Source organism: Planococcus maitriensis (assembly GCF_003289925.1).
In the GTDB taxonomy this organism is placed as follows: Bacteria; Bacillota; Bacilli; order Bacillales_A; family Planococcaceae; genus Planococcus; species Planococcus maitriensis.
In genome coordinates, this window is record NZ_QLZQ01000001.1 from 1038089 (window position 1) to 1095759 (window position 57671).

General features: G+C 50.6%; 58 protein-coding genes (2 of these 58 running past the window's edge). 56 read left to right on the forward strand and 2 right to left on the reverse strand.

The window, feature by feature from the left end; all coding sequences use genetic code 11:
• A protein-coding gene (locus DP119_RS05010) for an Rqc2 family fibronectin-binding protein (RefSeq protein ID WP_112231409.1) crosses the window boundary here: on the reverse strand, positions 1–698 show its beginning. The gene continues 958 nt to the left of window position 1, outside the view; only the first 698 of its 1656 coding nucleotides appear in the window; the start codon lies at positions 696–698; its stop codon lies beyond the left edge, outside the window.
• A 122-nt stretch (positions 699–820) separates the two neighbouring features.
• Between DP119_RS05010 and DP119_RS05015 the strand changes: the two genes are divergently transcribed.
• From DP119_RS05015 to DP119_RS05075, 13 genes are all read left to right on the forward strand, one after another.
• Complete coding sequence (locus DP119_RS05015; protein ID WP_112231411.1) at positions 821–1090, forward strand: extracellular matrix/biofilm biosynthesis regulator RemA family protein; 270 nt, start codon at positions 821–823, stop codon at positions 1088–1090.
• A gap of 1 nt (position 1091) precedes the next feature.
• Complete coding sequence (gene gmk / locus DP119_RS05020) at positions 1092–1712, forward strand: guanylate kinase (protein WP_068869430.1); 621 nt, start codon at positions 1092–1094, stop codon at positions 1710–1712.
• Positions 1712–1936 (forward strand): DNA-directed RNA polymerase subunit omega, encoded by a 225-nt coding sequence (gene rpoZ, locus DP119_RS05025; RefSeq protein ID WP_112231413.1) that lies wholly within the window; start codon positions 1712–1714, stop codon positions 1934–1936. The genes gmk and rpoZ overlap by 1 nt, the downstream gene beginning before the upstream one ends.
• Positions 1937–2011: 75 nt before the next feature.
• Positions 2012–3211, forward strand: coding sequence for a bifunctional phosphopantothenoylcysteine decarboxylase/phosphopantothenate--cysteine ligase CoaBC (gene coaBC / locus DP119_RS05030; protein WP_112231415.1), 1200 nt, complete (start codon positions 2012–2014; stop codon positions 3209–3211).
• The gene (priA, locus tag DP119_RS05035; protein ID WP_112231416.1) at positions 3208–5604 is read left to right on the forward strand and encodes a primosomal protein N'; all 2397 of its coding nucleotides are present in this window, start codon (positions 3208–3210) and stop codon (positions 5602–5604) included. The genes coaBC and priA overlap by 4 nt, the downstream gene beginning before the upstream one ends.
• Before the next feature lie 18 nt (positions 5605–5622).
• The gene (gene def, locus DP119_RS05040) at positions 5623–6129 is read left to right on the forward strand and encodes a peptide deformylase (protein WP_112231417.1); all 507 of its coding nucleotides are present in this window, start codon (positions 5623–5625) and stop codon (positions 6127–6129) included.
• Positions 6126–7058: a methionyl-tRNA formyltransferase gene (gene fmt, locus DP119_RS05045; protein ID WP_112231419.1), complete on the forward strand. Its 933-nt coding sequence runs from the start codon at positions 6126–6128 to the stop codon at positions 7056–7058. The genes def and fmt overlap by 4 nt, the downstream gene beginning before the upstream one ends.
• A complete protein-coding gene (gene rsmB / locus DP119_RS05050; RefSeq protein ID WP_112231421.1) occupies positions 7055–8410 on the forward strand; it encodes a 16S rRNA (cytosine(967)-C(5))-methyltransferase RsmB in 1356 nt (451 codons plus the stop codon). The genes fmt and rsmB overlap by 4 nt, the downstream gene beginning before the upstream one ends.
• 18 nt (positions 8411–8428) lie before the next feature.
• A complete protein-coding gene (locus tag DP119_RS05055; protein ID WP_112231423.1) occupies positions 8429–9178 on the forward strand; it encodes a Stp1/IreP family PP2C-type Ser/Thr phosphatase in 750 nt (249 codons plus the stop codon).
• 2 nt (positions 9179–9180) lie between these two features.
• Positions 9181–11157: a Stk1 family PASTA domain-containing Ser/Thr kinase gene (gene pknB, locus DP119_RS05060; protein WP_112231425.1), complete on the forward strand. Its 1977-nt coding sequence runs from the start codon at positions 9181–9183 to the stop codon at positions 11155–11157.
• Positions 11158–11190: 33 nt separating this feature from the next.
• Entirely contained in the window at positions 11191–12087 is an 897-nt protein-coding gene (gene rsgA, locus DP119_RS05065; RefSeq protein WP_112231427.1) for a ribosome small subunit-dependent GTPase A, read from the forward strand.
• Positions 12080–12745, forward strand: a complete 666-nt coding sequence (gene rpe, locus DP119_RS05070) for a ribulose-phosphate 3-epimerase (protein WP_112231429.1) — start codon at positions 12080–12082, stop codon at positions 12743–12745. The genes rsgA and rpe overlap by 8 nt, the downstream gene beginning before the upstream one ends.
• A complete protein-coding gene (locus DP119_RS05075; protein WP_112231431.1) occupies positions 12742–13380 on the forward strand; it encodes a thiamine diphosphokinase in 639 nt (212 codons plus the stop codon). The genes rpe and DP119_RS05075 overlap by 4 nt, the downstream gene beginning before the upstream one ends.
• A gap of 57 nt (positions 13381–13437) precedes the next feature.
• Here the strand turns inward: DP119_RS05075 and rpmB are convergent, their stop codons facing one another.
• Positions 13438–13626, reverse strand: coding sequence for a 50S ribosomal protein L28 (gene rpmB, locus DP119_RS05080; RefSeq protein ID WP_084632821.1), 189 nt, complete (start codon positions 13624–13626; stop codon positions 13438–13440).
• A 220-nt stretch (positions 13627–13846) separates the two neighbouring features.
• Between rpmB and DP119_RS05085 the strand changes: the two genes are divergently transcribed.
• The 43 genes from DP119_RS05085 to DP119_RS05300 all read left to right on the forward strand — a co-directional run.
• Entirely contained in the window at positions 13847–14209 is a 363-nt protein-coding gene (locus tag DP119_RS05085) for an Asp23/Gls24 family envelope stress response protein (protein WP_058383552.1), read from the forward strand.
• An 18-nt stretch (positions 14210–14227) separates the two neighbouring features.
• Complete coding sequence (locus DP119_RS05090; RefSeq protein WP_112231433.1) at positions 14228–15880, forward strand: DAK2 domain-containing protein; 1653 nt, start codon at positions 14228–14230, stop codon at positions 15878–15880.
• Between the two features lie 226 nt (positions 15881–16106).
• Positions 16107–16769, forward strand: coding sequence for an L-serine ammonia-lyase, iron-sulfur-dependent subunit beta (sdaAB, locus tag DP119_RS05095; RefSeq protein ID WP_112231435.1), 663 nt, complete (start codon positions 16107–16109; stop codon positions 16767–16769).
• Positions 16770–16785: 16 nt separating this feature from the next.
• A complete protein-coding gene (gene sdaAA, locus DP119_RS05100) occupies positions 16786–17685 on the forward strand; it encodes an L-serine ammonia-lyase, iron-sulfur-dependent, subunit alpha (protein ID WP_058383555.1) in 900 nt (299 codons plus the stop codon).
• The gene (recG, locus tag DP119_RS05105) at positions 17675–19717 is read left to right on the forward strand and encodes an ATP-dependent DNA helicase RecG (RefSeq protein WP_112231437.1); all 2043 of its coding nucleotides are present in this window, start codon (positions 17675–17677) and stop codon (positions 19715–19717) included. Before sdaAA ends, recG begins: the two co-directional genes overlap by 11 nt.
• A gap of 89 nt (positions 19718–19806) precedes the next feature.
• Complete coding sequence (fapR, locus tag DP119_RS05110; RefSeq protein ID WP_058383557.1) at positions 19807–20391, forward strand: transcription factor FapR; 585 nt, start codon at positions 19807–19809, stop codon at positions 20389–20391.
• Positions 20388–21380, forward strand: a complete 993-nt coding sequence (plsX, locus tag DP119_RS05115; RefSeq protein ID WP_112231439.1) for a phosphate acyltransferase PlsX — start codon at positions 20388–20390, stop codon at positions 21378–21380. Before fapR ends, plsX begins: the two co-directional genes overlap by 4 nt.
• Positions 21377–22315, forward strand: coding sequence for an ACP S-malonyltransferase (fabD, locus tag DP119_RS05120; RefSeq protein WP_112231441.1), 939 nt, complete (start codon positions 21377–21379; stop codon positions 22313–22315). The genes plsX and fabD overlap by 4 nt, the downstream gene beginning before the upstream one ends.
• Positions 22312–23058, forward strand: coding sequence for a 3-oxoacyl-[acyl-carrier-protein] reductase (gene fabG, locus DP119_RS05125; protein ID WP_112231442.1), 747 nt, complete (start codon positions 22312–22314; stop codon positions 23056–23058). Before fabD ends, fabG begins: the two co-directional genes overlap by 4 nt.
• 40 nt (positions 23059–23098) lie before the next feature.
• Positions 23099–23335 carry an acyl carrier protein gene (locus tag DP119_RS05130; protein WP_058383561.1) on the forward strand — a complete coding sequence of 79 codons (237 nt, stop codon included), beginning with the start codon at positions 23099–23101 and terminating at the stop codon, positions 23333–23335.
• Between the two features lie 139 nt (positions 23336–23474).
• Positions 23475–24230, forward strand: a complete 756-nt coding sequence (gene rnc / locus DP119_RS05135; protein WP_112231444.1) for a ribonuclease III — start codon at positions 23475–23477, stop codon at positions 24228–24230.
• Between the two features lie 2 nt (positions 24231–24232).
• Positions 24233–27781 carry a chromosome segregation protein SMC gene (gene smc / locus DP119_RS05140; RefSeq protein ID WP_112231446.1) on the forward strand — a complete coding sequence of 1183 codons (3549 nt, stop codon included), beginning with the start codon at positions 24233–24235 and terminating at the stop codon, positions 27779–27781.
• Between the two features lie 11 nt (positions 27782–27792).
• Complete coding sequence (gene ftsY, locus DP119_RS05145; RefSeq protein WP_112231448.1) at positions 27793–28809, forward strand: signal recognition particle-docking protein FtsY; 1017 nt, start codon at positions 27793–27795, stop codon at positions 28807–28809.
• 67 nt (positions 28810–28876) lie between these two features.
• Positions 28877–29200: a putative DNA-binding protein gene (locus DP119_RS05150; RefSeq protein ID WP_112231450.1), complete on the forward strand. Its 324-nt coding sequence runs from the start codon at positions 28877–28879 to the stop codon at positions 29198–29200.
• A 13-nt stretch (positions 29201–29213) separates the two neighbouring features.
• A complete protein-coding gene (gene ffh / locus DP119_RS05155) occupies positions 29214–30572 on the forward strand; it encodes a signal recognition particle protein (protein ID WP_112231452.1) in 1359 nt (452 codons plus the stop codon).
• Positions 30573–30664: 92 nt separating this feature from the next.
• Positions 30665–30937, forward strand: coding sequence for a 30S ribosomal protein S16 (gene rpsP / locus DP119_RS05160; protein ID WP_112231454.1), 273 nt, complete (start codon positions 30665–30667; stop codon positions 30935–30937).
• 12 nt (positions 30938–30949) lie between these two features.
• Positions 30950–31183: a KH domain-containing protein gene (locus DP119_RS05165; RefSeq protein ID WP_112231455.1), complete on the forward strand. Its 234-nt coding sequence runs from the start codon at positions 30950–30952 to the stop codon at positions 31181–31183.
• Between the two features lie 60 nt (positions 31184–31243).
• Entirely contained in the window at positions 31244–31759 is a 516-nt protein-coding gene (gene rimM / locus DP119_RS05170; protein WP_112231457.1) for a ribosome maturation factor RimM, read from the forward strand.
• Positions 31759–32487, forward strand: a complete 729-nt coding sequence (trmD, locus tag DP119_RS05175; protein WP_112231954.1) for a tRNA (guanosine(37)-N1)-methyltransferase TrmD — start codon at positions 31759–31761, stop codon at positions 32485–32487. Before rimM ends, trmD begins: the two co-directional genes overlap by 1 nt.
• Before the next feature lie 135 nt (positions 32488–32622).
• Complete coding sequence (rplS, locus tag DP119_RS05180; RefSeq protein ID WP_058383570.1) at positions 32623–32967, forward strand: 50S ribosomal protein L19; 345 nt, start codon at positions 32623–32625, stop codon at positions 32965–32967.
• Between the two features lie 194 nt (positions 32968–33161).
• Entirely contained in the window at positions 33162–33719 is a 558-nt protein-coding gene (gene lepB / locus DP119_RS05185; RefSeq protein WP_112231459.1) for a signal peptidase I, read from the forward strand.
• A gap of 11 nt (positions 33720–33730) precedes the next feature.
• Complete coding sequence (gene ylqF / locus DP119_RS05190) at positions 33731–34606, forward strand: ribosome biogenesis GTPase YlqF (RefSeq protein WP_112231461.1); 876 nt, start codon at positions 33731–33733, stop codon at positions 34604–34606.
• A 55-nt stretch (positions 34607–34661) separates the two neighbouring features.
• Entirely contained in the window at positions 34662–35432 is a 771-nt protein-coding gene (locus DP119_RS05195; RefSeq protein WP_112231462.1) for a ribonuclease HII, read from the forward strand.
• A 121-nt stretch (positions 35433–35553) separates the two neighbouring features.
• Positions 35554–36714, forward strand: coding sequence for an ADP-forming succinate--CoA ligase subunit beta (gene sucC, locus DP119_RS05200; protein WP_112231464.1), 1161 nt, complete (start codon positions 35554–35556; stop codon positions 36712–36714).
• Positions 36715–36732: 18 nt separating this feature from the next.
• Positions 36733–37635 (forward strand): succinate--CoA ligase subunit alpha, encoded by a 903-nt coding sequence (gene sucD, locus DP119_RS05205; protein ID WP_068869399.1) that lies wholly within the window; start codon positions 36733–36735, stop codon positions 37633–37635.
• A gap of 154 nt (positions 37636–37789) precedes the next feature.
• Positions 37790–38533 carry a hypothetical protein gene (locus tag DP119_RS05210; RefSeq protein WP_112231466.1) on the forward strand — a complete coding sequence of 248 codons (744 nt, stop codon included), beginning with the start codon at positions 37790–37792 and terminating at the stop codon, positions 38531–38533.
• Between the two features lie 83 nt (positions 38534–38616).
• A complete protein-coding gene (gene dprA / locus DP119_RS05215; protein WP_112231468.1) occupies positions 38617–39504 on the forward strand; it encodes a DNA-processing protein DprA in 888 nt (295 codons plus the stop codon).
• A gap of 109 nt (positions 39505–39613) precedes the next feature.
• Positions 39614–41683, forward strand: a complete 2070-nt coding sequence (topA, locus tag DP119_RS05220) for a type I DNA topoisomerase (RefSeq protein ID WP_112231470.1) — start codon at positions 39614–39616, stop codon at positions 41681–41683.
• 19 nt (positions 41684–41702) lie between these two features.
• Positions 41703–43013 carry an FADH(2)-oxidizing methylenetetrahydrofolate--tRNA-(uracil(54)-C(5))-methyltransferase TrmFO gene (trmFO, locus tag DP119_RS05225; protein ID WP_205853836.1) on the forward strand — a complete coding sequence of 437 codons (1311 nt, stop codon included), beginning with the start codon at positions 41703–41705 and terminating at the stop codon, positions 43011–43013.
• A 69-nt stretch (positions 43014–43082) separates the two neighbouring features.
• Entirely contained in the window at positions 43083–43976 is an 894-nt protein-coding gene (xerC, locus tag DP119_RS05230; protein ID WP_112231474.1) for a tyrosine recombinase XerC, read from the forward strand.
• 15 nt (positions 43977–43991) lie between these two features.
• Entirely contained in the window at positions 43992–44540 is a 549-nt protein-coding gene (gene hslV, locus DP119_RS05235; RefSeq protein ID WP_058380455.1) for an ATP-dependent protease subunit HslV, read from the forward strand.
• Positions 44537–45934, forward strand: a complete 1398-nt coding sequence (gene hslU, locus DP119_RS05240) for an HslU--HslV peptidase ATPase subunit (RefSeq protein ID WP_112231476.1) — start codon at positions 44537–44539, stop codon at positions 45932–45934. Before hslV ends, hslU begins: the two co-directional genes overlap by 4 nt.
• A 95-nt stretch (positions 45935–46029) precedes the next feature.
• On the forward strand, positions 46030–46809 hold the full coding sequence (gene codY, locus DP119_RS05245) for a GTP-sensing pleiotropic transcriptional regulator CodY (protein ID WP_112231478.1): 780 nt from the start codon (positions 46030–46032) through the stop codon (positions 46807–46809).
• 638 nt (positions 46810–47447) lie between these two features.
• Positions 47448–48164 carry a 30S ribosomal protein S2 gene (gene rpsB / locus DP119_RS05255; RefSeq protein ID WP_068869391.1) on the forward strand — a complete coding sequence of 239 codons (717 nt, stop codon included), beginning with the start codon at positions 47448–47450 and terminating at the stop codon, positions 48162–48164.
• 88 nt (positions 48165–48252) lie between these two features.
• Positions 48253–49137, forward strand: a complete 885-nt coding sequence (gene tsf / locus DP119_RS05260) for a translation elongation factor Ts (RefSeq protein ID WP_112231482.1) — start codon at positions 48253–48255, stop codon at positions 49135–49137.
• 79 nt (positions 49138–49216) lie between these two features.
• Entirely contained in the window at positions 49217–49942 is a 726-nt protein-coding gene (gene pyrH, locus DP119_RS05265) for a UMP kinase (protein ID WP_068869389.1), read from the forward strand.
• On the forward strand, positions 49942–50499 hold the full coding sequence (gene frr, locus DP119_RS05270; RefSeq protein ID WP_112231484.1) for a ribosome recycling factor: 558 nt from the start codon (positions 49942–49944) through the stop codon (positions 50497–50499). The genes pyrH and frr overlap by 1 nt, the downstream gene beginning before the upstream one ends.
• A 153-nt stretch (positions 50500–50652) precedes the next feature.
• Positions 50653–51447: an isoprenyl transferase gene (locus DP119_RS05275; RefSeq protein ID WP_112231486.1), complete on the forward strand. Its 795-nt coding sequence runs from the start codon at positions 50653–50655 to the stop codon at positions 51445–51447.
• Positions 51444–52235, forward strand: a complete 792-nt coding sequence (locus DP119_RS05280; protein ID WP_112231488.1) for a phosphatidate cytidylyltransferase — start codon at positions 51444–51446, stop codon at positions 52233–52235. Before DP119_RS05275 ends, DP119_RS05280 begins: the two co-directional genes overlap by 4 nt.
• A gap of 18 nt (positions 52236–52253) precedes the next feature.
• Positions 52254–53396: a 1-deoxy-D-xylulose-5-phosphate reductoisomerase gene (dxr, locus tag DP119_RS05285; RefSeq protein WP_112231490.1), complete on the forward strand. Its 1143-nt coding sequence runs from the start codon at positions 52254–52256 to the stop codon at positions 53394–53396.
• 44 nt (positions 53397–53440) lie between these two features.
• Complete coding sequence (rseP, locus tag DP119_RS05290; protein ID WP_112231492.1) at positions 53441–54700, forward strand: RIP metalloprotease RseP; 1260 nt, start codon at positions 53441–53443, stop codon at positions 54698–54700.
• An 86-nt stretch (positions 54701–54786) separates the two neighbouring features.
• The gene (locus DP119_RS05295; RefSeq protein ID WP_112231494.1) at positions 54787–56490 is read left to right on the forward strand and encodes a proline--tRNA ligase; all 1704 of its coding nucleotides are present in this window, start codon (positions 54787–54789) and stop codon (positions 56488–56490) included.
• A gap of 80 nt (positions 56491–56570) precedes the next feature.
• Positions 56571–57671: the start of a PolC-type DNA polymerase III gene (locus DP119_RS05300; protein ID WP_112231496.1), read on the forward strand. 3207 nt of this gene lie beyond the right edge of the window; only the first 1101 of its 4308 coding nucleotides appear in the window; its start codon is at positions 56571–56573; its stop codon lies off the right edge, out of view.

The window sequence follows — 57671 nt, forward strand, 5'->3', positions numbered from 1 at the left end:
TTTTGTTCGACGTAATAGCCTGCTGGTTGCGGGGCATTAAAGTCAGAAAGAAAGGCCGCTGCGCCATCAGGGTTCCGTTCGAGCCGGTAGTTCAGCTCTTTTGCCGTGACCGGGGAAAAGCCGGCAAACCGGGAGACAATTTCCTTGTCGGTAAGACCGCCGAAGTCTGCATCCGCCGCAAATGGATCCTGTTTATCCTGTGAGGGCGGAAACACATAATCCTGGCCCGGTAAAATCGTCCGGTACGAGTTGACGCTCGGCGGCAAATGCTTGAGGCTGTCGAGAATCATGTCGCGCTCAGTGTCGACCAATATGATATTCGAATGCCGGCCCATCATTTCGACATGGAGCTCGCGTTCGATCTCATCGCCAATTTCGTTGCGGGCGCGGATGCGCAGGATGATCAGCCGGTCGGAGCCGTGCTGATCGACTCCCGTGATGACGCCGCCTTCGATATGCTTTCGCAAGAGCATGCAGAACATCGGCGGTTCCGATGGATTGACGTTCGCCGTGTTCGTTAAATGGATACGTGAATAGGATGGGTGGATCGAGATGAGTAATTTATGGTTTTTTCCTTGTGCGCGTATATGCAGGAGCAGTTCGAGCTGATTAGGCTGATGAACTTTTGAAATCCTTCCGGTGACGAGCTGTTGCAATTCGCTCGTCATCGCTTTCGTAAACAATCCATCAAATGCCATGAAAAATCCCTCTTTCAAATCGTTTTGTTCCATCTTATCATTTTCACGGAAGAATATGATATAATAAGACAGTTAGTTTTAAGTGCGAACATATTACTTGAGCATTGATGGCGGTGAGGAAGATGAAGAGAAAGCCGAAGTTCATATCCATCGGGTCGGGCAATGCAGTATCAGTGAACCGCATCGTCTCGATGATTCAGCCGGACTCGGCGCCTTCCAAGCGCTTGATACAGGAAGCGCGCAGCAAAGGCCTGCTTGTCGATGCGACAGGCGGCAAGAAGACCAAATCGATCTTTATCATGGATAGCGATCATGTGGTCATTTCCGCCTTGTCGGTCGAGACGGCACTTGCGCGGATTGAAGAAAATGATGATGAGGCAAGCGAGGGATAAAATGAGAAAACAACGCGGACTGCTTATCGTGCTCTCCGGGCCTTCGGGCGTCGGCAAAGGCACGGTGCGAAAAGAGCTGTTCCAACAGCCGGATACAAACTATGAATATTCCATTTCCATGACGACGCGCGCGCCGCGTGAAGGGGAAGTGGATGAAGTCGATTATTTCTTCAAGACCCGTCATGAATTTGAAGAACTGATCGATCAAGGGCAATTGCTCGAATATGCCGAGTATGTCGGAAATTATTATGGCACGCCGCTAGAGTACGTCAACAAAATGCGCGATGCCGGGCGAGACGTGTTCCTGGAGATCGAAGTACAGGGGGCTGCGCAAGTGCGCGATAAAGTGCCGGATGGCTTGTTCATCTTCCTTGCGCCCCCTAGCCTATCGGAACTTGAAGAGCGCTTGGTGGGCCGGGGCACGGAGTCGGATGAAGTGATCGCTTCACGCATCCATGCCGCCAGGAAAGAACTCGAGATGATGAACCTGTATGATTACGTCGTCGAGAACGATGAAGTCGAAAATGCATGCGACCGCATCAATGCCATCATCATCGCGGAGCATTGCAAGCGGGAACGCGTCGAGAAAAGATACTTAGATATGCTAAAGGAGAATGCCTGATGTTATACCCATCCGTTGATAAACTGAAAAGCCGCATCGATTCGAAATACTCCTTGGTAGCCCTGGCTTCCAAGAGAGCCCGCCAGTTGCACGAACATGGCGATGAGAAACTGGATTCCTATGTATCCCACAAAGCGGTCGGAAAAGCGCTTGAAGAGATTGCAGAAGGCGCATTGACGCCGGTTCAGCAAGATGCATCCGCGATTTACGAAGACGAAATTTAACTTATGATCTCAATTGACGACTCCCAGAGCGAACCTGTTCTTTGGGAGTTTGTTGTTTAGAAAGGGTGTTTAGCGGTGTTGGCAAATCGAAAAATCCTATTATGTGTAAGCGGCGGCATCGCCGTCTATAAAGCGGTCGCCCTCGTCAGCAAATTGTCCCAGGCAGGGGCGGAAGTTAAAGTCATCATGACAGAATCAGCGAAGCAATTCGTCCAGCCTTTATCGTTCCAGGTCATGTCCAGAAACGATGTCTATTTTGATACATTCGACGAAAAAGATTCTTCAGTCATTGCCCATATCGATTTGGCGGACTGGGCAGACCTCGTAATCGTCGCTCCTGCAACCGCCAATATGATCGCTAAAATGGCGAATGGCCTAGGCGATGATATGGTCTCGACGGTATTGCTTGCAACGACAGCACCGATTTGGGTCGCGCCTGCGATGAATGTCCATATGTACGACCATCGGGCAGTCAAGCGCAATATCGACCGTTTGCATCATGACGGCATCCGTTTCATCGAGCCGTCTGAAGGCTTTTTGGCCTGTGGCTATGTAGGCAAAGGGCGTTTGGAAGAACCAGAGAAAATCACTGAACTGGTGGCCGGCCATTTCACGAAAAACAAGCCGTTAAAAGGCAAAAAAGTGGTCGTGACGGCTGGGCCGACTCGGGAACGAATCGACCCGGTGCGTTTTTTGACGAACTTTTCAAGCGGCAAGATGGGCTATGCCATGGCAGAAGCGGCAGCGGAACTCGGCGCTGAGACAATTTTGATTAGCGGCCCGGTGTCATTGCCGTTGCCAAGCGGTGTCAAACGCATTCAAGTCGAAAGCGCACAGCAGATGCTAGAAGCAGTGCTTAGTGAATACGACAGCGCAGACTTGGTCGTCAAGACAGCAGCTGTCGCTGATTACCGCCCGGCGGCCATCGCGGGGCAGAAGGTTAAGAAAAAAGAAGGCAATTCGGTCCTTGAGCTGGAGCGCACAGTAGATATCCTGCAGCAGCTCGGCCAACTGAAGGGCCATCAAATCCTGGTCGGCTTCGCGGCAGAGACCGATCATGTGGCGCAATATGCCAAAGATAAACTCGAGCGGAAAAATGCTGATTATATCATCGCCAACGACGTCAGCGCAGACCAATCCGGCTTTGACCATGACACGAATGCAGTGACGGTCTACGGCCGCGGGGAATTCGAAAGGGCATTCCCGGTCATGCCGAAAAAAGCGCTTGCGCTCGATTTGTTAACGCTTATCACTGAAAAGGAATTTGCAAAATGATTGCCGAAGTCATCGTCGATGTTGCCGCACATCCGATTGACCGGCCCTTCGATTATGCAGTGCCGGAAAAATTCCAGGCACTCACCGAGCCGGGCATGCGCGTCAAAGTGCCTTTTGGCAACCGCAAAGTGCTCGGCTTTATTACAACTATCAAAGACACATCTGAATTTGACCCAAAACGGCTCAAGCCGATCCACGAATTGATGGATGTCGTGCCCGTATTGAACGGAGAAATGCTCGAGCTTGCACAATGGATGAAACGCCAGACGGTGTGTTTTGAAATCGATGCCCTGCAAGTCATGGTGCCAGCAGCACTTCGCGCCAAATACGAGAAGCGGTTCGTGTTGAATGCTGCTATCGACGAGCTGCCGAAAGAGCTACATCCGTATTTCGGCACACGTGACTTTGTCCGTGCCCAGGAAGCGGAAGCGGTCTATGGGCTTATGAAAAAGGAAATGGATAAAGGTACGGTGCTTGCGGATACGAACATCCAGCAGAAAACCGGCGTGAAAAAAATACGCATGGTCCATATTACAGATTCTGCAGAAGATATAGAAAATATTTCCATAAGAGCGAACGCCAAGCAGCAATTGAAGCTGCAGGAATTTTTCTTGAAACACGTGGGCCAAAGCTTTGAATCTTCCCAACTGCAAAAGCAAGCTGGTGTTTCGCTTCCGACGGTCAACGCTCTGGCGGAAAAAGGCTTGGCCAATTTTTCGTCCATGGAATCGTACAGGGACCCTTCACTTCTGACCGCTATTGAACAAAAGATCGCCTTGGATTTGACGGATGAACAGCAAACGGCATTCGATGCTATCCAATCCTCGCTCAACACGGAAAAAACCTTTTTGCTTCACGGCATCACCGGCAGCGGAAAAACGGAGATCTATTTGCAGACGATCGCCCAAGTGCTTGAAGAAGGCAAGGAAGCGATTATGCTCGTCCCGGAAATTTCCTTGACGCCACAGATGACCATCCGCTTTAAGGAGCGTTTCGGCGATTTGGTCGCAGTGCTGCACAGTGGCTTATCAGCAGGGGAAAAATACGATGAATGGCGAAAAATCCAGCGTGCGGAAGTGAAAGTCGTCGTAGGGGCCCGTTCAGCGATTTTTGCGCCGTTTCAAAATCTTGGCTTGATCATCCTCGACGAAGAGCATGAATCCAGCTATAAACAAGACGACTCACCCCGCTACCACGCACGGGATGTGGCGATTTGGCGCAGCCAGCAGCATCAATGCCCCGTCATCCTTGGTAGCGCGACGCCATCACTTGAATCGTATGCGCGCGCCCAAAAAGGCGTCTATGAATTACTCGCGCTGAAAAACCGGGCGAAAAACCAGCCGCTGCCTGAAGTTCATATTGTCGATATGCGCGAAGAGCTGCGCACCGGCAACCGGTCGATGTTTTCCGTGGAATTGGCGGAAGCGATACGCGCGCGCCTGGCACGGAAAGAGCAAGTCGTGCTGTTTTTGAACAAGCGCGGCTACTCGTCATTCGTCTTATGCCGCGATTGCGGAACGGTGCTGCAATGCCCGAACTGTGATATTTCGCTAACCTATCACCGGGCGAGCGAACGCATGAAATGCCATTATTGCGGCTATGATGAACCCGTGCCGACGACTTGCCCGGAATGCGAAAGCGACCATATCCGCTTTTTCGGCACAGGGACCCAAAAAGTTGAAGAGGAACTGGCGAAGCTCGTGCCGGATGCGCGCGTGTTGCGGATGGATGTCGATACGACCCGCAATAAAGGCGCACATGAAAAGATCTTGTCAGCGTTCGGCGAAGGCAAAGCCGATATTCTCCTCGGCACGCAAATGATCGCCAAAGGCTTGGATTTCCCGAATATTACATTGGTCGGTGTCTTATCGGCGGATACGACTTTGCATTTGCCGGATTTCCGGGCAGCCGAGAAAACTTACCAATTATTGACCCAAGTAAGCGGCCGCGCGGGACGCGACGTATTGCCGGGCGAGGTGTATGTACAGACCTATACGCCGGAGCATTATGCGATCACGCTCGCAAAAGACCAATTATACGAACCGTTCTATGAGCAGGAAATGGCTATGCGGCGGGCGAGCGGATACCCTCCGTATTATTATGTCGTCAATATCCAGTTCACCCATGAGGATTTGATGACGGTGTCGGGCTATGCCCAGCAGATGACCGAATACCTGCGCCACCGCCTGTCGCCCAAAACCATTATTATCGGCCCTTCAGCATCGCTCATCGCCCGTGTGAACAATAGATATCGCTATCAATGTTTGATAAAATACAAAAATGAACCGAAGCTGGCTGAAGTGCTGCAGCAATTGATCAAAATCTACCGCAGCGACTGGATCAAAACGGGTGCGACTTTGTCCATCGACATGAATCCGACAACAGTCATGTAGCAGAAATGAGGAATAGAAATGGCAATCCGTGAAATTGTGAAACACCCGAACGAAGTATTAGAAACCCCGTGCAAGTCGGTCACTGAATTCGACCGCGAGCTTGCAGTCTTATTGGATGATATGCACGAGACGATGGTCGAAGCGGACGGTGTCGGCATTGCTGCGCCACAAGTAGGTGTCTCACTGCGCGTCGCGATCGTCGATTTCCAGGAAGGGCAGGAGCCGATTGAAATGGTCAATCCGGAACTCGCTTTATTCGAAGGGAAAGAGACGGATATCGAAGGCTGTTTGAGCTTCCCGGGTATTTTCGGGGAAGTCGAGCGCCATGGCCGCATCAAAATCAAAGCCCAGGAACGCGACGGCTCGTGGTATGAACTGGAGGCAGAAGGTTACGAAGCGCGTGCCATCCTACATGAAATGGACCATTTGGACGGCGTGCTGTTCACGAGCAAAATCGAGAAATACGTCACCCAGGAAGAATTGGATGAACTGATCCGCCAGCAGGAAGAGGAGGATTCGCTTTGACCAAAATTGTTTTCATGGGAACGCCGGCATTTTCGGCTCCAATCTTGAAGATGCTTGCCGATGAGGGATACGACATCGTTTCGGTCGTCACACAGCCCGACCGCCCTGTCGGCAGAAAGAAAATCCTGACGCCGACGCCAGTGAAAGAGCAAGCATTGGAACTTGGATTGCCGGTCTACCAACCGGAAAAACTGAAAGATCCCGAACAAGCGCAAAAAATTCTCGACCTAAAGCCGGATTTGATTGTGACAGCGGCATTCGGGCAAATCTTGCCCACATCGGTACTCGAAGCCCCGAAACTGGGCGCCATCAACGTGCACGCCTCACTGCTTCCGGAATACCGTGGAGGTGCGCCGATCCACCAGGCGATCATTGACGGCAAAAAAGAAACCGGCGTGACGATCATGTATATGGTGGATCGTCTGGATGCAGGGGATATCATTTCACAAAAATCGATACCGATCGAAGAAACGGACCATACCGGCAGCATGTTCGAGAAATTAAGTGCGGCAGGAATGGAGTTGTTGAAAGTAACCTTGCCGTCGATCATCGACGGGACCAATGAGCGAATTCCACAGGACGAAGAACGCGTCACGTTTGCGCGCAATATTTCACGGGAGCAGGAACGCATCGACTGGAACAAATCCGCACGCGAAATCTATAACCAAGTGCGCGGGTTGCATCCATGGCCGGTCGCGTTCACAACTTTAGCAGACGCCAATGTCAAATTGTGGTGGACGGAAATTGCCGACAGCCAGAAAACCGGCGCGCCGGGTGAAATCATCGAATTGACAAAAGATGCCATTATCGTCCAAACCGGCGAAGGCGCACTTGCCATCAAAGAATTGCAGCCGGCTGGGAAAAAACGCATGACGGCTGAAGATTATTTACGTGGGCCGAAATTACAGGCAGGGGACCGATTCGAATGAAAAACAAAAAAATCCACGGCAATGTAAGAGATGCAGCATTGTCGATTCTCTATGCCGTGGAAAACAAACAGGCATATAGCAACCTCTTATTGAATACAACAATGGACAGCTACGGCATTTCCGCCAAAAACAAAGGCTTGTTGACGGAAATCACTTATGGCACGCTGCAGCATCAAATGACCTTGGACTATTATTTAGAACCGTATATCAAAGGCAAGCTCGATCCATGGGTGCGGACGCTTCTGCGCTTATCGCTCTATCAAATCGTTTACTTGGACCGCATCCCGTTCCATGCCGTCATCAACGAAGCAGTGGAAATCGCCAAACGGCGCGGGCATGGCGGCATTGCGTCTGTCGTTAACGGCATTCTGCGTTCCGTCCAGCGTACAGGCGTGCGTTCATTCAATGAAATTGCCGACCCAATCGAAAAGATTTCCATCGAAACGAGCCACCCGGCTTGGATGATCAAGCGCTGGTCGGAACAATTCGGCATGCAAAAAGCCCGCGAAATGGCGCTCGAGAACAATAAAGCGCCGCTCCAGACGGTGCGTGTCAATACCGTTCAGGCGACGCCGGAACAAGTGATCGAAATGCTCGAATCGGAAGGGCTGACTGCCGAACCAAGCAAGATTATCCCTGAATGCCTTGTCGTCACGGGCGGGCAACCGGTGCGCACGCAAGCATTCGAAAAAGGCTTCATCACCATACAAGATGAAAGTTCGATGCTGCCGGCTTATGCGCTGCAAGTGGAACCTGGCATGACCGTGCTCGATATGTGCGCGGCGCCTGGCGGGAAGACGACCCACATCGCCGAAAAGCTTGAAGGACATGGGGCGGTACTGGCGATGGATTTGCACGCCCATAAAGTCAAATTGATTGAAGAAACCGCAAAACGCTTGGGTCACCAGACAATCGAAACCACAGTCGGAGACGGCCGTGAAAGCAGCGAGCGCTTCGGCGAAGAAAAATTCGACCGGATCCTGGTGGACGCACCTTGCAGCGGGCTTGGTGTCATCAAGCGCAAGCCGGATATCAAATACACGAAAACGCCGGATGATTTCGGGCGCTTGCAGACGATTCAGCTTGCGCTTCTCGATGAAGCGGTGAAGCTGTTGAAGCCAGGCGGCATTCTCGTCTACAGCACGTGTACGGTCGATACCGAAGAGAACCGGGGAACTGCTGAGAAGTTCATGAACACACATCCGCAAATGGAACAGATCCCTGCTGAATTGCCTGCCGCGTTCAAGAGCAAAGGCAAAGGATTTGTCCAAGTCTTCCCGCAGGATTTCGGGAGTGACGGATTTTTTATCGCAAGCTTCAGAAAAACCGACGGCCAAGTTGCCGAAAGCTAAAAAGCGGGGTGTCCACTATTGTTTCAGTATGTAATTGAAAGCGATACCGGTAGAAAAAGGAAAGTCAATGAAGACCGCGTCGCTGTGCTCAAACGCCCCGGCGGATTATTGCTCGCGCTTGTCGCAGATGGCATGGGCGGCCATAATGCAGGAGACGTTGCGAGCCGGATGGCGGTTGATGAACTCGGCAGAAGGTTCATGGAAGCGGACGAAGAAACGTTTGAAACGACAGAAGAAAAGACGGCCTGGCTATCTGGCCAAGTGTTGCAAGTCAACCGGCTTGTTTATGAACATTCCATCACCCATAGCGAATGCAAAGGGATGGGAACGACTCTAATCGCCGCATTGATTGAAGAGGATGATTGTGTACTATGCCATATCGGCGACAGCCGTGCGTATGTCATCGGCCCGTCGATGGCGCAAGTGACGCGTGATCATTCCTATGTCAACGTGCTAGTCGATAACGGGGAAATTACCCAACAGCAGGCGGAAGACCATCCGAAGAAAAACTGGATCCTGCGCTCACTGGGCACGGAACCTGACATCGAGCGGGAAATGCATCATTTTTCTCTCGCTGGCACTTCTTATTTCCTGATATGCACCGACGGATTAAGCAATAAATTGAATGAGCGGGACATTTCGTCGATTGTCCGCTCGAAAGCTTCACTGTCTCAAAAAGGCAAAGCCTTGATTGCGCTGGCCAATGACCTCGGCGGAGAAGACAATATTTCATTTGTATTGTTGACGGCGCTCGGCGAGGAGGTTTAGCGATGTTAATCGGAAAACGAATTAATGGCCGCTATAAGGTGCTTGAAGCGATCGGCAGCGGAGGCATGTCGAATGTCTATTTGGCGCATGACATGATCCTTGACCGTGATGTCGCCATCAAAGTGCTGCGCTACGACTTCAGCAATGAAGAGGAATTGCGCCGCCGCTTCAAACGGGAAGCGCTGTCTTCGACAAGCCTTGGCCATCCGAACATCGTCAGTATTTTCGATGTCGGGGAAGACAATGACTTGCCATATCTCGTCATGGAGTATGTACCTGGTGATACGTTGAAAGAATACATCATCAAACATTCCCGGGTTGAACCGGAACGCGCCGTGGAAATCATGAAGCAATTGGCATCTGCCCTTGCGCATGCCCATCACAACCATATTGTCCACCGGGATATCAAGCCGCAGAACGTGCTGGTGGATGAAGACGGCAACGTCAAAATCTCGGATTTCGGCATTGCCATGGCATTGAGTGCCACTTCATACACACAGACCAATTCGGTACTCGGGACTGTTCATTACTTGTCTCCTGAACAGGCAAGAGGCGGCATGGCGAATAAAAAATCCGATATTTATTCACTCGGCATCGTCATGTATGAACTATTGACTGGAAAGCTGCCGTTTTCAGGTGAATCAGCTGTGGCTATCGCCTTGAAGCATCTGCAAACGGAAACGCCTTCATTGAAAGAAAACGTACCGGACCTGCCGCAAAGCCTTGAAAATATCGTATTGAAAGCGACCGCGAAAAATCCGCAATACCGTTATGCCTCAGCGGATGAAATGGCAGAAGACCTTTCGACGGCGCTCACTCCGGAACGAATCAACGAACCGAAATTTGCCGTGCCGGTAGACGAAGGGGAAACACGCGCCATGCCGGCAATCAAAGATACGGGCACGTACGAACAGGCCGATGCGACCAAAACGATGGCGATTCCTGTCAAAGAGGATAAAAAAGAGAAGAACAAGCCGCCTGAGAAGAAAAAACGAAAGAAAACGCCGATTGTCTTGGCGATTTTCGCCGCCTTGATCTTGATCGGGTTAATCATGGCCTTTGCGTTCCCGGGATTGTTTGAGCCTAGGCAAGTGGCCGTGCCGGATGTTTCCGGGATGGAAAGAGAAGCGGCACACGAAGAGCTGACCGCTGCTGGCTTTGTTGTCGCAGAAGAGTCGGAACAGTTCTCTGAAGATGTCGAAGAGAATCACGTGATTCGTACCATACCGGAAGCAGGAAAGATGCGCGATCCAGAGTCGAGCATCAGCCTATTCATTAGCAGGGGCAAAGAAACGGCCGAGTTTGGTGATTATGTCGGCACGTCACTTGACCAGGCACAGCGTATGTTGGAAGGTTCGAATTATGCATCGGTCGATTCGCGGGAAGAGTTTTCCGATGAAGCGCCCGGCACGATCTTGAGCCAAAGCCCTGAAGCGGGAACCGAGGTCACCATCAGCGAGACCGCTGTCGAATTCGTCGTCAGCAAAGGACCGGACATGCGCGAAGTGGAAGATTTGACCGGCTATGGAGAAGCACAATTAAATGAGTATGCCCGTTCATCGGGATTCAATATCCGCATCGTCCGTGAAGAAGAATCCGATTCCGTTGAAGCAGGGTTGGTGCTGTCGCAAAACGTTGCGGGCGGAGAGATGCTTGAAGTCGGAAGCACGATTGAAGTCGTGTTGTCTTCTGGCAGTGCGGAACTTCCGGTGAATACCTACGTCGAAACAGTGGAAATCCCTTATGAGCCGGCAGAGCCTGCAGAAGAAGGTGAAGACCCGGTCGAGCAGACCATCCGCGTCTATATTCAGGACCAGAACCAAAGCATGGTCGAACCGGTCGAGGAATTCACAATCACGGAAACGACCGAACACCAGATTGAAATGCAGATTGTTGAAGGCGCAAGCGCTTCCTACCGTATCGTCAGGGATGCCACGATCATCCTGGAAAAGACAGTGGACTATGAGAACGCAGATTAATACAACTACAATGAATGGATAAGGAGTGGTGCTATGCCGAAAGGTCAGATCAGAAAAGCGTTGAGCGGCTTCTATTATGTATTGGATGATGACGGTGAACGTTACACCCAGTGCCGGGGCCGTGGAGTTTTCCGCAACCGCCAAATCACGCCGCTTGTCGGGGATTTTGTCGAGTACAAAGCGGATAACGATCGCGAAGGGACGATACTGGATATTGATGAACGCAAAAATGAACTGGTGCGCCCCCCCATTTCCAATATTGATCAGGCGATTTTAGTGTTTTCAGCCAAGCAGCCCGATTTCCATCCGCTGTTATTGGACCGTTTCCTGGTAGCGGTTGAATCGTTTGATATCCAGCCGGTCATTTGCTTGACGAAAATCGATTTATTGTCGGATGCGGAGCGCGAAGAACTGGACCGTTATGCTGATGATTACCGGACAATCGGATACGATGTCATTGAATCTTTCATAGACGACCCGACATTGCAGGAAAGGCTGATGCCGGTCCTCAAAGGCAAGACAAGCGTTCTTGCCGGGCAGTCTGGCGTCGGGAAATCAACTTTGCTGAATACGATTCTGCCGTCGCTGAAGTTGAAGACCGATGATATCTCGCAAGCCTTGAACCGAGGCAAGCATACAACGCGCCATGTGGAATTGATCGAAGTGAATGGCGGTCTGCTCGCGGACACGCCGGGATTCAGCTCGTTCGACTTTGAACAGCTCGAGAAAGAACAATTGTCGGCATGCTTCCCGGAAATGGAACAACGCGCAGGCGGCTGTAAATTCCGCGAATGCCTGCATCTGAATGAACCAAAATGCGCGATCAAAAAAGCGGTTGAGACAGGGGACATCCCTGAATATCGCTATAAGCACTACTTGAAATTTTTGGAAGAAATAATGAATCGAAAGCCGAGGTATTCACATGATTAAAATTGCACCGTCTATTCTAGCAGCAGATTTCGCGAAACTTGGACAAGAAGTACAGGAAGTCGAAAAAGCCGGAGCCGATTGGATCCATATCGATGTCATGGACGGTCATTTCGTCCCGAATATCACGATGGGGCCGATTGTGGTCGACGCGCTGCGCCCGTTGACAGAGCTTCCTCTCGATGTTCATTTAATGATCGAGAACCCGGACCGTTATATCGAGGATTTCGCCAAGGCTGGTGCAGATTATATTACCGTCCATGTCGAAGCGTGCCCGCATCTTCATCGCACCATCCAATTGATCCGTTCGTTCGGCGTCAAACCGGGTGTCGTCTTGAACCCGCACACGCCGATCGAAACGATCCAGCATGTTTTGGAAGATATCGATTTGGTGCTGTTCATGACCGTTAACCCTGGATTTGGCGGACAGAAGTTCATCCAGTCGGTCGTCCCGAAAGTTGCGGCATTGTCGCAATTGATCAAAGACAAAGGCTTGTCTGTCGATATCCAAATCGATGGCGGCATCAATGAAGAAACGATTGTTCCGTGCGCGCAAGCAGGGGCGAATGTGTTCGTGGCCGGGTCAGCCATTTTCGGCAAACAAGACCGCACGCAAGCTCTGCAGGCGATCAAAAAGGCGGGGCAAGGAGTTATCTCGTGATTATCGTAATCACAGCAGGAGGTCCGGCAGACGAACTGCCGGACCTTTCTTCATATGAAGGGGCGTCCTATATCGGGGTGGATGCAGGGGTCATGACGCTGCTTGGGCTCGGCATTGAACCAGTGGAGGCGGTCGGGGATTTTGACTCGGTGACAGACAGCGAGTACGAAGAAATCCGTTCGGCTTTTCCGTCACTTGAGCGGTCGCCGGCGGAAAAGGATGAATCGGATACGGAATTGGCCTTGAAGAAAGCGATGCATTACAATCCGGACACGGTCATTATCACTGGCGTGACCGGCGGCAGGCTGGACCATTACATGGCTGCTTTGCATATTGTCTTTGCCTATCAACGAAGCTATCCGCATATCGATTTCATCGTATTGAACAAGCAGAACCGCATCCGTTTCAGGGAACCCGGAAAGTACAGCATGGAAGCGGATCAGGAGTTCAAATATGTGTCTTTTTATCCGTTTGCGGAAGAAGTGGGCGGCTTTACGATTGAAGGATTTAAATATCCAGTGGAGGATGAGAGGATTCCGTTCGGTTCGACACGCTTTATCAGCAATGAATTAATGCGGGATGGGACAGTTGAATTCACGGGCGGCCATTTGATCATCATAGAAAGTTCCGATTGAATGCACGAAAAAATGCCAGGCTGACAGATGTCAGGCCTGGCATTATTCATGAGCGGTTTAGACGCGCTCAACTTTTCCTGATTTCAATGCTCTCGCGGAAACCCATACACGTTTCGGCTTGCCGTCAACAAGGATGCGAACTTTTTGAAGGTTAGCTCCCCATGTACGTTTTGTCGAGTTCAACGCGTGTGAACGGCTGTTTCCAGAACGAGCTTTACGTCCAGATACTGCACATACTTTTGGCATGTAAGTCCCTCCTCACAAGTGAAGCTGAAAATTATAATAGAATTTCAGTTCGTTTTTCGTTTCACATACTTTAATAATTTACCATAGAAAAAAGAGGGACGCAAGTGAAATTCACAGCCTTTCAAGAAAAAAACCTTTACAGTGTAAAACGTTGGCTTTTCTTATAAAGGGCTTTCATGTAGAATGAGAAGAGTGAAATAGGACTCGAGGAGGAATTTTAATGTCGATTGAGTTGAATAATGAATATGGTCAAATCGATATTTCAAATGATGTGATAGCCCAAATAGCCGGCGGTGCTGCGATCGAATGCTATGGCATCGTAGGAATGGCAACCAAACACCAGATCCGCGACGGCCTCACGGACATTCTCCGCAAAGAGAACTTCGCCAAAGGAGTCCTTGTGCGCCAGGAAGATGGCGATTTGGTCATTGATATGTACGTAATCATCAGCTACGGAACGAAAATTTCGGAAGTGGCGTATCAAGTCCAATCCAAAGTGAAATATACAATTACAAAAACATTGGGCATGCCGGTAAGTGCGGTAAACATTTATGTCCAGGGCGTTCGTGTGACGAACCCGTAAGAGGAGGAAAATTCGGTTATGAAGTCATTAAACGGAGTGAAATTCGCTGAAATGGTGCAGATGGGCGCGCATCATCTTTACCAGAACGCGGATTATGTAGATGCATTGAACGTCTTCCCAGTGCCGGACGGCGATACTGGGACGAACATGAATTTATCGATGACATCCGGCGCAAAAGAAACGGAATCCCAAGCGCAAGAGCATATCGGGAAAACAGCAAGCGCTTTATCGAAGGGCTTGCTGATGGGCGCACGCGGCAATTCCGGCGTCATACTATCCCAATTGTTCCGCGGATTTGGCAAATTCATCGCGGATGAGCCTGAACTGTCATCGAAAAAATTGGCGGAAGCCTTGCAGCACGGCGTGGAAACCGCCTATAAAGCGGTCATGAAGCCCGTAGAAGGCACTATCCTGACGGTCGCCAAAGATGCGGCGGCTAAAGGCATGAGCCTGGCAGAGAGCGAAGAAGATATCATTATGCTGTTCGAAGCAGTCGTCACTGAAGCGAAAGCATCACTCGAGAGAACGCCGGACCTGTTGCCGGTTTTGAAGGAAGTCGGTGTCGTCGACAGCGGCGGGCAGGGCCTTGTCTACGTCTACGAAGGCTTCCTTGCCTCATTGAAAGGTGAAGCTTTGCCGGAGAAACATGTCGACAATTCGATGGATGAACTGGTCAGTGCGGAGCACCACAAGAACATCGCGGGCTTCATGAACACGGAAGATATCGAATTCGGCTATTGCACGGAGTTCATGGTCAAATTCGAAGACGGCAAACGCTCTTTCAATGAAGCCGAGTTCCGTACGGACTTGAGCGCTTACGGCGATTCCCTTCTGGTCATTTCAGATGACGAGATCGCGAAAATCCATATCCACTCCGAAGAACCGGGGAAAGTCCTTACATACGGCCAGGAATACGGAAGCCTGATCAGCATGAAGATCGAAAACATGCGCCAGCAGCACACCGATATTGTCGGTGAGGACCATAAAAAGACTGCTTCAACAGAAGAGGCGAAGCATCCTTATGCCATCGTCACGGTAGCGATGGGCGAAGGCGTAGCGGAATTGCTCCGCTCGATCGGCGCTTCCTATGTAATCGAAGGCGGCCAGACGATGAATCCATCCACGGAAGATATTGTCAATGCGGTCCGTTCGATCGGCGCGGAGCGCGTGCTGATCTTGCCGAACAACAAAAACATCATCATGGCAGCGGAACAAGCGGCAGAGCTTCTTGATATCGAAGCAGCCGTCGTTCCTACAAAAGATGTCCCGCAAGGCATGTCTGCTCTGCTCGCTTTCAACCCGGAAGCCCCTGTTGCGGACAATCAGCAAGCGATGGGCGATGCGATCAAGCATGTCAAGTCTGGATCGGTCACTTTCGCGGTGCGTGATACTTCAATCGACGGTGTCTCCATCAAGAAAGACGATTTCATGGGGATTTCCGAAGGCAAGATTGTCGTGTCGGATGAAAGCCTCGAAAAAGTTACAGAAGAACTATGCAAAAAGCTGGTCGATGCAGATGCAGAGATCGTCACGATACTCTTCGGCGAAGACGTCACTGAATCGGATGCCGAAAAACTCGGCGCATTCATCGAATCATTGAACGGCGAGGTCGAAGTGGAAATCCACAACGGCAAGCAGCCGCTCTATCCATATATCTTGGCAGTTGAATGACAATAAGCGGAGGCCCCCGGGAACAAGACGAAGGGCTTCCGCTTTTTTATTTTGGCAAAATAGAAAAGCACATTGCGATATATAAAATATCGCAATGAAGGAAGAGCTGCCGCTTGTAGCGGAAATCCCCACGGTTAAGACAATGTATGCGCTTTATTATCTTTGTTTCCTTGGCGCATTTCATGTAAAATGAAATTATACGAGACGGAAAGTGAGGGGTTTGGACATGAAGTTCAAATCTGTTTTTGATATAATCGGCCCGGTAATGATCGGGCCATCATCATCACACACTGCGGGGGCGGCACGCATCGGCAGGGTGGCACGCGATTTGTTCGGCAGGCAGCCGAAGTGGGCAAAGATCCATTTATATGGTTCTTTCGCTGAAACTTACAAAGGGCATTCGACCGATGTAGCGATCGTCGGCGGGTTGTTGGATTATGATACATTTGATGAACGCATCAAAACCGCTTTTGAAGAAGCGGAAAAACTCGGCTTGGATTATGAATTCATTCCCGAAACGGGTCATGTCGACCATCCGAATACGGCGCGCATCGTCATCGGGGATGAAAAATCCGAAATGTCGATGATGGGGATTTCCATCGGCGGGGGCAAGATCGAGATTACGGAACTGAATGGTTTCCCGCTCAGGCTGTCGGGCAATCACCCGGCCATCCTCGTCGTCCATGATGACCGCTCGGGCTGTATCGCGAATGTAGCGAATTGTTTATATAAATACGATATCAACATCGGCCATATGGAAGTATCCCGCAAAGAGCGCGGGGACATGGCCTTGATGGTCATCGAAGTCGATCAGACGGTAGATGTAGAAGTAATGGGCGAATTGCGCGAGTTGCCGAACATTACGCAAGTCACACGCATCGCCGACTAAACTGGAGGTAAGAGAAATGGATGTTCTATTCCGAAATGTTAGGGAGCTCGTCGAACGGGCAGAAAAAGAAGGCAAGCTCATTTCCGAGATCATGATCGAACAGGAGATGCTCATCACGGACCGTTCACGGGAAGATATCATGCAGCAGATGGAGCGCAATTTGACTGTCATGGAAGAAGCGGTCGAAAAAGGCTTGCAAGGCGTTCATTCCGTTTCCGGTTTGACCGGTGGCGACGCAGTGCTTCTCCAAAAATACATGCAGCAAGGCAATAGCCTGTCCGGCGATCTGTTGCTCGATGCCGTCAGCAAAGCCGTTGCGACCAATGAAGTGAACGCGGCGATGGGCACGATCTGCGCGACGCCGACCGCAGGATCCGCAGGGGTTGTCCCGGGCACCTTGTTTGCCGTCAAGAATAAATTGAACCCGACGCGTGAACAGATGATCCGTTATCTGTTCACATCCGGAGCATTCGGCTTTGTCGTGGCCAATAACGCCTCGATTTCTGGAGCTGCTGGTGGATGCCAAGCGGAAGTCGGCTCTGCAGCGGCAATGGCTTCTGCTGCCATCATTGAAATGGCAGGGGGCACGCCTCAGCAAAGTTCTGAAGCTTTTGCCATTACCTTGAAGAATATGCTCGGTCTAGTCTGCGACCCTGTGGCGGGGCTCGTGGAAGTGCCATGCGTGAAGCGCAATGCAATGGGTGCATCCAATGCGGTTGTTGCCGCCGATATGGCGCTCGCTGGTGTCACCAGCCGCATCCCGTGCGACGAAGTCATCAGCGCCATGTTCGAAATCGGGCAAGCAATGCCTAGCGCGTTCCGCGAAACGGCAAAAGGCGGATTGGCTGCGACACCGACCGGCAAATGGCTAGAATCAAAAATTTTCGGCGGGTCGGTAGTCGGCAGTGGACAATAAAGCACCCGTCTCTTCATTGAAGGGGGTCGGGAAGCAAGCGGCTGAAACCTTACGGGACATGAAGATCGAAAGTCTGGAAGACTTGATCATGACCTTCCCGTATCGCCACGAGGATTTCCAGCTCAAAGATCTGGCTGAAACGCCCCATAATGAACGGGTAACGGTGGAGGGAAGGGTCGAAAATGAGCCTTCCGTCCTTTTTTTAGGGAAAAATAAATCACGGACGACTGTGACGGTGCTCGTCGGCCGCCATCTCGTCAAAGCGGTATTCTTCAACCAGCATTACGTGAAAGCCAAGCTTCAAATCGGCGCGATCGTCACCTTGACCGGCAAATGGGACCGCGGCCGCCAATTGATCACGGTTTCCAGCCATTCGATCGGACCGCGGACGGATGGCGCGGATTTTGAACCGGTTTACAGCCTGAAAGGTTCTATGCACCAGAAAACCTTTCGCAAGCTCATGCGGCAGGCGTTAAATGCCACAAAAGGGGGCCTTCAAGATTGCCTGCCCGCTTCCATCCGTGAAGAATACCAGCTGCTGCCGTTTGAAGAAGCGCTAGAAACTGTCCATTTTCCGGAAGATGCGGCATCGCTTAAGCAGGCGCGCCGGCGCTTTGTGTATGAAGAGCTATTGCAATTCCAATTGAAGATGCAGGCGCTGCGCAAGAAGAACCGGGAAGCGGAGGGCGGTTCGTTCATCGATTATGATTTGAATCGCTTGAAAGCGTTCATCGATGCCTTGCCGTTCGATTTGACCAGTGCCCAAAAGCGCGTCGTCAATGAAATCTGTCGCGACATGAAAGAACCGTTCCGGATGAACCGCCTATTGCAGGGAGATGTCGGTTCCGGCAAGACCGTCGTCGCCGCGATCGCTCTATATGCCGCCGTCACAGCAGGCAAACAAGGGGCGCTCATGGCACCGACGGAAATCCTCGCTGAGCAGCATGCCAACACGCTCGAAGAATGGTTCCGGCCCTTTGGCGTCAGCGTCGCCTTATTGACGGGATCAGTTAAAGGCAAGAGGCGCAAGGAAGTGTTGAAGCGTCTAGTCGACGGCGAAATCGACCTTCTGATTGGCACCCATGCATTGATCCAGCCGGAAGTTTTGTTCAAAAGCCTAGGATTGGTCATCACCGATGAACAACACCGTTTCGGCGTAGATCAACGGCGTGTGCTGAAAGATAAAGCCTTGAACCCGGATGTCCTGTTCATGACCGCCACACCGATTCCACGGACACTTGCGATTTCGGCTTTCGGTGAAATGGACGTCTCGATCATCGACGAAATGCCGGCCGGGCGAAAAGAGATCGAAACCTATTGGATGAAAAAAGAAATGTTCGGCAAAATTGTCGGCCGCATGGAAAAAGAACTTCTCGCCGGGCGGCAGGCGTATGTCATCGCACCACTGATCGAAGAATCCGAAACCTTGGAATACCAGAATGCGGTCGAGTTGTACCAGCAATTGACGGTGTATTTCGAAGGCCGTCATGCCGTCGGGTTGATGCACGGACGCCTGCATCCGGATGAAAAAGAGCAAACGATGCGTGAATTTGCTGAAGGAAAGATCGCGGTGCTGGTGTCGACGACTGTGGTCGAAGTCGGCGTCAACGTCCCAAATGCTTCGTTCATGCTTATTTATGACGCTGAACGTTTTGGCTTGTCGCAGCTACACCAATTGCGCGGGCGCGTTGGCCGTGGCAGCGACCAATCCTATTGTGTGCTGTTGGCAGACCCGAAAACGGAGATCGGCAAAGAGCGCATGAATTCGATGACGGAAACGAACGACGGCTTTATCCTTGCCGAAAAAGATTTGGAGCTGCGTGGTCCTGGGGATTTCTTTGGCCGCAAGCAAAGCGGCATCCCGGAGTTCCGCATGGCGGATTTGGTCCACGATTACCGTGCGCTTGAAGCGGCGAGAAAAGACGCGGAAGCGTTGATCGCCAGCGAGTCGTTCTGGGTCTCGGACGAAACGAAATGCCTGCGGGCGATGCTCGAAGACTCCGGCATTCTCGAAGGCGGAAGGCTTGATTAGGATGCAGGGAGACCGATTTTCCTTGCATTCTTTTTTTGTTGTTTATATACTCATATTAGTACCAAGTGCTAATAGCGGGCGGTGACATAGTGAGAAAACCTAAAAAAGAGCGGCAAGCTGCGCTGAAATCCTCGATTAAGGACAATCCCTTCGTGACCGATGAAGAATTATCTGCAGAGTTCGGTGTCAGTGTCCAGACCATCCGTCTCGACAGGATGGAGCTTTCGATTCCTGAACTTCGGGAGCGCATTAAACATGTTGCCGAGAAGACCTTTGACGATGAAGTGAAATCCTTGCCGATTGATGAAGTGATCGGTGAAATAATCGATATAGAACTGGACAATAAAGCCATCTCGATTTTTGATGTCAAACCGGAACACGTTTTCCAGCGCAATAGAATTGCCAGGGGGCATCATCTGTTTGCACAGGCGAATTCCTTGGCGGTAGCGGTGATGAACGAAGAATTGGCCTTGACGGTGAAATCGGAATTGCAATTCTTGAAGCCGGTTAAAGCCGGGCAGCGGGTCGTCGCGAAAGCGCAAGTGACCGACAGGCAGCCGCACAAGCACCGCGCGTTCGTCAAAGTGGTGTCGACGGTTGACCAGGCAGTAGTTTTTATCGGGACATTTGAAATGTACCGCATGACTGAACAAAGTGAAGGTGACAATTCGTGAAAATAGCGATTGATGCAATGGGCGGGGACAACGCCCCAAAAGAAATCATCGAAGGTGTCAAACAAGCACTCGAAGCGTTTAACGATGTAGAGATTTTACTGTATGGACAACAGGAAAAGATCGATGAGTACATAAAACCGCAAGACCGTTTGACCATTATCCATTGCGCTGAAGTGATTGAAGCGGAAGATGATCCAGTCCGTTCCGTGCGGCGCAAAAAAGATGCCTCCATGGTGCGCATGGCTGAAGCAGTCAAAGAAGGAAATGCGGATGCCGCTGTATCCGCAGGCAATACAGGAGCGCTCATGTCTGCAGGACTCTTCATCGTCGGCCGCATCGACGGCGTGGACCGTCCGGCGCTTGCGCCGACCTTGCCGACGCTGGACGGAAAAGGCTTTCTCATGCTTGACCTCGGTGCCAATGCCGATGCCAAACCTGAGCATTTGGTCCAATACGCCATCATGGGCAGCATTTATGCCGAAAAAGTACGGGGCGTCCAAAATCCCACAGTCGGCTTGTTGAATATCGGGACAGAAGAGAAAAAAGGCAATGAACTGACGAAAGCGGCATTTCCATTGCTTAAAGAAGCACCTGTCAACTTCGTCGGGAATGTGGAATCACGCGATTTGCTGAACGGTGCCGCCGATGTGGTCGTCACTGACGGCTTCACCGGCAATATGGTCTTGAAAACGATTGAAGGAACGGCGATGAACGTATTCGCGATGATCAAGGATGTCTTTATGGCTTCGACTAAAACCAAAATAGCGGCGATGCTCGTGAAAAATGATTTGAGTGCGTTAAAAGGCATGCTGGATTACAGCGAATACGGCGGTGCCGGATTGTTCGGGCTGAAGGCGCCGGTCATCAAAGCGCATGGTTCATCCAATGGCACCGCATTCTATAATGCCATCCGCCAAGCGCGGACAATGGTCGAGCATGACGTGGCCGGCAAGATTTACAGCACCTTGAAGGAGGAACAACCATCATGAGGAAGCAAATCGCATTTATTTATCCTGGGCAAGGCTCACAGGCTGTGGGCATGGGCGAAAGCTTTCTGGAAGATGACAAGAGCCGCCAATTTTTCGAAAGCGCTGACCAAGTGCTCGGGATGGGCTTGTCGAAATTGATGCTTGAAGGCCCGCAGGAAGAATTGACTTTGACGTATAACGCGCAGCCGGCGCTCTTGACTGTCAGCTCGATGATCACGGAACGGCTGATCCGTGCAGGGGTGCGCCCGGATTATACAGCAGGGCACAGCCTTGGTGAATATAGCGCACTTGTCGCTTCGAACGTCCTGGAATTCCCGAAAGCGGTGGAAGTGGTCCATAAGCGCGGGCTATTCATGAACGAAGCAGTGCCTGCAGGTGAAGGCGCGATGGCCGCTATTCTGGGGATGGATGCAGACAAGCTGGAAGAAGTGACGGATGACGCGACCAATAGCGCGGGTGTCGTCCAATTGGCCAACTTGAACTGCCCTGGGCAAATCGTTATTTCCGGAACGAAAGCGGGAGTGGAAAAAGCGTGTGAACTGGCAAAAGAGCGCGGCGCAAAACGTGCCATCCCGCTTGACGTCAGCGGCCCATTCCACTCGGAATTGATGCGTTCCGCGTCACAGGACTTGGCGAAAGTGCTGAGTGAATCATTCTTGCTCAATGCCAAAGTGCCTGTCGTGACAAATGTCAAAGCGGAGCCGGAAACAAACGCGACCCAATTGCAGGACCTGCTGATCCATCAGCTGTACTCGCCGGTTTTATGGGAGCAATCTGTGCGGAAGATGATCGACCTCGGCGTCAGCGTCTTTGTTGAAGTCGGGCCTGGCAAAGTGCTGAGCGGCTTGGTAAAGAAAATCGACCGCTCGGTGACAGTGATTCCGGTCCATGACCTGGCGTCATTTGAAAAAGCGGTAGAGGAGCTGACGACATGAGCAGATTAACAGGAAAGACAGCCATCATTACAGGAGCTTCGCGCGGCATTGGGGCAGCAATAGCCCGCCGTTTTGCTGAGGAAGGCGCAAATATTGTCGTCAACTACAGCGGCAGCCAGGACAAGGCGGAAGCGGTAGTAGCCGGGATTGCACAATCAGGCGGCAAAGCGATCGCCGTCAAGGCCGATGTAGCGGATGCCGATGCAGTGAAATCGCTGGCAGATGCGGCGATGAAGGAATTCGGCTCGATCGATATCCTAGTCAATAATGCGGGCATCACCCGCGACAATTTGATGATGCGCATGAAAGAAGACGAATGGGACGATGTCATCAATACGAATCTGAAAGGCGTTTTCCTGTGCACGAAAGCCGTGACACGCCAAATGATGAAACAGCGCGCCGGCCGCATCATCAATATCGCCTCGATCGTTGGTGTCATGGGCAATGCAGGACAAGCCAATTACGTGGCGGCGAAAGCGGGCGTTATCGGCTTGACGAAGACGACAGCACGTGAACTCGCAAGCCGCGGGATTACAGCAAATGCGGTAGCCCCGGGTTTCATCACGACTGACATGACGGAAAAACTCGGCGACGACGTGCAATCGAGCATGCTCGCCCAGATTCCGCTAGCCCGTTTCGGCGCACCGGAAGATGTGGCGAATGCGGCATTGTTCCTGGCTTCGGACGAAGCAAGTTATGTTACGGGGCAGACCTTGCATCTGGACGGCGGCATGGTCATGTAGTCCACAATTATGTATACTGATTTGAGGGGAGGTGACGGCATTGTCAACAGTATTGGAGCGAGTAACCAAAGTAATCGTAGATCGTCTTGGTGTGGAAGAGAGCGAAGTGAAACCTGAAGCGTCTTTCACGAACGACCTTGGAGCGGACTCATTGGATGTAGTTGAATTGGTCATGGAACTAGAAGACGAATTCGACATGGAAATTTCCGATGAAGATGCAGAAGGAATGTCAACAGTAGGCGACGCAGTAACTTACATCGAAAAAAAACAAGCTTAAGTTGAATAAACGGGATCCGTCCCAGCTTGATAGCACAAAAGATTGACGCACAGCCTGGCTGTGCGTCAATTCTCTTTTTGCACAATGCCCGAAAAACAGGTAAAATCAACAAGAGAACAATAGAGGAAGGCAGATAAAAATGGCGATGAAACGAAAACCGAAACACCCCAAACAAATGGCGCTGAAAGAAAGTGCGAAACAGGCATTTGAGCAATTGCAAAAAGAGCTGGATATCCAGTTTGAACAACCTGCCCTCCTGCAGCAGGCATTTACCCATTCATCTTATGTGAATGAGCATCGAAGAAGACAATTCACCGACAACGAGCGCCTGGAATTTCTGGGCGACGCTGTATTGGAATTGTCGGTGTCGCATTTCCTCTATATGAAATATCCCGAAATGGCTGAAGGGGAACTGACGAAGCTGCGCGCGTCGATCGTTTGCGAGCCGTCTCTTGTCCTATTCGCCAATGAACTGGGGTTCGGCAAATACATTCTGCTCGGCAAAGGCGAAGAATTGACAGGGGGCAGAACGCGCCCGGCACTTCTCGCGGATGTCTTTGAATCATTTGTCGGCGCACTTTACCTGGACCAGGGACTGGAAAAGGTCGTGGCCTTTTTAGAGGTAGTGTTATTCCCGAAAGTGGAAGTCGGTGCTTTTTCGCATGCGATGGATTACAAGAGCCAATTGCAGGAGCTGGTGCAGCAAAAAAACACCGGCACCTTGAATTATGAAATCATCGAAGAAAAGGGTCCTGCACATAGCCGGATTTTTGTGACGCGTGTTTCTTTAGGCGACCAAGAACTAGGCCTTGGCGACGGGCGCTCCAAAAAAGAAGCGGAGCAGAAGGCAGCGCAGCTTGCCATCCTTAAATTGCAGGAAACAGCGGAGGATTGAACATGTTTTTGAAAAGATTGGAAGTAATCGGGTTTAAATCGTTCGCCGACCGCGTCGGCATCGATTTCGTCCCAGGCGTCACCGCCGTTGTCGGGCCGAATGGCAGCGGCAAAAGCAATGTAACCGATGCGATCCGTTGGGTCCTCGGCGAGCAATCCGCGAAATCGCTGCGCGGGGCAAAAATGGAAGACGTGATTTTTGCCGGGAGCGATTCGAGGAAAGCGCTTAATTTTGCGGAAGTCACATTGGTGTTGGATAATACGGACGGCAAAGCCCCTCTCGATTACAGCGAAATCAGCGTAACGAGAAGGGTTTTTCGCAGTGGGGAAAGTGCTTATTTACTGAACAAACAGGCATGCCGCTTGAAAGATATCACCGATATGTTCATGGATTCAGGCCTCGGCAAGGAAGCATTTTCCATCATTTCACAAGGCCGGGTAGATGAAATCCTCAATAGCAAAGCGGACGAGCGGCGTTCCATTTTCGAAGAAGCAGCTGGGGTATTGAAATACAAACAGCGTAAACGGAAAGCCGAGTTCAAATTGAATGAAACAGACGAGAACTTGAACCGGGTGCTGGATATCCTGCATGAACTCGATGGCCGAATGGAGCCGCTGCAGATGCAAGCATCGGCAGCACGTGATTATCTCGACATGAGCGCCCAGTTGAAAGATGCCGATATTGCCTTATTGGCGCACGATGCGGATGCCTTGAAAGTACAACTTTCGGAGCTATCGCAAGAAGCCTTGCAGCACGCAGGGGAAGAACAGCGGCTGGCGGATGAAATTTCGGGAACGGAACAATTGATTGCTGATTCGAAACGTTCAGTGCACGTACTGGACAAGAAAATCGACGCGGCACAAGCAGCCCTTGTTGAAGCGAGTTCAGAATCCGAAAAATGGGAAGGCCGCAAGTTGCTGATGTCCGAGAAAAAGCATAATGCAAGCCGGCAGCGGCAGGCATTGGAAGAGTCGATCAAGACCGAACGCGGGGAAATCGCCAAGCTCGAAAAGCGCCATGCGGAACAAAGCGCATCGCTTGAGCAGCAAAAAATGGAGCAGCAGCAGATCCGCAAGTCGATTCAGCAGCTGGAGGCGCAATTGAACTTGACTCCTGCCGATATCGATAATGAAATTGAAGCGAAGAAATCCCTTTATATCGAATTGATGAACGAACAGGCAGGCTTGAAAAATGAACTGAAAAACATCGATTTCCAGCAACAGCAAATAACGGAGTCGAGCGGCCGCATCGCCGCACAAGAAAAGTCATTCAAGAACGAATTGTCGCGCCTGCTGAAAGAAAAAGAGCAAGCGGAAAAAGCGTACGAAGAAATCCATGCGGACCTTGAGCTCAAGCGCCAACATTTCAAAGAACAAGAAGCTGGCGCAAAACAATTGGCTGCGGATTACGACCATAAGAAATCCTTGTTGTTCCAGGCGTACCAATCCCATAAACAGCTGTCTGCACGCATCGAGACGCTGCAGGACCTGGAAGCGGATTACTCAGGCTTCTTCCATGGAGTGCGTGAAGTCCTGCAGGCAAGGGAGCGCAAGGAACTCAAAGGCATCATTGGTGCCGTTGCGGAATTGGCCGATGTCCAAAAGCCCTATGCCAAAGCGGTCGAGACGGCATTCGGCGCAGCCAGCCAGCACATCGTCACGAGTGATGAAAAAAGTGCCAGTGAAGCGATCCGCTTTCTGAGGACGAAACGCGCAGGGCGTTCCACCTTCCTGCCGATGACGGTCATGAAGCCGAGGCAGATCTCCCAGCAAGTGGTGCAATCGGTTTCGGCGCATCCTGCATTTGTGGATATCGCTTCGCAGCTCGTCAGTTATGACAAACGATACGCAATGATTTTCCAGAATCTGCTCGGCAATGTCCTCGTTGCAAAAGATCTTGAAGGCGCGACCTCGATAGCAAAAGCGATCGGCCACAGATACCGCGTAGTGACCTTGGACGGCGACGTCATCAATGCCGGCGGATCCATGACAGGCGGCGCGACGAAAAACCAGGCTTCGTTCTTTACGAGAAAGGCGGAGCTGGAACAATTGCAGCAACAGGCAGCTGAACTTCAAGGCACCATTGCGGAAGCCGAACAGAAAGTCCGTGACTTGCAATCGCGTGCAGAAATCGCAAAAGAGCAATTGGAGCGGCTTCGCACAGAAGGGGAACGCTACCGCGAACTTGAGGCAGAAAGTGCGATTCATCTGCGGGAAATCGAAGCGGTGTGGAAAACGACCGACAGCCGCTTTGCGCTGTTCCGTGCAGAACAGCAGACCAAGCAGGATCTCTCGGGCCTTGCTTCTCGCAAGGAAGAGGCAGCTGGGCGCATGGACGCCATCGCACGCGAGCTGGAGGGCCTGAACGGAGAAATCGAGGAATTGGCCGGCTTCAAGCAGCAGAAAGAAACAGCCAGAGGTGAATTGCTGGCTAGACTTGCTGAATTGAAATCAGACATGGCAGTCCGCAAAGAGCGCATCCAGCAGCTGACTGCTCAAGTGGATGAATTATTGGAACGCCGGACAGCCAGCCTCAACAGGCTTGGGGAGCTTGAACGCGAGCTGGAATGGATCCAATCCGAAGAAGCTTCAAAAAGCTTTTCGGATGAAGAAATCGAGGCGGAGATCAAGAAATGGTCCGATGCACGGCGGTCAGCGAACACAACGGTCGATGCCTCCCGCAAAGAGCGCGAAAAGCTGCAGCAGGCGCTTGACGAAGAAGAACGGCAATTGCGTGAACAAAGCCGCATCCACAAAGGCTTCACGGAAGCAGTGCGTATCTGCGAAGTGAAGGCGACGCGGCTTGAAGTGCAATTGCAGGGACTCCTCGGACAGCTCGAGGAACATTACGAACTGGACCTTGAAGCGGCAAGCAGCTATCCGCTTGAAGGAGAGGAAGCCGCTGTCAGGAAGCAAGTGAAGCTCCTCAAGCAGTCGATCGAAGAACTTGGCAGCGTCAATATCGGCGCCATCGAAGAATATGAACATGTGGCGGAACGCCATCGCTTCTTGAGCGAGCAACGGGATGATTTGAATGAAGCGAAAGATACGCTCCGCAGCCTGATCGAAGAAATGGACGAGGAGATGACTTTGCGCTTTGATGAAACATTCCACGCCATCCGCAGCCATTTCCGCCAGGTCTTCCGGGAATTGTTCGGTGGCGGTTCGGCGGATCTGGTGTTGACCAAACCATCAGATTTGCTCATGACCGGTGTCGACATCATTGCGCAGCCACCAGGCAAGAAGCTGCAGAATTTGAGCTTGCTGTCGGGAGGAGAACGGGCGCTTACAGCGATCGCATTGCTGTTCGCCATCTTGAAAGTGCGCCCCGTGCCATTTTGCGTACTGGATGAAGTCGAAGCGGCACTTGATGAATCGAATGTCGTGCGTTACAGTCAGTACTTGAAAAAATTCAGTGAAGACACCCAGTTTATCGTCATTACGCATCGCAAGGGCACGATGGAAGGCGCTGACGTGCTCTATGGCATCACGATGCAGGAATCCGGCATTTCCAAGCTGGTTTCCGTGAAACTGCAGGAAGACATCAAATAAGGAGTGATTCGATGAGTTTCTTTAAGAAATTGAAAGATAAATTCAGCAATAATGTAGAAGAAGAACAATCAACCGAAAAATACCGCGAAGGATTAAGCAAGACGCGGACCGGCTTTACATCGAAGATCAATGATTTGGTTGCGCGTTACCGCAAAGTCGATGAGGACTTTTTCGAGGAATTGGAAGAAGTATTGCTGCAGGCGGACGTCGGCTTTGAAACGGTCATGGATTTGATGGAAGAGCTGCGTTTTGAAGTGCAGCGCCAGAATGTCAAAGACACTTCCAATGTGCAGTCGGTCATTTCCGAAAAGCTTGTCGAAATCTATGAGGCAGGAGATCAGGAATTGAGCGAATTGACTTTTGCCGAATCCGGCCCAACTGTCATCTTGATGGTCGGCGTCAATGGCGTCGGCAAAACGACGACGATCGGGAAATTGGCACAGCGCCTGAAAAATGAAGGCAAGTCGGTCATGCTCGCAGCGGGTGACACATTCCGCGCCGGAGCGATCGATCAGCTTGATGTATGGGGCCAGCGTGTCGGCGTGGAGACGATTAAGCAAAGCGAAGGATCCGATCCGGCAGCGGTCATGTACGACGCGGTGCGCGCCGCGAAATCGCGCAATATCGACGTCTTGATCTGTGATACGGCAGGCCGCCTGCAGAACAAAGTCAATTTGATGAATGAATTGCAGAAAGTGCATCGTGTCATTGCCCGTGAAATTCCCGGGGCTCCTCATGAAGTGCTGCTCGCGCTCGATGCAACGACAGGGCAAAATGCGATGATCCAGGCCCAAACCTTTAAAGAAGTGACGGAAGTGACAGGCATCGTCTTGACGAAACTCGACGGAACCGCAAAAGGCGGCATTGTCCTGGCGATCCGCAACAAGCTCAATATCCCGGTGAAATTCGTCGGGCTGGGCGAAAAACTCGATGACCTGCAGCCGTTCGACCCGCAGAAATACGTCTACGGTTTATTTGCCGAAGGCTTGGACCGGGAAGAGCAGGAAGAATTGGGCTCAGACAAGTAAAATTACTTGACGGAGGCTTCGGGATTCAGTATGGTATACAGGAGTATGAATGGGGTGAGCGTCATTGATGGGACTGGAAAAAACGACAAGAATGAACTATCTTTTTGATTTCTATCAGGAGCTGCTGACGCCCAAACAGCGCAGCTATATGAGCTTGTATTATCTGGATGACCACTCGCTCGGCGAAATTGCCGAAGAGTATGATATCACCCGCCAAGCGGTGTATGACAATATCCGCCGGACCGAAGCGATGCTTGAAGAATATGAGGAGAAGTTGCAGCTGTTCGAGAAATTCCAGCGGCGCCAGCAACTCGTCTCGACTTTTGAAAAACAGCCATTCACCGATGACAATGTCCAGAAATTTTTGGACGAACTGAAGGAATGGGACTAGGAGGCGGTATATAGTGGCATTTGAAGGATTATCTGAACGCCTGCAAGGGACGATGACCAAAATCAAGGGCAAAGGGAAATTGTCCGAAGCAGACGTAAAAGAGATGATGCGCGAAGTCCGCTTTGCCTTGATTGAAGCGGACGTCAACTTGAAAGTAGTCAAGTCGTTCATCAAGAAAGTCAGTGAACGCGCTGTCGGCCTTGAAGTGATGGAAAGTTTGACGCCAGGCCAGCAAGTCGTGAAAATCGTCAAAGACGAATTGACGGAGCTGATGGGCGGCGAACAAAGCAAGATCGATTTCTCTACGCGGCAGCCGACGGTCATCATGATGGTCGGTTTGCAAGGGGCCGGTAAGACGACGACGACCGGGAAGCTTGCAGGTGTGCTCCGCAAAAAGAATAACCGCAAGCCATTGCTTGTCGCAGCGGATGTTTACCGCCCGGCAGCGATCAACCAGCTGGAGACGATCGGCAAGCAACTGTCTTTGCCGGTGTTCTCCAAAGGAACGGAAGCGAATCCTGTCGACATCGCCCGTGAAGCGATCGAACACGCCAAAGCGGAACATCTCGATACGGTCATCATCGATACCGCAGGACGCCTGCATGTCGATGAGCAATTGATGCAGGAATTGAAAGACATCCGGTCGATCAAAGAGCCGGATGAGATTTTCCTTGTCGTCGATGCGATGACCGGGCAGGATGCGGTCAACGTGGCGCAGAGCTTCGATGAGGCAATCGGCATCACGGGCGTTGTCCTGACAAAACTTGATGGCGATACGCGCGGCGGTGCGGCGTTGTCGATCCGCACCGTCACAGAAAAGCCGATCAAGTACATCGGTACAGGCGAGAAGATGGACGCGCTTGAACCGTTCCACCCAGAGCGCATGGCTTCCCGCATACTCGGCATGGGCGATATGCTGTCCTTGATCGAAAAAGCGCAAACGAACGTCGATGAAGCGAAGGCGAAGGAGTTGGAAGAGAAGTTCCGCACATCTTCATTCACTTTCGATGATTTCCTTGAGCAATTGGACCAAGTGAAGCAAATGGGGCCGCTCGATGAGATCTTGAAGATGCTTCCAGGCGCCAATAAAATCAAAGGCCTCGAAAACGCCAAAGTGGACGAGAGCCAAATGGGCCGTGTCGAAGCGATCATCCGTTCGATGACGATCCAGGAGAAGACGACTCCCGAAATCATCAATGCAAACCGCAAGAAGCGGATTGCGCGCGGTTCCGGGACGTCCATCCAAGACGTCAACAGATTGCTCAAGCAGTTTGAGGACATGAAGAAAATGATGAAACAAATGTCCGGAATGGCCGGCAAAAAGGGCAAGAAAAAGATGTCGATGCCAGGCCTGGACTCGCTTTTCAAGTAAATTTGGGAGTGTTAAGAAAAAATACTTTACAAACCTTTTAAAGCTTGCTAATATAATATCTTGTGTGAAACTATTCGGAGGTGCTTTATAAAATGGCAGTAAAAATTCGCTTAAAACGTATGGGAGCTAAAAAGTCTCCTTTCTACCGTATCGTAGTCGCTGATTCACGTGCTCCACGTGACGGCCGTCAGATCCAAACAGTAGGTACTTACAACCCGCTGACAATTCCAGCTGAAGTTAAAATCGACGAGGAATTGGCGTTGAAATGGCTTCACGATGGCGCTAAACCATCTGACACTGTACGTAACTTGTTCTCTCAGAACGGCCTAATGGAGAAATTCCATAACGAAAAACTAAACAAGTAAGGGAGCGTTCTTATGGAGCAGCTGATTGAAACGATCATCAAGCCGCTAGTTGATTATCCGGAAGAAGTTCGTATTGAAAAAGACGAAAACACTAACCGAGTCGTCTACAAGCTTTCCGTGCATCAAAGCGATACAGGGAAAGTGATCGGCAAGCAAGGACGTGTAGCGAAAGCTGTGCGCTCTGTCGTCTATTCAGCAGCAGGGAACTATCATAAGAAGAAAACGTACCTTGATATTGTGGATTGAAAGGAAGGAGCCCCGGTTCCTTCCTTTTTTTCAGGAAAAAAACAGGAAGGGTGTTTAGGCGTGGAATGGTTTAACGTAGGAAAAATAGTCAATACCCATGGGATTCGCGGTGAAGTGCGGGTGATGTCGCGTACCGATTTCCCGGAAGAACGGTTTGCCATCGGCAATAAGCTCGGCTTGTTCACGGCCGGCGCCAAAAAGCCGATCATGGTGAAAGTGGCGAGCCACCGTACCCATAAAAACTTCAATCTCTTATCGTTCGAAGGCTACCCGACCATCAATGATGTCGAAGCTTTCAAGGAAGGCTATCTGAAGATCGCTGAGCATGATCTGGGCGATTTGGAAGAAGGCGCTTTTTACCACCACGAAATCCTGGGATGCCAAGTGTTTTCAGTTGAAGGCGACGAAATCGGCACGGTGACGGAGATTTTGGAGACTGGCGCCAATGATGTGTGGGAAGTGACGCCGGCAAAAGGCAAAAAGCATTACATCCCTTATATCGAAGACGTCGTCAAAGAAGTCGATATCGATGAGAAGAAAATCACCATCGATGTATTGGAAGGCCTTTTATCATGATGAACATCCAGGTGCTGTCTCTTTTCCCGCCCATGTTCGAAGGGGTATTCCAGCATTCGATCATGAAAAAAGCCCAGGACAAAGGCGCGGTCACATTAGGCGTCGTCGACATCCGCGAGTTTGCCGACAACAAGCGGCAAGTGGATGATTATCCATTCGGGGGTGGGGCCGGCATGGTGCTGAAGCCTGAACCCGTTTTCAATGCGGTCGAAAGCATCACAAAAGGCGGCAAGAAGCCGCGCGTCATCCTGATGTGCCCGCAAGGCGAACGCTTTACACAGAAGAAGGCGGAAGAACTTGCCCTTGAAGAGGAACTGGTGTTCATTTGCGGCCATTACGAGGGCTACGATGAACGCATCCGCGAACATCTGGTCACTGACGAGATCTCCATCGGCGACTTCGTGTTGACTGGCGGTGAGCTTGCGGCCATGACCGTGATCGACAGCGTCGTGCGGTTGCTCCCGGGCGTGCTCGGCAATAGCGATTCGCCCGTCCGTGATTCCTTTTCGACGGGGCTCCTGGAGCACCCCCATTACACGCGGCCAGCGAACTTCAGAGACATGGCAGTCCCGGACGTACTGACTTCGGGGAACCATGCCAAAATTGAAGACTGGCGCGAGGAGCAAGGGCTGAAGCGTACGCTTGAACGCCGGCCTGACCTTCTTGACCATGTCGAACTTAGCGATAAGCAGGAAAAGATCCTGGCTCGCTTAAAAGCCGAAAAATAAATCCGGATAGCTCTTGCAGGCGGGCGCGCGAAATGATAGTATGGAGAATGTACTTTTATGTAAAGTACACGAATCACGGTGTTCCGCTGCAAAGATTACGGATTGCAAGAGCATCTGTAGAAGGAGAGAAAAAACATGCAAAACATCATTGCTGAAATCACTAAAGAACAACTTCGTGCGGATCTTCCAGATTTCCGTCCAGGAGATACTGTTCGCGTCCACGTGAAAGTCGTCGAGGGAACCCGCGAACGTATCCAGGTATACGAAGGAGTCGTCATCAGCCGTCGCGGAGGCGGAATCAGTGAATCATTCACTGTCCGTAAAATCTCGTACGGTGTAGGTGTTGAACGTACATTCCCTGTACACACGCCGAAAATTGCTCAGCTTGAAGTTACTCGCCGTGGTAAAGTACGTCGTGCGAAATTGTACTACTTGCGCAACCTACGCGGTAAAGCAGCTCGCATCAAAGAAATCCGTTAATATCGCAAATCTAGGAGAAGGCTTAACGCCTTCTTCTTTTGCATCCTAAAGGCCCGGGCTGATCGCCTGGGCCTTTTCATATGCATTTCATGGCGCAAAAAGCATGGCGCATGCAGGTGGATTGCTTTTCTTTTCTTTGCTAAACACCTTATTTCGCTGTACAATTAAAGCATTAAGCGCGGGGAGGAACACGCATGGAAGCTGAAGGGAAAAAGAAGAATGAAGTGTGGGAATGGTCTAAAGCTCTATTGATTGCGTTCGGCCTTGCGGCAATTATCCGGTTTTTCCTATTCACCCCCATTGTGGTGGACGGGGAATCTATGATGCCGACCCTTGAACACGGCGACCGGATGATCGTCAACAAAATCGGCTATAATATCGGCGAACCGGATCGATTCGACATCATCGTCTTTCATGCGCCGGAACAAAAAGACTATATCAAGCGGGTCATCGGATTACCGGGCGACCATGTTGCCTATGAGGAAGACCAGCTCTTTATAAATGGGGAAGCAGTGGAAGAACCTTATCTTGACCAGTACAAGACAGGCATTACCGGCACCTTGACAGAAGATTTCGTGCTTGAGGATATCACCAGCTATTCCACCATCCCGGACGGCTATGTATTCGTCATGGGGGATAACCGCAGGGCGAGCAAAGACAGCCGCCATATCGGGCTGGTGCCGATCGATGAAGTGATCGGCAATACGAATTTCGTTTTTTGGCCGGTGGATGAAGCCGGCATCGTAAACTAAGGAGTGGTAGCATGACGATTCAATGGTTTCCCGGACATATGGCAAAAGCGCGCCGGGAAGTAACAGAAAAACTGAAGTTGGTGGATATCATTTTTGAATTGGTGGATGCCCGCTTGCCGCTGTCATCGCGCAACCCGATGATCGATCAAGTCATCCAGCAAAAGCCCCGCCTCATCATCCTCAATAAAATGGATATGGCAGACGAACGGGAAACAAAAAAATGGATCGAGCATTTCGAAAGGGAAGGCACACGTGCCGTGGCGATCAACTCCCTGGAAGGAAAAGGGCTTCAGGCGGTCACGAAAGCTTCGAAAGAGATCCTGAAAGAAAAATGGGACCGCATGGAAGCGAAAGGCATCAAGCCGCGCGCCATACGGGCCATGATCGTCGGAATCCCGAACGTCGGGAAATCGACCTTGATCAACCGCTTAGCCAAGAAAAGCCTGGCGAAAACAGGCAATATGCCGGGGGTGACGAAAGCCCAGCAATGGATCAAAGTCGGCAAGGAAATCGAATTGCTCGATACGCCGGGGATTCTCTGGCCAAAGTTCGAGGATCAGGAAACCGGCCAGAAGCTTGCAGTGACAGGAGCGATCAGAGATTCGGTCATCCAAATGCAGGAACTGGCGATCTATGCGCTGAAGTTTTTGGAAAAACGCTATCCAGACCGTTTAATGGACCGTTACGGCATTGACCATATTGACGAAGATTTGGTGAAGACTTTCGACCATATCGGCAAAAAACGCTATATGATCGGCCCTGACGGCGAAGTCGACTATGAAATGACGGCCGAGATCATCATCCGCGATATCCGTAACCAGCATCTCGGGCGCATCACCTTCGATTACCGGGATGAAATGATTGCAGAGCAAGATGAATTGGCATAACACAGCGGGTCCTCAAACAGGGCCCGCTATTTCTTTGTGAAAAGGAAGTGGCAAAATGGAGACGACAGCATCGATCAAGGAAAGATTATTGCAGTCAGAAAGTTACGAGCCCTGGATGAAGGAACTGAAAAGCGATTCGCGCAAAAGCGTCCAGCAATTGCTCGTATCCTGGCAGCGCCGTATCGACAAGAAGCATGCATTGCTGAAGCACTTGGAAGAAAAACAGGCTTTCGATCAGCAGTTCAAGGAAACGGCTGACTCACTGGTTGCGGGCATCGACGAGGCAGGTCGCGGCCCGCTGGCCGGCCCTGTTGTGACGGCCGCTGTCATTTTGCCGGAGGATTGCAGCGCATTCATCGGGTTGGACGATTCAAAGAAAATAGGGAAAGCCAAGCGCAATGAATTGGCGCAGCTCATCAAGGAACAGGCAATCAGCTGGTCAGTCCACATCCAGCCGCCTGAAGCTATCGACCGGCTGAATATTTACCAGGCGACAAAACAATCGATGGAAGCGGCAGCGAATGGCTTGGACATTGCGCCTAGCGTCGTATTGGCCGACGCCATGTCCCTATCGCTCCAGATGCCTTCTGAAGCGATCATCAAGGGGGATGCAAAAAGTTTATGCATCGCCGCCGCATCGATCCTTGCGAAGACCGGACGGGATGATCTGATGGATGAATACGCTGCGGCGTACCCTCAATACGGCTTTTCGAAGCATGCAGGATACGGCACGAAAGACCATCTGGCTGCACTTGATGCACATGGCCCTTGCCCAATCCACCGAAAAACCTTTGAGCCAGTAAAATCGATGGCTGAAAGACCGTAAGAGACGGAAAATTCGAAGTTTTATGCAGAGTGGCTGTAAGCTGTGGACATTCTGTGGCAACTTTAATACAATGGTAGAGGTAATAAAATTAAGAGACAGATGTTTGATTGGAGGATGACAGATGAATATCCATGAATATCAGGGAAAACAGGTCCTGAAACAATATGGCGTAGCAGTTCCAGAAGGCCATGTTGCTTTTTCACCTGAAGAAGCAGTTAAAGCAGCGAAAGAACTTGGTTCGGATGTTGTCGTTGTTAAAGCCCAAATCCACGCAGGTGGACGAGGCAAGGCAGGCGGCGTCAAGCTCGCGAAAAACTTGGACGAAGTGCGTGAATACGCGAAGGAATTGCTTGGCAAGGTCCTCGTAACGCATCAGACAGGCCCAGAAGGCAAAGAAGTCAAACGCCTCTACATCGAAGCGGGCAGCAATATCGAGAAGGAATACTACCTTGGTCTGGTCCTTGACCGTGAAACTTCACGCGTCACATTGATGGGCTCAGAAGAAGGCGGTATGGACATCGAGGAAGTTGCAGCAAACACCCCAGACCGTATCTTCTACGAAGAAATCGATCCGGTTGTCGGTTTGACTGGCTTCCAAGCCCGCCGTATGGCATTCAACATGAACATTCCGGCTAAGCTTGTCAACAAAGCAGCCAAATTGATGCTTGGCCTTTACCAGGCATATCTTGAGAAAGATGCAGCAATCGTCGAGATCAACCCATTGGTCGTTACAGGCGACGGGCAGGTAGTGGCTTTGGATGCGAAGTTCAACTTCGATGCAAACGCATTATACCGTCACCAGGACATCATGGAAATGCGCGATTACGATGAAGAAGACGCTAAAGAAATCGAAGCTTCCAAGTATGACTTGAGCTACATTTCTTTGGATGGAAACATCGGCTGTATGGTTAACGGTGCCGGCCTTGCTATGGCAACAATGGATACCATCAACTACTACGGCGGCTCACCCGCTAACTTCCTTGACGTTGGGGGCGGTGCCACTGCAGAGAAAGTAACGGAAGCATTCAAGATCATTCTTTCCGATAAGAACGTCAAAGGGATCTTCGTTAACATTTTCGGCGGAATCATGAAGTGTGACATCATTGCGGAAGGCGTAATCCAAGCTGCTAAAGAAGTAAGCCTGGAAGTGCCATTAGTCGTCCGTCTTGAAGGCACAAACGTGGAAATCGGTAAAAAACTGCTGAACGAATCAGGTCTTAACATCGTGGCTGCCGGAACTATGGCAGACGGCGCGAAAAAGATCGTAGAACTTGTAGGCTAAAGAAGGGCAGGGACAAAAATGAGCGTATACATTAATAAAGACACAAAAGTGCTTGTACAGGGAATTACAGGGTCAACTGCCCTTTTCCATACAAAGCAAATGCTTGAATACGGAACGAAAATCGTTGCGGGTGTAACACCAGGCAAAGGCGGAACTGAAGTTGAAGGCGTACCTGTATTCAATACAGTTCAAGATGCCGTAGAAGCGACAGGTGCCAATGTATCTGTAATTTATGTGCCGGCTCCTTTTGCTGCTGACGCAATTCTTGAAGCAACAGAAGCTGAGTTGGATATGGCAATCTGCATCACTGAGCATATTCCGGTACTCGATATGGTCAAAGTGAAGCGTTACATGGAAGGCAAGAAAACACGTCTTGTCGGACCGAACTGCCCGGGTGTCATCACTCCGGACGAATGCAAGATTGGCATCATGCCTGGATACATCCATAAAAAAGGACATGTCGGTGTTGTGTCACGCTCCGGTACTTTGACGTATGAAGCGACTCACCAATTGTCTGAAGAAGGCATCGGCCAATCGACTGCTGTCGGAATCGGCGGAGACCCGGTCAACGGCACAAACTTTATCGATGTATTGAAAGCTTTCAACGAAGATGAAGATACGTATGCAGTGGTCATGATCGGTGAAATCGGCGGTACTGCAGAAGAGGAAGCTGCACAATGGGTAAAAGAGAACATGACGAAACCTGTTGTCGGCTTTATCGGCGGCCAGACTGCCCCTGAAGGAAAACGCATGGGCCATGCCGGTGCGATCATTTCCGGAGGTAAAGGGACAGCTGCAGACAAGATCAAAGCAATGAACGCTGCTGGAATCGAAGTTGCAGACACACCATCCGTAATCGGCGAGACTTTGATCAAAGTGATCAAGGAAAAAGGCCTATACGACGCTTGCAAAACGCATTAATCAACGGATCCCCGGAGCATCTTTCTAGATGCCTCGGGGATTTTTCTGCTTTCTGGACATAAAAGAAAACAATTCAAGCGGATATACAGCGGTAATGGCCATTCCTCATCTATAATGGGGTTATCAGCATCAAGCGTTTGTAGGAGGACATGGAATGGAAACAGAATGGGTTTTGGGGATAGCGGCAGGGACCATAGCGGCGGTCTCCGGAATGAAGATGGCGAACAGCAGGACGAAATCTAAAAAGCAGGAGAGAAAAGAACAGGTGATTATGGATGAATTCATCACGCCATTTCTGCCGGAGGTAATGGGTTTTTACCATTTGGAAGTATTGGGGAAAGACCCGCTTTCAGCGGTAGACAGGGGAAAGCTGGTGGACAAGATCTATCGGCAGAGCCTCGGAGATGAATATGGGGGCCTAGACCGCCATGGGGCGTTGGGGCATCTGCAAGAATTGGCTGAACCCGCTAAAAATAACCGGCAGGAACTGCTCCAATTCCTATTTTGGTATCTTGATTTTTCGAACGGCATATTAAAAGATATGCTTGAACAATCGAATCCGCTGCTGCGGGAAGCCAGGCTGCTTGAGAAGCAATTTGCGGTGTGGTTTATTTGCCATGAGGAATTGAAGGTTGATGCGCCTGACAGCGTCCTTGAATTGATTCACCATAGTTCGTATTTTGCCGGTGCATTGAAGGAAATCGAAGCCGGGGTATTCCGTGAAATGATGGCAGACGATGAACTGCGCGGAGAGCGCCGGGGAAATTTCTCGCGAATCATTTTCCAGGCATTCGAAAAGGAAGCGGAGGGGGAAGCGGAGTTAAAGGCAGTCGAGCAGTTTCGCGAGCATTATAATAAGCGCTATACACATCGCAATAAAGGGCAAATCCGTTTTTAACATATTTACGGATTGTGCCTGAAGCTCTATGATAAGTGTAGGCGCAGCTCTTTTGCGCTGACCTTTTATGGAGGAGGAATGTCATGAACGATGAATTCACTCAACGCCTGCTCGCCCTGCATTACGTATACCCAAAACCCTTGAACCGCTTGGCCCCGCTGCTGAAGGAAGATCCCGAACTTGAATACTTGCGGTTTCGAAGCCCCGGGGAGCTTGCGGAAACGATGCAAATCCCTTTAGAGAAAGCGAACGCCTTGAAGCGCTCGTACCTCAACTATGCAAACACCCCATTCCTGGAAATCTACGCACAACAAGAGATCTTCCCCCTCACTTACCGCGATCCCCTTTACCCATCTTCCTTGCATGAGTTGATCGACCCGCCCGCCGTTCTATATATGAAAGGCGATTTCGCTTTGCTGGATGCACCTGAAAAAATAGCGGTCATCGGTTCAAGAAAGGCGCAAAGCTATTCACACTCGGCTATCCAGCAATTGCTTCCGCCCTTGTTGGCAGAAGGATTTGTCATTGTCAGCGGATTGGCTGAAGGCGCTGATGCAATGGCACACCGATGCGCCATCGATTCCGGCGGGAAAACCATTGCCGTCATCGGGAGCGGCTTTTTGCATCGCTACCCAAAAATCAACGATGCACTGTCCATTATAATAGAAGAAACTCAATTGCTGGTCACTGAGTACCCGCCGTATATGCCCCCTAGGAAATGGAATTTTCCGATGCGAAACCGTATCATCAGTGGATTATCGAAAGGGGTCATCGTCACGCAGGCAGAAGTGAAAAGCGGAACGTGGAGTACCATTGAACACGCATTGGAGCACGGAAAAGATATCTTCGCCGTTCCTGGGAACATCTTCTCCCCGCTTTCCGCCGGCCCGCATAAATTAATTTCAGAAGGGGCAAAACCTGTTTGGGACGGGGCTCAAGTGCTGGAAGAATACCGCCAATTGAGAAGCTGAAAACTGGCGGTTCGACGAAAAGCCTTGCAATCAGCCAAAAACTGTTATACATTTTGCATCAGGTGATTCTTTACACAATTTGAAGAGACCTCTATGAGGAGGAGTATAGATGGCGGATTATTTGGTGATTGTCGAATCGCCCGCAAAGGCGAAGACAATTGAACGGTATTTGGGAAAAAAGTATAAAGTGAAAGCCTCTCTCGGCCATTTGCGCGATTTGCCGCGCAGCCAGATGGGAGTAGATGTCGAAAACAATTACGAGCCCCGCTATATCACGATTCGCGGAAAAGGCCCGATTCTGCAGGATCTGAAAAAAGAAGCGAAAAAAGCGAAAAAAGTCTTTCTCGCGGCTGACCCCGACAGAGAAGGTGAAGCGATTGCCTGGCATTTGGCGCATGCGCTCGGAGTGGATGTCGATTCGGATTGTCGCGTCGTATTCAACGAAATTACGAAAGACGCAGTAAAAGATGCGTTCAAGCATCCGCGTAAATTGGACATGGATTTGGTTGATGCCCAGCAGGCACGCCGCATCCTAGACCGCCTTGTCGGTTATAGCATCAGCCCGATCCTGTGGAAAAAAGTGAAAAAAGGCTTGTCGGCCGGCCGCGTTCAATCGGTTGCACTAGGCCTCATCATCGACCGCGAGAACGAAATCAAGAATTTCGAGCCTGAAGAGTATTGGTCGATTACCGGAGAGTTCGAAAAAGCGAAAAAAACATTCGAGGCACAGTTTTACGGGACCCCGGAAAAGAAACAGAAGCTTTCCAATGAAGAAGATGTCAAAGCCGTCTTGGCTACGATAAAAGGCAAGGATTTTCTCGTCAAGAGCGTTGTGAAAAAAGAACGCAAACGCAATCCTTCTCCTTCTTTCACCACATCCTCACTCCAGCAGGAAGCAGCACGCAAGCTGAATTTCCGTGCCAAGAAGACGATGATGCTTGCCCAGCAGCTCTATGAAGGGATTTCGGTCGGAAAAGAAGGCGTGACTGGTTTGATCACGTATATGCGTACGGATTCGACGCGGATTTCCGAATCGGCCAAGCAAGACACCATCGGTTTTATCCTCGATAAATACGGCGAAGAATATGTAACGCAAAAGCCTGCAGCCAAGCAATCCCAAAAATCACAGGATGCACACGAAGCTGTCCGCCCGACCAGCGTCCACCGCACGCCGGAATCGCTGAAGAGCATATTGTCGCGCGACCTTTACCGTTTGTACAAATTGATCTGGGACCGCTTTGTGGCGAGCCAGATGTCGCCGGCTGTGCTGGACACGGTAATGGCAGAGCTGCAGAACGGCGAAGCGATTTTCCGTGCCAACGGTTCCCAAGTGAAGTTTCCTGGATTCATGAAGCTTTATATTGAAGGGACCGACGACAAGAAAGAGGAAAAAGACAATATCCTCCCGGAAATGAAGGAAGGCGACAAAGTCAAGGCGACGGAGATTACGCCGAACCAGCATTTCACACAGCCGCCTCCACGCTATACGGAAGCGCGCCTGGTACGCACATTGGAAGAGCTCGGCATAGGCCGCCCGTCGACCTATGCACCGACTTTGGATACCATACAAAAACGCGGCTATGTTGCACTCGACGCGAAGCGCTTCATCCCGACCGAACTTGGGGAAATCGTGCATCAATTGGTGCGTGATTTCTTTCCGGATATTTTGAACATCGAGTTCACGGCGAAAATGGAAAATGATCTGGACAGCATCGAAGAAAGTGAAGTCGACTGGCGCGCAATCATCGATGCCTTCTATAAAGAGTTCGCGAAAGACCTTGAAGTGGCGGAGAATGAAATGGAGAAAGTCCAGATCAAAGATGAGCCGGCTGGAGAAGATTGCGAGGAATGCGGTTCGCCGATGGTTTTCAAGCTTGGGCGCTACGGTAAGTTCATGGCCTGCAGCAACTTCCCGGAATGCCGCAACACAAAAGCGATCGTCAAGCATATCGGCGTCAAATGCCCGACTTGTAAAGAAGGCGAGATCGTCGAAAGGAAAAGCAAGAAGCGCCGCATATTCTATGGCTGTGAACGCTATCCGGAATGTGAATTCGTTTCTTGGGACAAGCCGATCGAACGCCCTTGCCCGAAATGCAGCAGCTTGATGGTCGAAAAGAAAGTGAAAAAAGGCGTGCAGATCAATTGCACAGCCTGCGACTACAAAGAAGAAGTCCAATAATTAATAGAGGTGTTTTATCATGACGAAAATTGTAAATGTAATCGGTGCCGGCCTTGCAGGAAGCGAAGCGGCATGGCAAATCGCCAAACGCGGCGTCAATGTCAGGCTTTATGAAATGCGCCCTGTCAAACAAACGCCGGCACACCATACGGATAAATTTGCGGAATTGGTCTGCAGCAACTCGCTGCGCGCCAATTCATTGACCAATGCGGTCGGCGTCATCAAAGAGGAAATGCGCAAACTGGATTCGGTCATCATCGACGCAGCCGATAAAGCATCGGTGCCGGCTGGCGGCGCACTTGCAGTCGACCGCCATGAATTTGCGGGAACTGTGACGGAAAATGTCCGCAACCACCCGCTCGTTGAAGTGATCAATGAAGAAGTGACGGAAATTCCGGAAGGCATCACCATCATCGCAACCGGCCCATTGACTTCCCCGGCGCTAGCAGAGAAAATCCGCAAGCTGACGGGTGAAGAGTATCTCTACTTCTATGACGCGGCAGCGCCGATCGTCGAAAAAGACAGTATCGACATGGACAAAGTCTATCTGAAATCGCGCTACGACAAAGGCGAAGCCGCTTATCTGAACTGTCCGATGACAGAAGAAGAGTTCCGCCGCTTCCATACGGCTTTGGTCGAAGCGGAAGTCGTGCCGCTTAAGGAATTCGAAAAAGAAATTTATTTCGAAGGCTGCATGCCGGTCGAAGTGATGGCGGCCAGAGGCGATAAGACCTTGACATTCGGGCCGATGAAACCTGTCGGGTTGGAAGACCCGAAAACCGGGAAACGCCCTTATGCTGTCGTGCAATTGCGCCAGGACGATGCAGCGGGCACGCTATACAATATCGTCGGGTTCCAGACGCATTTGAAATGGGGAGCGCAAAAGGAAATCCTGCGCATGATCCCGGGGCTTGAGAATGTCGAAATCGTCCGCTACGGCGTCATGCACCGCAATACATTCATCAACTCGCCGAATGTCCTGAAACCGACCTATCAATTGAAGGCCGACCCGAATATCTTCTTCGCCGGCCAAATGACAGGCGTCGAAGGCTATGTGGAATCTGCGGGCAGCGGCTTGCTGGCTGGCATCAACGCAGCGAAGCTGGCACTGGGCGAGGAGCCGGTCGTATTGCCCGCCGAAACGGCACTTGGCAGCATGGCGCGCTATATCACCGAAGCGGATTCGAAGAACTTCCAGCCGATGAATATCAATTTCGGCTTGTTCCCGGATCTCGGCGAACGCATCAAGTCGAAGCAAGAGCGCGCTGAGCGCCATGCCAACCGTGCATTGGAATCAATTCAAAATTATATGAATTCAGTGACGGTTTAATTGAAAAAAGCCTCTAAGTATTGGTATACTTTAGAGGCTTTTTTAATTGCCTGAAAGGCGGCATGCCAGATGACGAAAGAACAGATGCTCGAATCGTTCATGAGCTATATCCAATTGGAAAAGAATTATTCCGCCCACACTGTCCACCAGTACCTACAGGATCTGGAGGGTTTTTTTCTGTTCCTGGAACAAGAAGGTGTGAGCGATCTGCACGAAGTCGAATACCTTCATGCGCGAAATTATGTAACGAAACTATATGAAGCCGAATTGTCAAGAACGTCCATATCAAGGAAAATCTCTGCTATCCGGTCGTTTTTCCGCTACGGCAACCGCGAATTCGGGCTTAGCGAAGCGGCGTTCCGCTCGCTGTTCCATCCGAAGAAAGAAGAGCGGCTGCCCCAGTTTTTCTACGAGGAAGAGCTTGAGCAGCTGTTCGCTTCACTCACCGGTGAAGATGCGCTGTCGCTCCGCAATCGCGCCTTGCTGGAATTGCTTTATGCGACCGGCATGCGAGTCAGTGAATGCGTATCGATCAAGATAAAGGATTTGGACCGCCATATGCATATCGTCAAAGTGCTCGGCAAGGGCAGGAAAGAGCGTTACATCCCATATGGCCAGTTTGCCCATGACGCGCTGGAACTTTATATCGACTCGGCCCGTCCAAGGTTAATGAAGGCGAAAGAGCACGAGATGCTGTTCGTCAATAGCCGTGGAGATGGTGTGACGGACCGTGGCGTCCGCCATATCCTGAACGAGTGCATGAAAAAAGCGTCCCTTAACTCATCGATTTATCCCCATATGATCCGCCATACATTCGCCACCCATCTATTGAATAACGGGGCGGATATGCGCACTGTCCAGGAATTGCTGGGCCATGCGCATCTCAGTTCCACTCAAGTCTATACGCATGTGACGAAAGACCATTTGCGCAATACGTATTTAAAATCCCATCCAAGGGCATAGAGAGGAGAATTTATCATGCAGGAATTTCATGCAACCACAATCTTTGCAGTAAAGCATAAAGGCAAATCGGCCATGGCTGGAGATGGGCAAGTGACATTCGGCAACGCCGTCGTCATGAAACATACTGCAAAAAAGGTCCGCAGGCTCTATAACAATGAAGTGCTGACGGGATTTGCCGGTTCCGTGGCGGATGCCTTTACGCTGTTTGAAATGTTTGAAGGCAAACTCACCGAATTCAACGGCAACCTCCAGCGCGCTGCTGTCGAACTCGCGAAGCAATGGCGCGGCGATAAAATGCTGCGGCAACTGGAAGCGATGCTGATCGTCATGAACAAAGATGAACTTTTGCTTGTCTCAGGCACCGGCGAAGTCATCGAGCCGGACGACGGGATCCTGGCAATCGGCTCCGGCGGCAATTACGCGCTTGCGGCCGGCCGGGCATTGAAGAAATACGCAGGCGACCAACTGACGGCGGGCGAAATTGCCCAATCCGCGCTTGAAACGGCTGCAGATATTTGCGTCTATACCAACCATCAAATCATTATGGAGGAGTTGTCAGAATGAAAACACAAACCGATTTAACTCCCCGGCAGATCACCGATCACTTGGACCGTTTCATCGTCGGGCAGAAAGACGCCAAGCGTTCGATCGCGATTGCGCTGCGCAACCGCTACCGCCGCAGCCGCCTCGATGAAGAAATGCAGGATGAAGTCATCCCGAAGAATATTCTGATGATCGGCCCGACCGGCGTGGGGAAGACGGAAATCGCGCGCCGCATCGCAAAACTGACCGGCGCGCCGTTCATCAAAGTCGAAGCGACGAAGTTTACGGAAGTCGGATATGTCGGCCGTGATGTGGAGTCCATGGTGCGTGATTTGGTGGAAGCATCCGTGCGCATCGTCAAAGAAGAAAAATACGAAGCCGTGAAGGAACGGGCAGAATCTGCTGCCAACGACCGCCTCGTGAAGTTGCTGGCGCCTTCGATGAAGAAAAAGCAAACTGCGCAAAATCCGCTGGAAATGTTCTTCGGGCAAAAACAGGAGCAGGAAGAGGAAGATCCGGAAGCGGAAGTGGAAGTGCGCGTCAAGCGCCGGGAAATTGCCGCTGACCTGAAAGCGGGCAAGCTGGAAGACGAATGGGTGACAGTGGAAGTGACGGAAAACACGGCATCCATGTTTGACGCTTTCCAAGGGTCGGGTATGGAGCAGATGGGTGAGAACATGCAGGATGCACTATCTTCCTTGATGCCGAAAAAAAAGAAAAAGCGCCGCATGCAAGTGAAAGACGCCCGGCGTGTACTGACGGCTGAAGAATCGGAAAAATTGGTCGACAGTGAGGAAATCTCGTCAGAGGCGATTAGCCGCGCCGAGCAGCAAGGCATCATCTTCATCGATGAAATGGACAAAATCGCCAGCAAAAGTTCCAGTTCTTCTGCGGATGTTTCGAGGGAGGGTGTCCAGCGCGACATCTTGCCAATCGTCGAAGGCTCGACTGTATCGACGAAATACGGGGCCGTGAAGACGGATTACATGCTGTTCGTCGCAGCCGGGGCGTTCCATATGTCGAAGCCGTCAGACTTGATCCCGGAATTGCAGGGCCGCTTCCCGATCCGTGTCGAATTGACCAAGCTCGAAGTCGGTGATTTCGTGAAGATTTTGACCGAACCGAAACATTCCTTGCTTAATCAGTATAAAGCGCTTCTCGAAACAGAAGGAGTTATGGTACACTTTACTGATGCGTCAATCGTCAGACTTGCGGAAATTGCTTATGAAGTAAATCAACAGACGGATAATATCGGCGCTCGCCGACTTCATACAATATTGGAACGCTTATTGGAAGACCTATCATTTGAAGCATCTGAGATTTCACCTGCCCAAATCGATATCACTCCTCAATACGTCAATGAAAAACTTGAAAATGTGGCGAAAAACAAAGATTTGTCACAATTTATCCTGTAGAACGAGGCGTATTGGTTTCATTAAAGTGTAAAAACCTTTAGAATATTGAATAAACGGTGCGAAATACGTACGAATCATGTAGGAGGTTCATAATTATGAATTTATTGGGAAAAACAAGACGCATTAACTCTATGCTGCAAGCAGCAGCCGGCAAGCCGGTAAACTTTAAGGACATGGCTGAAACATTGAGCGAAGTCATCGAAGCGAATGTCTTCGTCGTCAGCCGCAAAGGGAAGGTCCTCGGCTATGCGGTCAACCAGCAGATCGAAAACGAGCGCATGAAGAACATGCTCGAAGAACGCCAATTCCCGCTTGAATACACACAAAACCTATCAAACATCACGGAAACATCCGCTAACTTGGATGTGAACAGTGAGCACACGATCTTCCCGGTAGAAGAGCGTGAACTATTCAAGAACGGCTTGACGACGATCGTTCCGATCATCGGCGGCGGCGAACGCCTTGGCACTTTGCTGCTAGGACGCGTTAACGACCAGTTCGGCGATGACGATTTGATCCTTGGCGAATACGGCGCGACAGTTGTCGGCATGGAGATCCTCCGTGAAAAAGGCGACCGCATCGAAGAGGAAGCGCGCAGCAAGGCTGTCGTGCAAATGGCAATCAGTTCACTGTCTTACAGCGAACTTGAAGCGATCGAGCATATCTTCGAAGAACTTGACGGCAACGAAGGCTTGCTTGTCGCCTCGAAAATTGCTGACCGCGTCGGCATCACGCGTTCGGTCATCGTCAACGCACTCCGCAAACTTGAGAGTGCCGGCGTCATCGAATCGCGCTCACTCGGCATGAAAGGGACGTATATCAAAGTATTGAATACGAAATTCCTTGCAGAGCTCGAACAATTGAAAATGAATTAATCCCATGCGCCGCCCCGGACTAGCTATTAGTTCCGGGGCGGCTTTTGCGTTCTGTACCACCTCGGAATTTTGAAGAAGTTACAGCTTTCCATTACAAATTGTCTATTCCATTTCCTGTTTATAATTAAGGGGATGAAAAAGCGTGTTGAATAAATAACTTTTCGGCGCTAGTGTAGCGGAAGCCGGTGACTAATGAATATGCGAAGCCTTGCTGAGTATGTTCATTTGCGACGCATCTGCTAGCAGATGTCTTTGTGCGATGCCCGAACATAGTGAGGGTTGAGCAGATGGGGAAGCGGCAGCTTTCAAAGCAGGGCTTAGCCGACGAACCGTGCCCTGGCAGCTGGCAACGCGACGTTCTGTCGCGCCAGCTGCATGGCCCACACCCTGTGCCCGAAAGCATCCGGCTGGAGCGGGACGAAGAAATAGCCGAGGTTTCCCAGAAGACCCTATACCTTTTCCAAGCTTTCACTAACTTTTATAAATATCAGTTGCAGGCACCAGCAATTGCGTGGTATAATTTCAAATGGTGTTAAATACACACGCATTCCGATCTGTTCCGCAGGTGCCTGTATGGGTAACGGTTCAGAAGCGAAGAGTGCGGAGGCAAACAAAAACCTATTAGGAGGAAACACATCATGGCAGTAATTTCAATGAAACAATTGCTTGAAGCTGGTGTACACTTTGGCCACCAGACTCGCCGCTGGAACCCGAAAATGAAAAAATACATCTTCGTGGAACGTAACGGCATCTACATCATCGACCTTCAAAAGACGGTCCGCAAACTCGAGGAAGCTTATAACTTCATGAGACAAGTGGGCGAAGAAGGCGGTAAAGTCTTGTTCGTAGGAACTAAGAAACAAGCTCAGGACGCTATCAAAGAAGAAGCAGAACGTTCTGGCAACTACTACATTAACCAACGCTGGTTGGGTGGTACTTTGACTAACTTCGGCACGATCCAAAAACGTGTTAACCGCATGAAACAGATCGAGCGCATGGAAGAAGACGGCACTTTCGAAGTCCTTCCGAAAAAAGAAGTAGTCCAATTGAAAAAACAACACGAACGCTTGGAGAAATTCCTAGGCGGTATCCGTGACATGAACGGTCTTCCAGACGTAATGTTCGTCGTAGACCCTCGTAAAGAACGCATCGCAGTAGCAGAAGCTATGAAATTGAACATCCCAATCGTAGGTATCGTTGATACGAACTGCGATCCGGACGAAATCGATTACGTAATCCCTGCAAACGATGATGCTATCCGTGCGGTCAAACTATTGACTGGCAAAATGGCTGACGCTCTTCTTGAGTCCAAGCCGGAAGAAGACGAAGAAGCATCAGCGGAAACTGCTGAGTAATTCGCAATGTTTACAGGTGATAAGCGGCCAACCCCACTTATCACCTTTTTTTGAGAAAACACAGACAAGCTGAAGGAGGAATTTAATCATGGCAGTTACAGCTCAAATGGTTAAAGAATTGCGCGAAAAAACAGGCGCAGGTATGATGGATTGCAAAAAAGCATTGGTACAGACTGACGGCGACATGGACGCAGCCCTAGATTTCCTTCGTGAAAAAGGATTGGCGAGTGCTTCTAAAAAAGCTGACCGCATCGCTGCTGAAGGGATCACGTCGATCCTTGAAGAAGGCAACGAAGCAGTCATCTACGAAGTTAACGCTGAAACGGATTTCGTAGCGAAAAACGAAGGTTTCCAGACTTTGGTCAAAGAAATCGGCGAACACTTGCTTGCGACAAAACCGGCGACAATAGATGAAGCGAACGCATCTACAATGTCTAACGGCTTGACAGTACAGGACCACATTTCGAATGCAATCGCTAAAATCGGTGAAAAAATCACTTTGCGCCGCTTCGAAATCCGCACGAAAACAGACAACGACGCTTTCGGCCCTTACTTGCACATGGGCGGGCGCATCGGCGTACTCGTTCTTTTGGAAGGCTCTTCCGATTCACAAGCTGCACGCGATATCGCTATGCACATCGCTGCGCTTAACCCGAAATACGTTTCACGCGACGAAGTGTCTGCTGACGAAGTAGAGCGCGAGCGCAAAGTATTGACTGAGCAAGCGTTGAATGAAGGCAAGCCGGAAAAAATCGTTGAAAAAATGGTTGAAGGCCGCCTTGGAAAATACTTCGAGGACATTTGCTTGCTTGACCAGGCATTCGTTAAAAACTCTGACCAGAAAGTCCGCGAATTCGCAGCATCTGTTGGCGGCACTGTAAAAGAGTTCATCCGTTATGAAGTGGGCGAGGGCATCGAAAAACGTGAAGACAACTTCGCTGACGAAGTCATGAGCCAAGTCAACAAAAAATAATTCAACTTTTATATGAGACATCCGGGGAGCACAATGTTGTGTTCCCTGTTTTTCAATAAACGTGTAACGGAGGGTACCGATGAGTGTTCCAAAATACAAACGCATTGTACTGAAATTAAGTGGAGAAGCGATGGCAGGCGGACAAGGTTTCGGTCTTTCCCCTGAAATCATCAAATCTGTCGCAGCGCAAGTGAAGGAAATCGTCGATTTGGGCATAGAAGTGGCAGTAGTGGTCGGCGGCGGAAATATCTGGCGCGGTAAAGTCGGCTCTGAAATGGGGATGGACCGTGCAACTGCAGACTATATGGGGATGCTTGCGACTGTCATGAACTCCCTCGCCTTGCAGGATTCTCTTGAGAAGCAAGACGTGGAAACACGCGTATTGTCGTCGATTGAAATGCGCCAAGTCGCAGAACCGTATATCCGCAGAAGAGCGATCCGTCACCTCGAGAAAAAGCGCGTCGTCATTTTCTCGGCCGGAACCGGTAATCCTTACTTCTCGACCGACACGACGGCTGCCTTGCGTGCGGCAGAGATCGAGGCAGATGTCATCTTGATGGCGAAAAACAATGTGGACGGCGTTTATTCAGCCGATCCTAAAACCGATGTTGAAGCGATCAAATACGATGAGCTATCGTACTTCGACGTCATCCAACAAGGGCTTCAAGTGATGGATTCGACAGCTTCCACATTATGTATGGACAATGATATTCCACTCGTAGTATTCTCTATAATGGAAAAAGGAAACATAAAACGAGCTGTTCTTGGTGAAAAAATCGGGACAGTAGTGAGGAGATCATTATAATGCCGAAAACAATCATGAACGATACGAAAACGAAAATGGGAAATGCCATTCAAGCTTTTTCGCGTGATTTGGCTTCCATCCGTGCAGGGCGGGCAACACCGTCCTTGCTCGATAAGATTACGGTCGAGTACTACGGGGCTCCAACGCCGATCAACCAAGTAGCGGGTATTTCTGTGCCGGAAGCGCGTTTGATCATGATCCAGCCATATGATAAAACGATCCTGCCTGAAATCGAGAAAGCGATCATGAAATCGGATCTCGGGCTCAGCCCTTCAAACGATGGCAACGTCATCCGCCTGGCGGTTCCTGCCCTTACAGAAGAGCGCCGCAAAGATCTCGTCAAGCAAGTGAAGAAAGAAGCGGAAGATGCGAAAGTGGTGATCCGCAACATTCGCCGCGATGCCAACGACGATTTGAAGAAGCTTGAGAAAAAGAGCGAGATCACAGCCGATGATCTGCGCGGCTACTCAGATGATGTACAAGATATGACCAACACCCATATCGCTAAAATCGACGACATGGTCAAAGACAAAGAAACTGAGATTATGGCAGTTTAAAGCGAACTTCATCTGTTCCCGGGCGTCCTGTATAACAGGACGCTTTTTTCATGCCAAAATTTCGGAAGTGCCTTGAAAGTTCACGCACAACGCGCATTTTTTTGATATGATAAGCAATAGACATTCCGATTGGTTACAAGTGGAGGATTAATTATGTTCAATAAACTATTAAAGAGAAATATAGAGCCGGTAGTGGTGGAATACGGGGAGCGCGCCATGGCTGTAGCGGGCGCAGGTGTCCCGTCCCATGTGGCGATCATCATGGACGGCAACGGGCGCTGGGCGAAAAAGCGTTCCATGCCGAGAGTGGCGGGGCATCACGAAGGGATGAAGACAGTCCGCAAAATCACGAAGCTCGCGAGCCATCTTGGCGTCGACGTATTGACGCTTTATGCGTTTTCCACCGAAAATTGGAAACGCCCGAAAATGGAAGTCGACTTTTTGATGCGCTTGCCGGAAGAGTTCCTGTCCAGTTTTCTGCCGGAGCTCATCGAAGAAAACGTCCGCGTGGAAATGATGGGCTATGTGGAGGATTTGCCTGCCCACACGATCCAGGCAATCCAGAAAGCGAAAGAAGCGACCAAACATAATGATGGGCTGGTATTGAACTTTGCATTGAATTACGGCAGCCGGGCGGAAATCGTCGATGCCGTGAAGAACTTGGCCGCTTTGGTGCAGGCAGGTGAACTGGACCCAACCGAAATTTCAGAAGAGATGATCACGAGCCGTCTTATGACAAGCGCATTGCCGGAGCCTGATTTATTGATCCGAACGAGCGGGGAGGTTCGTTTGAGCAATTTCATGCTGTGGCAATTGGCTTATACGGAATTTTGGTTTACCGACACCTTATGGCCGGATTTCGGGGAAGACTGCTTGCTTGAGGCATTCGAGGTTTACCAGAAACGAAACCGGCGCTATGGTGGCTTGAAGGGGGAAGAAGCAAATTGAAGCAACGCATTGTTACGGGAGCTATAGCAGCTGCCCTATTTATTCCATTTGTCATCATCGGCGGGATTCCGTTTATTCTTTTGGTCTACATCCTTGCAACAATCGGTTTTCAGGAATTGCTTAAAATGAAAGGCCGGAGCCTCATGAGCGTACCCGGCCTTATTTCTCTTGTAGCTTTGTATGCTTTCATGCTGCCAGGCGATTGGTCACAGCAAGTATACGAGTGGACCGGCTATTTGAAAGTGGAGTTTGTTTTCATGGCGGTCATCTTATTGCTTATACATACGGTCGTCGTCAAAAACAGCTTTACATTTGACGATGCCGCGTTCGCCATCCTCGGCACCCTTTATGTGGGGTTGGGGTTCTATTACTTAATCGAAACTCGGGAATCAGGGCTCGCGGTATTGGTTTTTGCGCTGCTTGTTGTCTGGTTCACCGATTCCGGCGCTTATTTTACAGGGCGCAAAATCGGGAAACGCAAATTATGGCCCGAAATATCGCCGAATAAGACCATTGAGGGATTTGTCGGCGGCATCATCTGGGCTGTGGGAATCGCATTGATATTTGCCTATTTTGCCGGCATGGAACAGCCTATGGTCTTGGTCGTCATCGTTGCGATCGTCGCTTCGATTTTCGGCCAATTGGGCGATTTGGTGGAATCAGCATTGAAACGACATTTCAATGTCAAGGATTCCGGAAAGATGCTGCCGGGGCATGGGGGCATCCTGGACCGGTTCGACAGCATCCTTTTTGTCATGCCGTTATTGCATTTCCTGCATTTTATTTAAGAGAGGGTTGTTTTATAGATGAAAAAAATCATATTGCTCGGGGCAACCGGTTCGATCGGCATCCAGACGGCGGATATCATCCGGGAACATCCCGAAGCGTTTTCGCTGGTCGGGTTGTCTGCCGGCAGAAACATGGAAAAAACACGCGAGCTGATCCAGGAGTTCCAGCCGGAAATCGTCTGTGTCCAGCTCGCTGAAGACGCGCAGAAGCTGCAGCACGAATTCAAGGGCATTCTATTCGTCCATGGCAACAAAGGCCTTATTGATGCATCGACATATGAAGCGGATGTTTTGGTCAATGCAGTGATCGGCAGCGTCGGGCTCGAGCCCACACTGGAAGCGATCAAGCTTGGCCGCACGATTGCCATCGCCAATAAAGAAACGCTTGTGACAGCAGGCCATTTGGTCATGCAAAGCGCGAAAAAATACGGCGCCGATATCTTGCCGGTGGATAGCGAGCATTCGGCTTTGTTCCAAGCGCTTAATGGAGAAAAGATCGAACAGGCAAGCCGGTTGATCCTGACAGCTTCAGGGGGCAGCTTCCGCGACAAAACGCGCGATGAACTTGCCGGTGTTACGGTCGAAGATGCGCTCAATCACCCGAACTGGTCGATGGGGTCCAAAATCACGATCGATTCCGCGACGATGTTGAATAAAGGCTTGGAAGTAATCGAAGCACATGTCTTGTTCGATTTTGCCTACGACGATATCGATGTGCTATTGCACCGGGAGAGCATCATTCACTCCATGGTCGAATTCCAGGACACGAGCGTCATGGCGCAGCTTGGGACGCCTGATATGAGGGTGCCGATCCAATATGCCTTGTCCTATCCGGACCGCCTGCCGCGCCCAGCTGCCAAACGGCTGGACTTGGCGGAAATCGCCCAGCTCAACTTCAAGGCGATGGATTACGAGCGATTCCGTGCATTGAAGCTCGCATTCGACGCCGGCCGCGAAGGCGGAACGATGACCACCGTATTGAATGCCGCCAACGAACAAGCGGTCGCAATGTTCCTGAACCGCCAAATCGGCTTTTTGCAAATCGAGGAATTCATCGAACGGGCGATGCTTGGCCATAAGACAATCGCTTCACCGGATCTCGAGACGATTCTCGCTGCAGATTCTGAAACGAGAAAAACCGTGGAAAACATGCTAAAATAGCGACAGATTAAAACCGAATAAGGTTTATTAAGGATGGGTTCAAAATGGAGACAGTATTAGCGTTCATAATCATTTTCGGCGCATTAGTGTTTTTCCACGAGCTGGGCCATTTCCTGTTCGCTAAGCGGGCCGGGATCCTCGTTCGTGAATTCGCTATCGGAATGGGCCCCAAGATCTTGGGCATCACACGAGGCGAGACGCTGTATACGGTTAGATTGCTTCCGATCGGCGGTTATGTCCGCATGGCGGGCGAAGAGATGGATGCCATCCATCTGCAGGCGGGCCACCGTATCGGGCTGCTGTTGGATGAAAAGGGACAGGCAAAGAAAGTCATCCTTAACCAAAAGCATGTTTACCCGGACATTCTGTTTTTGGAAGTGGAACAAGCAGATCTGGAAAAAGAATTATATATCAAAGGGTATGATGAAGACGAACAGCTGGTGAATATTAAAGTCGCACGCGATGCGGTAGTGGAAGAGAACGGCCGTGAAACGATTTTGGCCCCTTATGACCGCACGTTCGACGCGAAAAATTTGCCGAACCGCTTCATGACGATTTTCGCCGGGCCGTTCTTCAACTTTATCCTGGCATTCTTTATCTTCACGGCAATCGGCATGATGCAGGGGGTCCCGACTTTCGAGCCGGTCATTTCCGAAGTGACGGAAGACAGCCCTGCTGAACAGGCAGGCATGCAAGACGGCGACCTGGTGACGGAAATCGAAGGCCAGCCGATCAGCACATGGGACGAGCTGGTGGAATCGGTGCAAGGAAGTGCAGGAACAGCGCTTGATTTTCAAGTGGAGCGTGATGGCGAGCCTTTGAACTTTACCATCACGCCTGAACTGTCCGAGCAATCGGCAGAAGAAGTCGGCGTCATCGGCGTCTTGTACCAAAGCCCGGTGGAGAAAGACTTTTTCGGTTCATTCGCCTATGGCGCCGAACAGACAGTCTTTTGGTTCAAGGAAATATTCCGGTTGCTCGGCATGCTAGTGACAGGCCAATTCACCATCGATGCCTTATCCGGCCCTGTCGGCATCTACAAAACCACTGAAGAAGTCGCCCAGTACGGCATCTTTACGCTCATGAGCTGGGCTGGCATGCTCAGCATCAACTTAGGGATCATGAACTTGTTGCCGCTGCCAGCGCTTGACGGCGGACGCCTCATGTTCTTTGTCCTTGAAGCATTGCGAGGCAAGCCGGTCGATAAGCAAAAAGAAGGGATGGTCCATTTTGTCGGGATCATGCTGTTAATGCTCTTGATGATTGTCGTCACATGGAATGACATTCAGCGATTCTTCTTTTAATGAGAGAAAGGGAAGCGTCTAACGCTTTCCTTTCTCTGCTACATAGGGATTTACAAATACAATAACCAGTCGAGGTGTATTCGGATATGAGACAAACATTAAGCTTTATCCCGACGTTACGGGAAACTCCAGCTGATGCGGAAGTGAAATCACATCAATTATTGCTGCGGGCAGGATTTATCCGCCAAAATACGAGCGGGATCTATTCATTCCTTCCGCTCGGCAAACGCGTTCTGCACAAAGTCGAGAAAATCATCCGTGAGGAAATGGAAGCGATCAATAGCGTAGAAGTCTTCATGCCGGCGCTTCAACAGGCAGAACTTTGGCAGGAAACAGGGCGCTGGTATTCCTACGGCGACGAATTGATGCGTTTAAAAGACCGCAACGACCGTGAATTCGCTTTGGGGGCAACCCATGAGGAGATCATCACGAGCCTGTTGCGCGACGAGATTAAGTCCTATAAGAAATTGCCGCTGACTTTGTATCAAATCCAGTCGAAGTTCCGCGATGAAAAACGCCCGCGCTTCGGGTTGTTACGCGGACGCGAATTCCTTATGAAAGATGCTTATTCCTTCCACGCGACGCCAGAGAGCCTCGATAAAACCTATGACGATATGATGCAGGCCTACAGCAATATCTTCAGCCGCCTCGGCTTGAATTTCCGTGCCGTCATCGCGGACTCGGGAGCGATCGGGGGCAAGGACAACCATGAATTCATGGTGCTGTCGGATATCGGGGAAGATACGATTGCGTATTCGGACAGTTCGCCATATGCCGCGAATATTGAAATGGCCGCCGTTCAAATGGACTATCCGAAATCCGATGAGCAAGCGCGTCAAGTTGAAAAAGTTTCAACGCCTGATCAGAAGACCATTGCACAAGTGGCGGAGTTCCTCGAGACGAAGCCGGAAAACTGCATCAAGACGCTTGTGTTCAAAGCGGATGATGAGCTGATTGTAGTATTGTCGCGCGGCGACCATGAAGTGAATGACGTTAAAGTCAAGCATATTTCAGGTGCTAAGCTGATCGATATGGCGACGCCTGAAGATGTGCGTGAACTGTTGTCCTGCGATATCGGCTCAATCGGGCCAGTGAACTTACCTGCAGGCGTACGCGTATTTGCGGACAATGCTGTTAAATCGATCGTCAACGGCGTCACAGGCGCTAATGAAGACGGTGTCCATTTCAAAAATGTTACACCTGATGAAGATTTCACGGTAGAAGCATATGGAGATCTGCGTTTCATAAAAGAAGGCGATCCATCGCCTGATGGAAACGGCACGATCCAATTCGCTAAAGGAATCGAAGTCGGCCATATCTTTAAACTCGGCACGACTTACAGTGAGCCGATGAAAGCGACTTTCCTCAATGACCAAGGCAAAGCGATGCCTTATATCATGGGATGCTACGGAATTGGCGTATCGCGCATTGTCGCGGCTGTCGCTGAGCAGTTCCAGGACGATTCCGGGTTCACGTGGCCGAATGCCGTCGCGCCATATGGAATCCACGTTGTGCCGGTCAATGTCAAAGATGACGTACAGCGTGAAGCCGGGGAAGAGATTTATGTGCAATTGAAAGCACACGGCTTCGAAGTGCTGCTCGATGACCGGAAAGAGCGTGCCGGCGTGAAATTCACCGATGCCGACTTGATCGGCCTGCCGATCCGCATCACTGTCGGCAAACGTGCCGCAGAAGGGATCCTGGAAGTGAAAATCCGCCAAACCAACGAAACGGTCGAATGGCATAAAGATGAAGTGCTTGAGAAGGTACGCGAATTCTTTAAGAAATGAATAATAATCTGATATGATAAAAGGAAAGTACAAACGTACTTTCCTTTCTTTTTCTGAAATAAATGGCGAAGGGGATAATCATGATAAATGAGCAAGACGCCAAAATGAGATTTAAATTGCTGCTGCAGCATCTGGAGTTAACCGATGATGTACATATGCCGTATTTCGAAGACGCGGAATTGACGCGCATGACCGTCCATAAAAAAGACCGGGCATGGCGCTTTATCGTCAAGCTCAAGCAAGTGCTGCCGCTTGAACTATTCGTTATTTTCCGCGAGCGGCTGCAAGCCAAGTTTTCATCGATTGCGAGCGTTCAAGTATATATCGAAACACCTGCACAGCAAGCCGACGGTGAACAAGTCGCCGCATATTGGCGGCATGTTGTCGACGAACTGGCAGATATGGCGCCGCCTTTACGCGAGCGCCTGCTGGCTCAAGCGCCGGTGTGGAACGGCAATAAACTGATTGTCGATTGCTGCCATGAACATGAAATGATGGCGTTGAAGTCGAAATACACTGAGAAGCTGGGCCAGGTTTTCCAGCAATTCGGTTTTCCGGCATTTTCAATCGATTTTCAATTATCGGCTGAAGACCAGCAGGAAGCACGCGCCGCGTTCATGGAACAACGCAAAGCCGAAGAAGAAGCGCTGGCGAAACGGGCGGTCGCGGACATGAAAAAACGCGAAACCGAGCGTAAGGAAAACGGCGCTCCATCCGGTCCATTCCAGATGGGCGCCGCCATCAAGCCGGATGAACAAATTGTCGAAATCCGTTCGATTGTCGATGAAGAGCGCCGCGTGACCATCGAAGGCTTCGTCTTCGATGTCGAAGTGCGCGAATTGCGCAGCGGCCGTTCGCTATTGACCGTCAAGATGACCGATTATACCGATTCGATCCTTGTCAAAATGTTCTCGCGTGACAAAGAAGACGCAGAGTTGATGGCGCAAGCGAAAAAAGGCATGTGGCTGAGAGCGAGAGGCTCGATCCAAACCGATACATTCGTCAGGGATCTGGTCATGATGTCGAATGACATGGTCGAAATCAACCCAACTGTACGCAAGGACACCGCTGAAGTGAAACGGGCGGAATTGCACCTGCATTCGCCGATGAGCCAGATGGACGCGGTGTCGTCCATCGAATCATTGGTCGCCCAAGCGGCGAAATGGGGCCATCCGGCAATC

What these genes read in the sequence shown, in the direction of transcription:
- DP119_RS05015 (WP_112231411.1), top strand. Translation starts at nt 821, where the DNA reads ATGAAGAGAAAGCCGAAGTTCATATCCATCGGGTCGGGCAATGCAGTA.
- gmk (WP_068869430.1), top strand. Translation starts at nt 1,092, where the DNA reads ATGAGAAAACAACGCGGACTGCTTATCGTGCTCTCCGGGCCTTCGGGC.
- rpoZ (WP_112231413.1), top strand. Translation starts at nt 1,712, where the DNA reads ATGTTATACCCATCCGTTGATAAACTGAAAAGCCGCATCGATTCGAAA.
- priA (WP_112231416.1), top strand. Translation starts at nt 3,208, where the DNA reads ATGATTGCCGAAGTCATCGTCGATGTTGCCGCACATCCGATTGACCGG.
- def (WP_112231417.1), top strand. Translation starts at nt 5,623, where the DNA reads ATGGCAATCCGTGAAATTGTGAAACACCCGAACGAAGTATTAGAAACC.
- rsmB (WP_112231421.1), top strand. Translation starts at nt 7,055, where the DNA reads ATGAAAAACAAAAAAATCCACGGCAATGTAAGAGATGCAGCATTGTCG.
- pknB (WP_112231425.1), top strand. Translation starts at nt 9,181, where the DNA reads ATGTTAATCGGAAAACGAATTAATGGCCGCTATAAGGTGCTTGAAGCG.
- rsgA (WP_112231427.1), top strand. Translation starts at nt 11,191, where the DNA reads ATGCCGAAAGGTCAGATCAGAAAAGCGTTGAGCGGCTTCTATTATGTA.
- rpe (WP_112231429.1), top strand. Translation starts at nt 12,080, where the DNA reads ATGATTAAAATTGCACCGTCTATTCTAGCAGCAGATTTCGCGAAACTT.
- rpmB (WP_084632821.1), bottom strand. Translation starts at nt 13,626, where the DNA reads ATGCCAAAAGTATGTGCAGTATCTGGACGTAAAGCTCGTTCTGGAAAC.
- DP119_RS05085 (WP_058383552.1), top strand. Translation starts at nt 13,847, where the DNA reads ATGTCGATTGAGTTGAATAATGAATATGGTCAAATCGATATTTCAAAT.
- DP119_RS05090 (WP_112231433.1), top strand. Translation starts at nt 14,228, where the DNA reads ATGAAGTCATTAAACGGAGTGAAATTCGCTGAAATGGTGCAGATGGGC.
- sdaAB (WP_112231435.1), top strand. Translation starts at nt 16,107, where the DNA reads ATGAAGTTCAAATCTGTTTTTGATATAATCGGCCCGGTAATGATCGGG.
- sdaAA (WP_058383555.1), top strand. Translation starts at nt 16,786, where the DNA reads ATGGATGTTCTATTCCGAAATGTTAGGGAGCTCGTCGAACGGGCAGAA.
- fabD (WP_112231441.1), top strand. Translation starts at nt 21,377, where the DNA reads ATGAGGAAGCAAATCGCATTTATTTATCCTGGGCAAGGCTCACAGGCT.
- fabG (WP_112231442.1), top strand. Translation starts at nt 22,312, where the DNA reads ATGAGCAGATTAACAGGAAAGACAGCCATCATTACAGGAGCTTCGCGC.
- rnc (WP_112231444.1), top strand. Translation starts at nt 23,475, where the DNA reads ATGGCGATGAAACGAAAACCGAAACACCCCAAACAAATGGCGCTGAAA.
- smc (WP_112231446.1), top strand. Translation starts at nt 24,233, where the DNA reads ATGTTTTTGAAAAGATTGGAAGTAATCGGGTTTAAATCGTTCGCCGAC.
- ftsY (WP_112231448.1), top strand. Translation starts at nt 27,793, where the DNA reads ATGAGTTTCTTTAAGAAATTGAAAGATAAATTCAGCAATAATGTAGAA.
- DP119_RS05150 (WP_112231450.1), top strand. Translation starts at nt 28,877, where the DNA reads ATGGGACTGGAAAAAACGACAAGAATGAACTATCTTTTTGATTTCTAT.
- rpsP (WP_112231454.1), top strand. Translation starts at nt 30,665, where the DNA reads ATGGCAGTAAAAATTCGCTTAAAACGTATGGGAGCTAAAAAGTCTCCT.
- DP119_RS05165 (WP_112231455.1), top strand. Translation starts at nt 30,950, where the DNA reads ATGGAGCAGCTGATTGAAACGATCATCAAGCCGCTAGTTGATTATCCG.
- trmD (WP_112231954.1), top strand. Translation starts at nt 31,759, where the DNA reads ATGAACATCCAGGTGCTGTCTCTTTTCCCGCCCATGTTCGAAGGGGTA.
- rplS (WP_058383570.1), top strand. Translation starts at nt 32,623, where the DNA reads ATGCAAAACATCATTGCTGAAATCACTAAAGAACAACTTCGTGCGGAT.
- lepB (WP_112231459.1), top strand. Translation starts at nt 33,162, where the DNA reads ATGGAAGCTGAAGGGAAAAAGAAGAATGAAGTGTGGGAATGGTCTAAA.
- ylqF (WP_112231461.1), top strand. Translation starts at nt 33,731, where the DNA reads ATGACGATTCAATGGTTTCCCGGACATATGGCAAAAGCGCGCCGGGAA.
- DP119_RS05195 (WP_112231462.1), top strand. Translation starts at nt 34,662, where the DNA reads ATGGAGACGACAGCATCGATCAAGGAAAGATTATTGCAGTCAGAAAGT.
- sucC (WP_112231464.1), top strand. Translation starts at nt 35,554, where the DNA reads ATGAATATCCATGAATATCAGGGAAAACAGGTCCTGAAACAATATGGC.
- sucD (WP_068869399.1), top strand. Translation starts at nt 36,733, where the DNA reads ATGAGCGTATACATTAATAAAGACACAAAAGTGCTTGTACAGGGAATT.
- DP119_RS05210 (WP_112231466.1), top strand. Translation starts at nt 37,790, where the DNA reads ATGGAAACAGAATGGGTTTTGGGGATAGCGGCAGGGACCATAGCGGCG.
- dprA (WP_112231468.1), top strand. Translation starts at nt 38,617, where the DNA reads ATGAACGATGAATTCACTCAACGCCTGCTCGCCCTGCATTACGTATAC.
- topA (WP_112231470.1), top strand. Translation starts at nt 39,614, where the DNA reads ATGGCGGATTATTTGGTGATTGTCGAATCGCCCGCAAAGGCGAAGACA.
- trmFO (WP_205853836.1), top strand. Translation starts at nt 41,703, where the DNA reads ATGACGAAAATTGTAAATGTAATCGGTGCCGGCCTTGCAGGAAGCGAA.
- xerC (WP_112231474.1), top strand. Translation starts at nt 43,083, where the DNA reads ATGACGAAAGAACAGATGCTCGAATCGTTCATGAGCTATATCCAATTG.
- hslV (WP_058380455.1), top strand. Translation starts at nt 43,992, where the DNA reads ATGCAGGAATTTCATGCAACCACAATCTTTGCAGTAAAGCATAAAGGC.
- hslU (WP_112231476.1), top strand. Translation starts at nt 44,537, where the DNA reads ATGAAAACACAAACCGATTTAACTCCCCGGCAGATCACCGATCACTTG.
- codY (WP_112231478.1), top strand. Translation starts at nt 46,030, where the DNA reads ATGAATTTATTGGGAAAAACAAGACGCATTAACTCTATGCTGCAAGCA.
- rpsB (WP_068869391.1), top strand. Translation starts at nt 47,448, where the DNA reads ATGGCAGTAATTTCAATGAAACAATTGCTTGAAGCTGGTGTACACTTT.
- tsf (WP_112231482.1), top strand. Translation starts at nt 48,253, where the DNA reads ATGGCAGTTACAGCTCAAATGGTTAAAGAATTGCGCGAAAAAACAGGC.
- pyrH (WP_068869389.1), top strand. Translation starts at nt 49,217, where the DNA reads ATGAGTGTTCCAAAATACAAACGCATTGTACTGAAATTAAGTGGAGAA.
- frr (WP_112231484.1), top strand. Translation starts at nt 49,942, where the DNA reads ATGCCGAAAACAATCATGAACGATACGAAAACGAAAATGGGAAATGCC.
- DP119_RS05275 (WP_112231486.1), top strand. Translation starts at nt 50,653, where the DNA reads ATGTTCAATAAACTATTAAAGAGAAATATAGAGCCGGTAGTGGTGGAA.
- dxr (WP_112231490.1), top strand. Translation starts at nt 52,254, where the DNA reads ATGAAAAAAATCATATTGCTCGGGGCAACCGGTTCGATCGGCATCCAG.
- rseP (WP_112231492.1), top strand. Translation starts at nt 53,441, where the DNA reads ATGGAGACAGTATTAGCGTTCATAATCATTTTCGGCGCATTAGTGTTT.
- DP119_RS05295 (WP_112231494.1), top strand. Translation starts at nt 54,787, where the DNA reads ATGAGACAAACATTAAGCTTTATCCCGACGTTACGGGAAACTCCAGCT.